The following is a 57671-nucleotide window of genomic DNA, read 5'->3' as shown; positions in this document are numbered from 1 at the left end:
CCTGCCGAGCTGCATTTCAATCGTGAACACTTCCGTGCCGAGACTGTCAAGCATGATAAACTCCTTGTTGTCGTTGTCGTGAAAACAGCCCCACTTGGCAACAAAGGCATCGTAGAGGGCGTTCAGTTCAGCCCGTAACTGCGGCTGTTCCTCTTGTTCTTCCCTCTCTTTGATTGACAAATCAAAATACGCCTTGCGTATGGGGAAGTAGTCGCTTGCCCTCTCGATGTTCACCTTGCCATCGTCCACCGGCACAAAGTCGGTAGCCACCTCTTTGTAATGGCTTGACTTACGGAAACGGAGCGTGCCCACCTGTCCCTCGAACACGACCATCGCACCGTCTTTCATCCAACCCTCCAGCGTGCCCGTGTAAGCCCGTCTGCCCTTGTCCGTCCGTTCAATGGCGACACCGCCGAAAAGGGACATCTGCGTGTGCTGTCCGTCCTGACCGCCGCCCGTGAAAAGGCTTTTGCGGAAAAACCGGCTGAAGTCGTATTTCAGCAGTGCGGAGAGATATTGAGACATGGCGGCTTCGTCCCCCAGCCATTGATACTTGCGGACATATTTTCCGTACTGGTTCGTCACTATGCGGCTGCCCGTGGCAAGCGTGGTCTTCGGTAGGGAGAAAAGCCTGTTCGTGGGTTCGGTCATGGTTCCCGCCGTGTCGGCCTTTTCCTTGGCGACCTGCAAAAACATCTTCTCACGCAGCGAGAGTGCCGCCTTGTGCGTGTGTTTCTGGAATACGAGTAAGTCGCTGCCTACCTCGATACCGCTTGTCTGTATGAAAAGAGTGTCCGGCATACGGACGGCACTTATCAAATCGGCATGGTTCACGAGGTATTCGCGCACGAACTTGTTGCCGGGCGTATCGGCCACGCCCCTTGACGTGATGAACGCCAGCAGTCCGCCCTCGGCGAGCAGTTCCATAGCCTTGACGAAAAAGTAGTTGTGTATGGTCTTGGTGGCCTGTTCACAGATACCGCCTTTCTTCCACAGGTCGGCATCGAACACCTTGAAATTACCGAACGGGATATTGGAGGCTATGACATCGAACTTTGAGTGTTCAAAGTCCTGTTCCCCGATTGTTTCAAACCCTGCCGTTACCGTGTCTGTATCGTCATGCAGGAGCGAGAGGATAAGCCCCGTGATGCAGTCCTTTTCAAAGGCGTAGCTGTGTGTGCCGGGCATTGCCACAGGCAGGAAACCGCCTATTCCCGCACTCGGTTCGAGCAATGAACGCATTTTCAGGCCGTTTTGTTGGAACGTGTCGTGTATCTGCCGTGCCACCGCTTCCACGATGAACTGCGGCGTGTAAAAAGCCGTGAGGACGGACGCCTTTATGCTTTCTATCAATGTGCGGTACATGGTTTCATCCTCGCCCGTCCATGTCCGCAATGCCTTTTCCAGACGGTTCAGCGGCTCTGCCATGTTGTCCGTAACGGGGTTGTCCGTCCCGATGTTCAGCACTTCCTTGATACCCCCAAAGCCGGAGTACCGGGATAATATCTCTTTCTCGTCTGTCGTGGCTGTCCTGCCCTGCACGTGGATGTTCACTGCTGTTTCTATGGCTTCCACGTTCGCCACCAGTGATGTCAGTTTGTTGTAATTCATAATTTAACCTTGTTTTTTTATCCCTCTGTTCGGCCTGTTCGCGACCGTAGGGATTATTTTTCTGCTTGCGAAAGGTGGCGGGGACAATCGGCCAAGGCTGAACGGAAAAATACGCTCGACAAGGGAGAGGAAGATTTTTACGGATCACACGCGGCGGCAGCCGGCATTGGCAGGATTGGAATAGCCGGTTTACCTTTGCGGAAAAATGCAATCCCCCACAGGTCGCACAGTGCGAATGGTCGGAATGGCAGCTAAAAGAGGGAGGTGGAAAGGTGTAAACGGAAGGTACTGGGACAGTCGTAAAAAAGGCGGAGGTGTATTATAACAGGGATATGCCGTCGGCAGACCGGAATGCAAAAAATCCGTATCAAGTCTCTGCCCGATACGGATTCCTTTGACATCGTGCGATTAGTCAATGTCGTAACCAATCATGTATTCATCATTGATAAGCAGGTAATAGTAGCCGTTGCCACAGTTCCGGAACTCCTTGCTGAAGCCGGCCGCCATATCTCCGTTCTCGCGTGGCTCACACCACAGCGTGCCGTCATAGCCGCAAAAATCGAAGCGGAAAGAGGAAAAACTTTTCTTCTCCTTCATGGCTTGTCGGAAAAGCTGCATATTCGCCATTCCGCAATATTTTCCGATTGTAGAAAGCCGGATGCACTTGCCGTCGATGCGTGTACCGGTCGTAATGCCGTTCCCGTAAAGGGATTTTTCCAAGTCGGCATGGGCTATTTTTCGCAACCAGTCGTTTGTGTGCGTGGCAAGCCGGGCCAGTTTCTGGTATTTCAGAATCAGTTTTCGGTTCGTGTCCGCTTCCTGCTTTTGGGACGGGTAGTATATCTTTTCAATACTCGCCCAGTTCGTGAAGACATAGCCTCTTTTCCGTTTCCCCAATGCGATAATGCCGATGACATTCATGTTACGGTTGATAAACAAACGTCTGCGTTTCCCCTCAATCTTTACATACAATGACGAAGGGTTGTTCTCGTTGCGGAGATAGGCTTCCGCCGGATGAATAGTGTCAGTTCCCATATTTGTAAGTCATTAAATTATATAGTTTTCTTTGTTGATATAGGGGGCTTACCGTTCAGAGTTTCGGTATTTCTCCCGTCCTTTGCAGTACACCGTCACGGTAGAACTCGATTCGTCCGGGTTTGAAGCCCATTTCGCCGAGTGCTATGTTCCTGATATAGTCCCGGTACTGTGTGCCTGAAAAGTTCTTTCCGCAAAGGTTGTTGAAGAACATCGGGATAGAAACCCCGTCCTCGCTTTTCAATACGGCTTTGCCGTCCTGTCTGATTTCATCTTTCATACTGTCTTGTTTTTTTAGTTGTTGAACATTGTTTTTTCTCTCCCTGCTTTCGTCTGGCCGAGCAGGTCTGTTTTCAGCTTTTCAAGGCAGGAAAAGGATAAAGGAAAGCATGATGAGCCAAACCCGGATAGGAAACCGACCATGCAATAGTCTGTTTCCGTTATCCGAATGGAATGCGGCTTGGCGCCGATGCGCTTTATCCAACCTTCGCCGACGAAAAGAGAAAGGCTGACCTGCCGACGGAAACGGTAGAAATAATGCTAAAACAGGGATTTTGTTTCGACTATAATAAGATGGAGTGAGTAAAAGCCTCATATACAGACAAACAGATAATCGGTCTTTTATTTGGTGCGTATGATAAAATGTCGTACTTTTGCATTTGAATTGTCGCCAAAAAAATGTTTTTTGGCGACATAAAACCAAATAAAATCAGTATGCAAAGCGTTGAAAACAAAATACTTTCCGTGATTAAAAGCAAAAAATACGGAACGATATTATTCGCGAGTGACTTTGCGGATGCGGGAGAACGGAAAACCATCAACAAGGCTTTTGAGCGTATAGCCTTGTCGGGCAAGATTATCCGGCTCGCGAGGGGAATTTATTGCAAGCCCAAAGTCGATACCGAATTTGGGTTCGGTGTCATATACCCGAGTGTAGATGACGTGGCCCAAGCCATTGCCCAAAGGGACAAATGCCGCATCGTGCCGACCGGAGACACGGCATTGAACAAACTCGGACTCTCCACACAAGTGCCGATGAATGCCGTATATCTTACCGACGGCACTCCCCGTAGAATAAAAATCTACAATGGAAGGGGGATTCTCTTCAAGCACGTGGTGCCCAAACGTCTCGATTTCAAATCAGAATTGATTATGCTGATTACTTTCGCCCTCCAGACACTCGGTCAAGGCAATCTGAGCGAAGAACAATTCAGCCGTATCAAGCAGCTGTTATCCAATGAACCCAAAGAGCGTATTTCCGAAGACCTGAAACTGATTCCGGGATGGATACGTTCTATTATTCTGAAAATGTATGAATAAATTTCTTCAACTTCCGGCAGACAAACGCCGCGTCATCTATGAACAAGTCGCCATTAGAATGGGTATCGACGACCCCAAGGCAATAGAAAAGGATGTTTGGGTAACGGGGATTCTCCAAACGGTCTTTACCCTTCCGTATGCTGACAAGCTGGTATTCAAAGGAGGGTCGTCATTGAGCAAAATCTGGAATTTGATTTTGAGATTCTCCGAGGACATTGACCTTGCCATTGATCGAAGCGTTTTCGGTTTGGAGGGCGATTTGACAAAGAAACAGTTGAAAAAGCTACGCAAGGCTTCATCATTGTTCGTCAAAGATGTTTTCACGGCTGATTTGCAGCGTGCAACCCAAAAGAATGGTCTCGCCGACCATTGTACAATCACCGCAGACCCGAATGGTGAAGGAGACGCGACCTATCCGGAACCCCGTAAAGTCCATATCGCCTATGAATCGGTGTTCGGAAACTCCGCTCCCGATTATCTGCAGTCCGAGGTTCTGCTGGAAATCGGGGCGAGGTCCTTGTTTGAGCCGACAGCCAAGGCCAAAGTCAAGTCGTTGATTAGCGACCATTCTTCGGTAAGCACGACAGTGGCCGATGTGGATATTATTTCCGCCGTGCCCGAAAAAACATTCCTGGAAAAGGCGTTTCTTCTCCATGAGCTGTTTACCACTGACGGCTGCCGTACTGCCAACCGCAAATCCCGCCATCTTTACGACCTGATGAAAATGATGGACGAACCGTTTGCGCAAAAAGCCATTCGCGACGACGAGTTGTGGCAGACCATCCATCATCATCGTGAATTGTTCACTTCCGTAAAGGATGTGGACTATACGCCGGACATACGCAAGCGTATCATTTTGCTGCCGCCGGAAGAAGTGCAGAAAGTGTGGCAGGACGATTACAAGGCTATGCAGGAATCCATGATATACGGGGAGCATATTACTTTTGAGCAGCTTATCGAAAGAATCCGGGAGTTACAGACACGGTTCCGCTCGATTTAATTTCATGTGGCTATGGAAGCGAGACTATGTTTTATATTTTTGTGCGCCCTTGTGGGCCTGTTGTTTGCCATCATTTGTTTTTGGCGGCGGAAAGCCGGTGCGGCGGCTTTTGCTGCCGCACTCTTGTCTGCCAACGAGAAAGACCGCGACAATTTCTGCCGTCTGGCCGTGATGGCCGGACATCGGAACGCCTGCAGGATGTTCTGTTTCGCACGTTCCGACTTTTTCGAGGACCGGAAGCCGCTCAAACCGTTCAAGTCACACGGTGTCCAGATGACTTTTTACGGACATTATTATCCGTCACGACATAAAGACCTGCTCAGTGACGAGCAGCAGGAGTTTTGCGATACGCTGTACGGGTTCAAGGATGGCAAGGTACACGGCATAGAGTTCTTCAAGGCGTGCATGGATGCCCTGAAACTGGAAGACGGAACCTATCATATCATGTTCATGCCGTGCAGCAGCGGCGTGAAATACGAGCGTCGGTTCAGCCGCCTGGACTGGTATATCGGCAAGCACCGCCCGAACTTGACATCAGGATTTCACGATGTGGAAATATTCGGGGAACGCGAGAGCCTGCATGGTGCCAAGGGCGGCGAGGAACGCATCCTCACGCGTAACTACCGCATTACGGGCGATATAAAGGGTAAGCAGGTAATCATCGTGGACGATGTTCTGACGACCGGGCAGAGTGCGAACGACTACCGAAAAGAGATAGAGAAGTGCGGCGGCAAGGTGGTGGCCGCCATCTTCTACGGCAAGACCGTTGAAATGCCGCCGCTGTTGCTGATAAGGCTGCATGTTTGGGGCAGCCACATTATAGACGTAATCAAGTGGGCGTCGAAATCGTGATACGTCAGTCACATGGCATTCACCATCAATGGCTATATGCCCGATATTCACTGCGCTTTACTTTGACTCCCGTTTGAATACGCACGGTTTTATTCATACCTTTGTACCGGAATCAGAAAACCTATAAAATAACGATAATCATGGACCCAAAAATATTTCTCGCCAACAACCTCGAAGCCTTCGGCCCGTCTGCCGCTCTGCCTTTCGTGTTCTGGTACTCCGACACCCCGGCAGGCAGCACGGAGCGCATCAACGGCTGCCTGTTCAAATGTCTGCCCCGTGTCCGTTCGGGCGAAGTGGTCAGCCTGAGTGCCGAGACCGTCGGCTGTGGCGGCGGAAAGTTCTACTGCGGGTTCGCCCCGATGGCGGAGCACATACCGAACTTCGTTTCCCTGAAGGAGAGATACATCAGCACCCCGGAAGAGTTTCTCTCCTACATCGGGCGGATGGGGATTCGGTTGATTGAACGGCCTTACCTCAATCTGGCCCGTGTGGACCGGATCGAGTCGTTCGAGGACAAGGAGGGTGTGCTTTTCCTCGCCAGCCCGGACGTACTTTCGGGGCTTACCGCATGGACTTTCTTCGACAATGCGTCGGACGATTCCGTCTCCACGCTATTCAGTTCGGGCTGCGGGAGTGCCTTCACGTTCGCCACGCTGGAGAACCGGCGCGGAGGGCGCCGCACCTTCCTCGGCGGCTTCGACCCTTCCGTCCGTCCCCATCTGGACGCGAACGAGCTGATGTTTGCCATTCCCATGTCACGTTTCCGGGAAATGTATGCCACCATGCGCCAAAGCTGCCTGTTCGACACCCATGCCTGGCAGAAAGTCCGCGACCGTCTGCAGAACCGATAAAAGAAAGACCCTTCGAGAGCCTTTCTTTTTATCTGTCATTATTGAATCTTAGTCGTTACCTTTCCATATAGATTATATCCACCTGATTGGTCGTGATATGGCCGTGTTTTACAGCGTAGCCAATGCCGCCACGCATTCCTCCTGTATGGATTTGATGTAATCCAGTACCAGCAGCGGGTCGATACTTTTGCCGTTGAGTTTGCAGGTGATATGCAGGTGCTCGCCCGTGCTACGCCCCGTCGAGCCGCTGACTCCCACCACATCGCGCGGGCGGACCGTTGCTCCTTTGCCGACGAGAACCTTCGAGAGGTGGCAATAGCTGACGGTGTAGTTACCGTGCCGCAGGGTTACATATTTGCCGGATGTCTTGTCCTGTCCGACCTTCACGACCACACCCTCCATCATGGCCAGCACCTCGTCGCCACGCGCGTGCAGGTCGATGCCGTTGTGGAATTTCCTTTTCCCGGTAAACGGGTCTTTCCGGTAGCCGTAAGACGAATTTATCCTTATCCGTTGTAGCGGATAGCTCACGCTCAGGTAACGGCCTACCCATATCTCCTTACGGCTTTCAACAGGCGACGCGGACGCGGGGATGTCCACAGGTGCGCCCTGTACTGGACCCGCACCTGCAGGTGTCGGCTCCGCTTTGTCCGTACCCTCCCGCAACACCTCTACCTTGTACCTATTGGGAACCGAGGCAACGGTGTTGAATTGCGCCTGCGCGGGCATCGCACAGAGTGAAACGCCCGACATGATTGTCAGTATCATCTTTTTCATTCGGCAAAGATAACAAGCTCCGTCCAAGTTGTGCCGTTGCCGTTCCTTTTTCCGCTCAAAATACGATTAAATTCCTATTCAAAGTATGATATTTGCACTAAAATCATACTTTAATCACAAAAAACACACTCTATAAAGCACTAATATAGTTTGATTTTATAGCGAGAAACAAAAACATTCTATCTTTGCGATGTATAATTCAAAACAAAATTAAAGTATGAATAAAGTACGATTTGAACTTATCGAATTTCCTTATCCGACACTGGCCCGTTTCGGTCTCACACAGGAGATGATCGAGGACCTGCCGATGCGTGTCCTCGATGAAATCTGCGACGGGCGACACTCTCCCGTGCTTCCCGTCCGTGTCAGCGACGAGAACGGCGAAACCGTCGAAAGCCGTACCCGCTTCGCCCTTGTCCGCATGGATAACGGACAGGCGGATGTGGTATTCTATCCCGCCTTGAAATCCTCGCCGCTGGAACGGTACGACGAAGCGCAACAGAAACAGCTGCTCGCCGGCAAGGCGATTATCGCGGAGGTGGAGACGGCGGACGGGCGCCACAGCCAGGCGTTCGTGCAGATAGACCCCGAGACGAACCAAGTGATGTCGGTACCCACACCTATCATCGGGCGCAACCTGCAGGTACTGGCCGATGAGCTGCACCTCGGTCCGGTGGAAGTCAGGGGGCTGCAACACGGCGAACCGCTGACGCTGGCGGTGGCCGGCGATCCTGTCACAGTCGGCATCGACCTCCAGACCAAGACCGGCATCCGCTTCTGTTCGGGCGACGAGCAGAAATGGAAGGAACAGAGCAAGCGCGAGTGGGACAAATACACCTTCGGCGTGTACGGCTGCTGGATGATGGATGACGACGGCAACCTTGACTACGTTCCCGAAGAGGAGTACACCGAGGAACTGTGGAACGAGCAGAAGAAGAGCGGCGAACGCAACCGTGCAGCGGCGGCGCTCCACAAGTAAAACCTTAACATCCGGAGAATATGGAACAACATCAATACTATCCCGAAGAGGTGCTTATTGAGAAGATGGAGCGCGGCGAATACGGCTGGCTGGATTACGTCAATCATTTCTCGGCAGAATGGCAGGAAGAATACCTCCGCTACTGCAAGGAGAACGACCTCGCTGTCAGCGACGAGACGGCTGCCGAGTTCGTCCACCACAAGGATGAGCAGCTGGAGGCGGCCATGGAGGCCGGCGACGCGTAAATAACCGACAAACATCATTTCAGACTATGGCGATACGAACGAATACCAATCCCCGACAGATGGACCTGCAACCCGAAATGCGCGACCTGTTAAGACGTAACGGGATGCAGGCCCATGTGGTCAGCGACGGCACGGGCTACCGGCTTCTCGTGCAGGGACACGACTCGCCGCTGCTGACCTATCCGATTACCGAACGTCAGATGTTGGCCCTGACGGACTGGGGAACGAACACAGCCAACAAGAAAGCCTACAACGTGTTCACGAGCATTGTAGGCAATGACTTCTATATGCCCAAGAATTTCGTCCACGCCCGCAATGCCAACGGTCGTGTGGCTATGGGGCTGCACGGCTACCGTATCGGCATCGGCGAGTACGGGCGTGTGGGACGGCTGGGTATGCCGCCCCCGTTTTTAGGCTGGACACCGCGCCACCAGTGGGGCTTCCACCTGCGCCGTGTCGGCGGGCAGCTTTTCTATCCGGGGGCGCCCATCGTCCCCGAACGCTGGGACGGGCGCATGAAACCCGGCGAACTGCAATCGGGCGGTTACGGCTTTTACTACAAGGGCGGCCGGCAAACGCAGCCTGCCCCCGTGCAACAGACCGACGTGCTGCAAAACCTGCAGGCGGTCATCACGCCGATGGTCAGCCGTCCGCGCAGCCAGGAACCGGCACGTCCCTACAAGGAACTGGTAACCTCGCCTGTCTATTTCTCCAACGAGAAATGGCAGGAATGCCTCGCCTCGCACGGCCTTATCGTCGATGCGGAGGCACGGACGCTGACCGTGCAGTCCGAGCAGGTAGCCGCCGATATGGTTTACGACCTGAGGGATGACGAACTCGCCGTCCTGACCTCCAACTCCCTCGAAGAGCATTCCGTCGAGAAGCGACTGGAGGTACTGAACGGGGTTGTCGTGGCGGACTTCGCCGACAAGGTGACGATGGAGATGCTCGACAGCGAGCGGCGCATCCCGCTTGCCCTGCACCCCGAAGTGCAACAGGAGCTGGCACAACGGCAGCAGCAGGAGCAGGAAATCCTCGCGCCGCTGGAAACACGGCTTCCGGAAGAGGATATACGGGAGGGCATGATCGCCTCCGTGAACGGGCGCGACCTGCAATACCTCAAAGAGAACAGGGGCTGGTACAGGGAGGAGAAGCACGGCCGGGAGGTCGAAGTGACCGAGATCGGCGTACACCCTTCCACGGTGGAAGGCAAGTACAAGATGACAGCCGTCATTGACGGGCAGGTCATCAGCCACGAGATCAGCCAACGGGACTACGACAGGTTCCTTGCGGTGGATGATTTTCATCGCATGAAACTATTCTCTAAAATATTCAGCGAGGTGGACATGAAGATGCGTCCGGAGGCGCAGCGCGGTCTCGGCGTGAAGATTTTCGCTGCCCTTACCGCCGGTGCGGTGGTGACGGCAGGCGTCGTGCATGGACTGAACCACTACGGTCCTGAACTTTATGGCGAACGTTTCGGCGGCCCGCCGCGTCCGTACTTCAAGCCCGGCGTGGACACACCGAGGGATGTGGCGATACGCGCTTTCGAGGCGGAGATGAACCGTGAGGTGAACGACATGAGAATGGGGAGGTAAGGCCATGAGGGAAGGAGACCTGACATACGACGACTTCCTGCAACGCCTGACCATTCAGGACGTGCTTATCGACGCGGGCTACCACCTGAACAAGCGCGACGGCCTGCGCTATCCCTCCTATGTCCGTCTGGACAGCGAGGGACGACGCATCCGTGGCGACAAGTTCATCGTCACGCAGAACGGCCAGTGCTGTTTCCACGCACAGCAGCAGAGGGTATATAACCTCATTTCGTTCATCAAGGAACATCCGCAGTTTTTCTCGGAATACCATGCGGGAATGTCCGGCGACCGGCTGGTCAATCTCGTGTGCAACCGGTTGCTGAACCATCCCATTGAGAACCGCGAGACGCGCATCATCCAGCCCAAGCGGGATGTCAAACCGTTCGACATCACGGACTACGACATCCATAAGTTCAACCCGCAGGACAGGGAGACGCAGAAGAAGTTCTATCCTTATTTCAAACACCGGGGTATCGACCTTTACACGCAGTACGCCTTTCACCGCGATTTCTGTCTGGCGACGAAACACCGCCCGGACGGGGCCGCCTACACGAACCTGTCGTTTCCGCTGACCCTGCCCAAGGGCGACGGTACGGCCGTGGGCTTCGAGGAACGCGGACGTGCCCGCCCGGACGGGAGCGGCAGCTACAAGGGCAAGGCCGAAGGGAGCAATTCGAGCGAGGGGCTATGGATAGCCAGCCCGGCCAAGACACCGCTCGCGGAAGCCAAGCATATCTATTGGTTTGAAAGCGCCTACGACGCGATGGCCTATTACCAGCTCCATCAGGCGCAAAACAAAGAGTTGAGAAAGGCGGTTTTCGTCTCCACGGGCGGTTCTCCGACCGTAGCGCAGATGCGGGGTGTGCTTTCTGCCACTCTTCCCGCCAGGCATCATGTCTGTTTCGACACAGATTTGGCGGGGATGGAGTTCTACAAGAATTTTCAGGCAGAGAAGTGCCGCGTAATGCGTTCCATCATCGAAGAGACCCCCGAACGGAAGCCTTACCTCGATACCGTGCGTGAGGACCGGGATTTGGACAGCGGTGAAATATACCTGCTTCCGGAGACCTTGCAGACAAGTTACGGACGGTACGAGAGCGAGTGGGAAGAAGCCATGTCGATGCGATCGAGCGGGCTGTGCCATCCGGACGACATACAAGCTCAAGTGGATATTGTGAGCAAGCATTACAATGAGTTCCGCAAGGGGCTGCGGGATTTTCTCGGTCTGGATAAAGAGCATGATGTCCCCGATATCCGAGAGCAACCTTCCTATCCCAATAAAGACTGGAACGAGCAACTGCTGGCGGAGCGCAAGCTGGAAGAAGCCACTGAAAAAGAGCAGGCCAAAGAGGAAGAACCCGAACAGGAACGACAAACACGTTTTCACAGATGAAAAGGCGGTACACTTTATAAGAAACAATCAAAGATAGACAATGGAGAATAAGGAACTGACATATAATGATTTTTTGCAAAGGCTCGACATGCGGGATATACTGCTCGACGCCGGTTATCACCAGAACCGACGCTTCGGCCTGCGCCTACCCTCATTCAGCCGCATGGACAGCGAGGGAAAGCGTATCCGGGGCGACAAGTTCGTCATAACGAAACAGGGGAAATGCTGTACCCAGCCGCCCCGGCAGAGGGAATATAATGTCGTTTCGTTTATTAAGGAACATCCGTTGCTATTTGCGGAATACCGCAAGGGAATGGATCTGGACCGTCTGGTGAACCTCGTGTGTAGTCGCCTGCTGAACGGTCCCGTCGTACAGTCCCGGCAAGACATCCGTCCGTTCCACATCGCGGACTACGACCTGCACAAATTCGACCCGTGGGACCGGGAAACGCAGAAGAAGTTCCACCTCTATTTCAAGAACCGGAGTATCGACCTTTGCACGCAGTATGCTTTTCACCGCCATTTCTGTCTGGCAAAGAAATACGATGCAGAAGGAACGATACACACCTGTCTCGCTTTCCCACTGACCTTGCCTAAAGGCTACGGCACGGTCGTGGGGTTTGAGGAACGAGACCTTGTGCGGATAGACGGAAGCGGTAACTATCAAGACAAGGCAGAGGAAGGCAATACGAACGAGGGTCTGTGGATTGCCAGCCCTGCCCAAACGCCTCTTGCCGAGGCCAAACACGTCTATTGGTTCGAAAGTGCTTACGACGCGATGGCCTATTACCAACTTCATCAGGCGCAGAACCAAGAGTTACAAAAGGCGGTTTTCGTTTCGACAGGCGGCAAACCTATTGAAAAACAGACGCGAGACGTGCTTGAACTCACCATTCCTGCCACGCAGCATATCTGTTTCAACAACAACCGGAAAGGATGGAATTTCAAACGGGAATTACAACAAGAGATATGCCGCACGGTACATTCCGCCATCGAAGAAACACCGGAAAGGAAGCCATACCTCGATTCCATAGGGGACGGCCATGATCTGGACGAAGGAGAATTAGAGTTATTGCCCAAGAGCGTGCAAGAGAGCTACATACGTTTTGAAGCCGAGCAGGAAAAATTCATGTTGATGCGTTGGGATGAGCAGTGTGTCCCGGAAAACATAAAGGAACAGGCAGGCACCACGGGAAAGTGCTACCGGGAGTACCGGGAAAAGCTACAGGAGTTCCTCGGCATCGACAAGGAACACGACGTTGCCATTAGCCATAAAGAGCCGGACTATCGCTATACGAGCTGGAACGAGCAACTGCTGGCGGAGCGTAAGCTGGAAGAAGCCACTGAAAAAGAGCAGACCAAGGAGGAAGAACCCGAACAGGAACGACAAACACGTTTTCACAGATGATACTGTCACAACCCATAGCCCGGTTCCGGAACGTCGTGCTGCGACCTCACGGGATGCAGTTCGTCATCGACGAGCTGCATTTGGTGTCGGTATGCGTGGCGGGACTGGTGTACGGCGGCATGGAGGCCATGCCGTTGTGCGGTATGGCGACGGCGGTTTCCCTGTTCCTGCTCCTTGTGCTGGCATACCGTTTCATTTACCTGCGGCTGATACGCTACCGTATCGGCGGGGAGCAGCTTGTCAGCGAACACGGGCTTCTGTTGCGCAAGGTCGATTACATGGAACTGTACCGTATCGTGGACTTTCAGGAACACCAAAACCTGCTGCAACAGCTCTGCGGGCTGAAAACGGTCATCATCTTCTCGATGGACCGGAATACGCCGAGGCTCGAACTTACGGGTATCAGGCGGAGCGACGACATCGTGCCGTTGATACGTGAACGGGTGGAATACAATAAACGAAAAAAGGGAATATATGAGATTACGAATCATTAACATGTTTTTGGCCGCCGTTGCCCTCTGCCTGCTTCCGCAACATGGCAAAGCGCAGATTGCCGCCTCGAATCCGTTGGAATGGGCGGCGCTGGTAGAGGGAAACGAGCTGATAAACGGACAGATAGAGAAGCAGATCAAGGGGCAGACGCAGACGGCCCTGCTTCAGAACACTATCGCGGCGGAGTTCAACCAAATACACAAGTGGGAGAAGCAGTACAACAGTTACCTCAAGACGGCGAGCGGTTACGCCTCGTCGCTGAAAGCCTGCACCCATCTGTACAATGACGGCGTGCGTATCTTCCTCACGCTGGGGAAGCTGGGCAAGGCTGTCGCGGACAACCCGCAGGGCATTGTCGCCGGCATGAGCATGAACAACCTCTACATCGAGACGGCCACGGAACTGGTCTCCGTGTTCACGCTGCTCAATGACGCCGTGGCCAAAGGAGGTACGGAGAATATGCTCACGAGTGCGGAACGGAGCAAGACACTGTGGGAGCTGAACGACAAACTCTCGGCTTTCAGCCGTAAACTGCACCTGCTCTACCTGAGTATAAGATACTATACCCTCAATGACGTGTGGGCCAATGTGACTGCCGGGATGCTCGACCGCAGCAACGGCGAGGCGGCCCGCATGGCCCTGACGCGCTGGCGCAGGGCTGCCGCCGTTTCACACTAATCCCGACTGCCTATGAAACGGACACTCACGATATGTTTTCTGCTGCTGTGCGTCGGCTTTTCCAAGACATGGGCACAGAATGACCCCGTGCTGGCCGGAATGATACTGGCCTACACGGACAAGGCACAAAAGGAGCTGAAGAATCAGGAGAGGGTCATGCTGATGCAGACCACGGGGCATATATGGACCAAGGAGGAGGTGGAAGCCACGACCGACCTGCAAAGGGAGTTCAACAACTACCTGAACTCGTTCCGTTCGATTGTCTGCTATGCGGCGCAGATTTACGGCTTCTACCACGAAATATCGCAGCTTACCGACAATATGGGAGACTTCACGAAACAGGTGAGCCGCCAGACGACCAACGCGCTGGCCGTCGCCCTCTCCACGCGGCGCAACCAGATTTACCGGGAGCTGATATTGAATAGCGTGGAGATTGTGAACGACATCCGCACGGCGTGCCTTTCGGGCAACAAGATGACGGAGCGCGAACGCATTGAGATTGTTTTCGGCATCCGTCCGAAGCTCAAGATGATGAACAAGAAGCTGCAACGGCTGACCAAGGCGGTGAAGTACACCACGATGGGCGACATCTGGCGGGAGATTGACGAGGGCGCACGTCCCGTTACCGACAAACGCGACATCGTGGAAGCCGCCCGCAGGCGTTGGAGACAAGTCGGAAAGAATGTAAGACCTTAAAACAAAGATATATGGGATTCTGGAGTACAATATTGAAATATGGTGGCAAGGCCATGAGAGGTGCAGGACAGGCTACGTCAGCCGCCGGCAAGAGCATGGGCAATGCGGTACTGCACCCCTCGCAGACACTGCGTGGAGCCGGACAGGCCGTCAAGACGGCAACCGTCGGCGGTGCCTTCGGCTATGTGGGCTGGAAAAAGCTGACCACAGACGCGAGTGTCTCACGTATCGTCAGCGAGGCCGTGGTCGGCAAACCCGCCACGAACGTCCTCGCGAGTACGGTCGATGACGCACGGGAACTGAAGGAGAAGGCCGGGGAGACCGTCTCGGCGATAGGCGATGCGATAAGTGGCGCAGGTTCACAACTGAACGGTGTGTCGAACTTTATGCAGGCAACCTCCGGGGGCGGTCTCTTGGACATGCTCGGCGGGTTCTTCAGCAACCTTGGCCGTGGCAACGTGTCGGGGTTGAGCATCGCGGGGCTGGTCGCCGCAGCGTTCCTCGTGTTCGGACAACGCGGCTGGCTGGGCAAGATTGCCGGGTTGTTCCTGGGAATGTTGCTCATCGGCAACAACGCGGGTGTTCTCCGCACGGCACCGCAGGAGAGTGTGTCGAGGACGCAGACACCGGCACTCTCTCCGGAGGAGCAGACCCAAAGCGGCGGAATGAGAAGATAGAAGGACAAAATAATACGGAACAATGAAATATACGGAAGAAATGATCCTGCATTCCGACAGCGGCTATTGTATGCCGTTCGAGGAACCGCAGGGAAAGGACGTGGAGCTGTCGCTCGGCTACGGCGAGCAGACGCACCCGGAAACGGGCGAGAAATTTTTTCATCACGGCATTGACTTCAACGTGCGGTGCCATATCCTGTCGGCAGTGGCCGGCGGTATCGTGTCGGGCGTGGGCAACGATCCCGTGCATGGCATCTGCCAGACGATACGTTACAGTGAGTACGAAGTAATATACGGCCATCTGTCGAATGTCTATGCCCAGTTCGGGCAGCGTGTCAAGGCCGGGCAGACGGTAGCCCTGAGCGGCGAGCGGCTGCACATGGAGGTCCGCTTCAAGGGCGAGGAGCTGAACCCACTGGAGTTCTTGACCATGCTGTACGGCAATATCCGTGCGTTGCAGGAAGCCGGCGGGAACGAGACATCCGGCTTCTACGAGGCGGAAACGGGACCGACGACCGATTACGAGAAGGACAGACGGGAAATCGAGGAGCTGATGCTGCGCTTCCTACCGCACTACATGGAGGACTTGCAGCATGGGGCATACCGCCTGCCCGAACACACGGAGCAGTCGTTGCGCCATATCTTCACGATGGGTGCGGTGAAAGAGTATTTCTACGAGCGGATGCCGAGCATCGCCAATCCCCTCGGACTGGGGCGCAAAGCCATGCCGCTGGCCTGCAAGGTGCAGAACCTGCTGATAGCGGATTTCCTGAATTACCTTGCCCTGCGGCATGAGGTGTACCTCTCCACGGCGGGCGGCGACGTAAAAAAAAACTTCATGACGAAGCAGTAGCATACGGCGGTGTCATCGACCCGCTGGCGGAACTGGACATCGACATCCAGAGCTTCGACATACCGAGAATCGTCTCCGTCTATCCCGACCGTGCCGGAGTGAGATGGTGGACGAAGGCGTGGTTCAACAACCGGGAGGAAGGGGAAGCCTCGGTGGAGATCGAACGGGAACAGGCGATACGCTTCATTCACGACCGCATCGAGAAGGACGCGTGGCTCGAAGAGTTCTTTCCCCGACAGATGGAGGTGTACCACAATGCCATCGAGCTGACAAGGGAACAACTCCTGAAACAGATAAACATGATATAGACATACAACAATTATATGGACGGAATAAAGCAGAGCAAACGATTTGCGGAGATAGAGGCGCTCATGGGCGACTATTACCACAGCCATCTCGCACCCGTCATGAGAGAGACGCAAGCCTACCTGACCCGCAAGCAGGGCGAAGAGATGATGGAGTATTCCACCTCCCTGGGCGGCATTCTGAGCATGATGGCGTCATCGGCCCAACCGATGTCCGACCCATACCAGACACTCAAGGTGACGGGCGAATGGAACTCCAAGACAACCGAGGACTACATTGAAATGTGCAAGAGTAAGATTCTTGCATCGAAAGAGATACAGCACGACCTCGCCTACATGGCCGGTGAGTGGCGCAACGCCGTTGTCGGGGAAATCGGCAGGGAGCGTTATGACGCGCTGTCCGGAGAGCTGGGCTGTGACCTTGCCTACGCCTACGTGGACTACCGGGTGGAGCAACTGATGATCGACAAACTGGTCAAGGACCGGATGCCCAAGTCATCAGCCGACTACATCATCCGCAAGGCGGCAGAGTCGAGCCTGCTGGGACTGTCGCAAACATTGAGCCGTTCGCCGTTGGCCGAGGAAATCGAAAGACGCGGCGAGGCCGCCTACCGGCCGAGCAGGTTGGAGGAAGGGACGGCCAAGGTGTTGGGGGCTTCGGCAGATACCCTCATGATGGGCGGCGTGGGTTCGTGGGCGACGTTCGCGCGGTTCGTCGGTGCGGATGTGGCTATCTCGGCTGTCGCCGACCATTTCGCGTCCAAAGAGCCGGAGGACCTTTCGGTGGAGCAATGTATCAGCAAGGGGGTGTTCGGCAGCGACGGGAACGTGTTCGACGGTTTCCGCAAGGAAGCCGCCGCGATGCCCTCCAAAGAGAACACACTCGTGGCCGAAGCCAACGGGCAGTTGCAGAAGAAGATTCCGGTAATGACTTTCGATTATATGGACTGGTGGAAAACGGGAAAGACAGAGATGCCGATGTGGTACGGGAACAACAGGGAGAGCGAAGGGGAACGGAACCGGGCGGAACGGTACAAGGATGTGCCGCTTGTCGTCGCTCCCGGACAGGAGGAAGCCTACTTGCAGTACATGGCAAGGCATGAGGCTACGATGACCGGACAGGTACATGCGGAAAGCGAACAGAGGGAAAAGGTGGAAGAAGGAGTGCAGGAACAAACCGTCCCGACCGAAGAAGAGGCACGGGAAGAACAGACTGTACAGGAGGCGCAGGCCGCACAGACCAACGAGAACGGTTGGGACAGCCTGGTGCGCACACTGGGGCTGGAAGGTCTCGGTGATGTCACAGGCAATCTGGGCTATATACTGGCCATGCTGCCCGACATCCTGCTGGGCGTACTCACGGGAAAGACGCAATCATTGGGGATAAAGGACAACCTGCTGCCCATAGCGAGTATCGTGGCGGGCGTGTTCATCAAAAATCCTATGCTGAAAATGCTGCTTATCGGTCTGGGCGGCGCGAACCTCTTGAACAAAGCGGGACACGAGGCATTGGGACGGGAACAACCGAACCGGGATGCCGACGGCAGTAACGTGCAGTACAAGCGTTACGCGGACGAACCGCTGAACCCGCGCATCGTGAACCCGGTACTGCAGGGCAACACGCTGATCGCCACGATAGACCGTGTGCCCTGTACCGTGCAACTCAGCCCCACGGTGGCAGACGCCTATCGTACCGGGGCATTGCCGCTGAACACGCTGGCCAACGCCATACTCGCCCAAAGCGACCGGCTCCGCCAGATTGCCTCGCGAAACTACGACAACGGGGAGACGGAAACCGTCGTGCGGACACGAGGCATCCAATAATGCTGTCAATGAAAAAGATATACGAATATGAAAGAGAAGTCGCAAATAGAAAAGAACGCCCAGGAGAAGCAGGTCGCCCTGCTCTCCACGGCCCTGAACGAGGCATCGAACGCCGGGGGACACTGGCTCAACGCCACGGGCAAAGGCTACCCGAAATTTTACCCGAAAGGTGTTGCCGTAAGTCCTTTCAACGGGCTGTTCATGGCCCTGCACTCTGATAGGAACGGGTGCAAGACCAACCTGTTCACCCTTTACAGCGATGCCAAGGCACGCGGCACGGCGGTACGTGAACACGAGCAGGGCGTGCCGTTCCTGTTCTACAACTGGAACAAGTACGTCCACCGCAACAACCCGGAGGACATCATCAGCCGCGAGGCTTACCTGAAACTGGACGAGGAGGTACGGAAACAGTACAAGGGCGTACACAACCGGGAGATACGAACGCTCTTCAACATCGACCAGACGACATTTCCCTACGTGGACAAGGAGGCTTACGACTCGGTACTGCTGAAAGACGGGAGCGCCGTGGAGAGAGGTTACTCGGAAGCCGATGAACGACGGCTGCATGGCCGTTTCAACGGTTTCCTGCTGAAGATGCGGGACAACCTCGTGCCCGTGCGCTCGGACGGCAGCGGAATGCCCCACTACGAGACGGACAAGGATGCGGTCTATATGCCGCGTCAACGTGATTTCGAGCATTACAACGACTACGTTCAGGAGGCTCTGCGGCAGATCATGAGCGCCACGGGACACCAGCAGCGCCTCGCCCGCGAGGGCATGGTGATGAAGAACGGCATGGCCCCTTCGGAAGACGCCCTCAAGCAGGAGCGTCTGGTTGTGGAAGTCGCCTCGGGAATCAAGATGCTGGAGCTTGGATTGCCGGCCCGCCTGTCCGACGAGAGCCTGAAACTGGTGGAATACTGGAACCGGGAACTCAAGGAGAACCCCTGCCTGATCGACGCGCTGGAAAGCGACGTGAACAACGCCCTCGAAGTAATCCGCAAGGCAGAGAAGGGAGAAAAAATCGAGTACGCCACGCTGCGCAACCGGCGGCAGACCTCGGACATGAAGGAGCAGCTGCCCAAGCATTATTTCGTGGCCGACGAGATCAAACAACACCCGAACAAGGAGGACAAAACCATTGTCATCGTCATCGACCCCGCCAAGAAGTCGGCGGACGTGATACTCCCTGCCGGCGCATCACTGGAAGTGGACAACGAGATACCGGGCATGAACAAGGCACGTATCGGCAGGGCCTTGCGGAGAGAAGGCATCGAGAGCGTGCGCTTCTTCAACCCCGACGGTGCTTTGGGCTACCGGCCCGATGACAGCTACTTCGCCGAGAAGCAGGTGACACTGGCCCGGTTGAAGAACTGGGCGATGGAGACGCTCTCCACGCTGGACGTAACCTTCGCGGTCAGACGGGCGAACGATGTGAACATTACCCGCGCGGAGATGATTCCGGACGATAAAAGGCGCTGGGCGCTCTACATCAAGCCAGAGAACAAGGAAGGTTACAGCGTCTATCCGGACAAGGAGGATGTGAACCGTTTCTTCTCCACGCTCAAGCAGTCGATGGACAACATCGAGAAGGTCCGCATGGAGCTGGCGCACAAGTATTATGCGCTGGCGGAAGTGCAACCTACCCTGAAGGTGGACCTGTTCAGCACCGAGGCGCAGGACATCGACCTGAACCGCATACAGCGGGTGTCCGTGTACAAGACCAAGCAGGGTGAGACCCAGTGTGTGGCGACCATCGACGGGCAGAAGATGCAGCCCCGGAGCGTTACCCCGCAGCAGAGGCAGCGCATGATGGTGGCTGAGGAAAAAACAGAATACAAGCGGCATCTGGCAGCCACACTCTTTGCCGATGTGCTACGCAAGGGACAGACGCTGGAAGAGAACACAAGCGAGAAACAAGAAAAGGAAACCGCCCGGCAGCAAAGCAGGGAGGCAACGGTCAAACGTACAGACGAGGTAGTCCAGGAACCCGCTTCGCCGAGGAACGGACTACCCATAAGAAACTTACCCGAACAACTGTACGGCAGATACAAGGAGATAAAGGACGGACAGCAGGAAGCGATTGTCCTTTTCAAACATGAAGGCAGCTATTATGCTTCCATGTACGATGCGGAAACCATAGCCAATGAATTGAAGCTACCTCCGCACAAGAAACATCTTTCTTATGATCCGGATAAAATGATACTCGTGTTCGGACATGACAACGAGGAAACGAGAAAACAGATTCTCGGACTACAGGCATACGTGATGGATTGTGATACCGCTCCTAAATTACAGCAGGAAAACGGCGAGCAAAACGAGAACGAACAACACACAACTTTCAGGAGATAGAGATATGGCAAGCAAGAATCAAGAATATGCAGAGCGGTATGCGGAGTACTCGATGGAACAGATGCGGCGGTACGGCATTCCCGCCTCCGTGACGCTGGCACAGGGCATTCTGGAAAGCAGCAACGGGCAGAGCCGTCTGGCACTGAACGAGAACAACCATTTCGGCATCAAGGCCACACCCGAATGGATTGCCCAAGGCGGGCGGTATGGGCTATATACCGATGACAGGCCTAACGAGAAGTTCTGCAGCTATGACAGCGTGGGTGATTCCTACGAGCATCACTCCCGTTTCCTAAAAGAGAACGGCCGTTATGCCCGCTGCTTCACGCTCGCCCCTGACGACTACAAGGGATGGACGCAGGGCCTCGAACAGGCGGGCTATGCCACGGGCGGCCGTTATGCCGCCAGCCTGCAACAGATTATCGAACGGAACGGGTTGCAGGAGTACGACCGTCAGGTCATGCGGGAGATGGAAGCGCAGGGAAAGCAGTTCGGCGTGGAAGAGAACCCGCTCCGGAAATCGGAAAACGCGAAGGAGTATTCGTTTCCGGTCGAACGGAAGGAGTTCCTGTTCATCACCTCGCCGTTCGGGATGCGTCAGGACCCGATAGACGGGACAAAACGGATGCACACGGGGATAGACATCCGGTGCAAGAGCGATGCGGTGCTTGCCACCGAGAAAGGCGGTAAGGTCGTCGCTGTCAATGGCAAAGGTAACACACCCGGCGGCAAGTCCGTCACGGTGGAATATGCCCGTCCGGACGGCAGCAAGGTGCAGTGTACCTATATGCACCTCGGCGATATCGTCGTGAAGGTAGGCGACACGGTGCAGGCGGGCCAGCGGCTCGGCACCTCGGGCAATACGGGAACACGAACGACCGGGGAGCATCTGCATTTCGGTGTCAGGCAGATTCACGCGGACGGCACGCAGCGGGACATCGACCCGGCAGCGTACCTGGCCGAGATAGCGCAGAAGGGCAACATCAGGCAACAGGCACTGCACAACGGAAACGACCTGCTCGCCAAATACCGGGACGCGGAAAGTGTCAGGGAGAGCCAGCCCCTTTCTCCTGACGCATGGATGAAGAAGCTGCTCTCCTCGGAGGACAGCGGCGTGGGAATGTCGGGGTGCAACGACCCGATTGTGGAGATGGCGATGACCGCCTTCACCTCCCTGATGTTGCTGGCGGCACAGATCGACAGCAGGAACGAGGAAGAGCAGAGGGCGGCCATCTCGGCGGCTATGGACAGCCGGAGAATCGACCTGAAATCGCTGGTAACAGGCATGAAAGCCTGCGAACTCGTCATCGGGGAAAACGGCGGGGCCACGCTGCGGGCGGACAACGGGAGCATCGAGGTGTCGCGTGAGCTGACCTCCGCCGAGCTGAGCCGCCTGTCGGCCACGCTGAACAACGGTATCCTCTCCGAGGAAGCCAAACGGCTGCGTGTTACTGGGCTGCTGAACACCGTCCTCCTCTCGGAGGCGGCTTCGCGGAACTTCGAGCAGGGAATGTCCGAGCAGCAGGGACAGACGGAAAACCTGAAACGGTAAAGGCATGGCGATATGATAAGACGCGTGATGATACAGCTATGCCGGTGTCTGTTCGGGTTGTCCGTCCTCGGCCTGCACGTCTTGGTCTGCTACCGTCTGTTCGGACTGGTGGCGACCCTCGTCATCGTGGGCGTGCAGGTGCTGGTTGCGGCATGGATTATCTACATCAAGATACGCGCTCCCGATTAGGGCCTGTTTTTCAGCGCATTCAACTTCAACAGACCCTATGTTGTCCGAAGTGGTAAGTGTATCACTAAAAGACAAATAAATTATGATCAAATGTAATGTAACGGTGTGCGGCGTTATCGGCCGCGACGCTTCGACACGCACAGGCAAGGAAGATAAGAAGTTTCTGTCTTTCCCGCTCCGTGTCGCAATCCAAGGTAAGGACGGCCAAAGCGGTACGGTCGAAATCAGTGTGAGCAAGGACGGCAACGAGGAGGAAGCTGCCGGCTACCGAAACGGCTCGCATGTAGAGGTTACGGGTACGATGTACCTGAAACGCAGGGGTGACAAACTTTATTTCAACCTTTTCGCCGACCGAATCGGCACGGCTTCGGCAGACGACGCGGATTCCCTCAAGGGTGAGATGTCCTTCCGTGGCAAGGTGGGCAAAAATATCGAGCAGCGAAAGGACAAGAACGACAAACCTTACACGGTGTTCTCGGCGTTCAGCACGGAGAAGGTCGATGACGGCTTCGAATACCAGTGGGTGCGTTTCTTCTGCTTCAACGGGTCGTGCGAGGAGTGGCTGCAACCGGGTGTCAAGGTGGACGCCAAGGGTGAGATGGCCGTCTCGCTGCATAACGGGAAACCGGACATTTCCTGCTGCGTGGAGGAACTTGCGCAATATGTCGCATCACAGGATAACTCCAACCTGTAACGGTCATGGCTGGTTACAGAAAACCGAAAAACGACGGGCCAAGCAGCGAGGATAAGGCACTGGACCTCTTCGCAGAAATGCTCATCGAGAAAATCGAGAGCATCCGGGGTGACTGGAGGAAACCGTGGTTCACCGAGAATACCTTACAATGGCCGCGCAACCTCTCCGGGCGCGAGTACAACGGGATGAACGCATTTCTACTGCTTCTGCACTGCGAGGATAAGGGATACAAAATTCCGCGTTTCTGCACCTTCGACTGCGTGCAGCGGCTCAACAAGCCCGACAAGGACGGACAGGAGCTGCCCCGTGTGTCGGTGCTGCGCGGAGAGAAGTCGTTCCCGGTCATGCTGACCACGTTTACCTGTATTCACAAGGAGACGAAGGAGAAAATCAAGTACGATGACTACAAGAAACTCTCCGACAAAGAGAAAGAAGAGTATAATGTCTATCCGAAGATGCAGGTATTCCGTGTGTTCAATGTAGCGCAGACCAACCTGAAGGAGGCCCGTCCGGAGATGTGGGAAAAGCTGGAGCAGGAGAACGGGCAACCTAAAATAGGGAACGGCGAGCAGTTCAGTTTCGCTCCCGTCGATACGATGATAAAGGATAACCTCTGGATTTGCCCCATAAAGCCGATGCACCAAGACCACGCCTACTACTCGATCTCGAAGAACGAAATCGTCGTGCCCGAGAAGGAACAGTTCAAGGACGGGGAGTCGTTCTACGGGACGCTTTTCCACGAGATGACGCATTCGACAGGTGCGGAAGGCGTGCTTGACCGGCTTAAACCGACGACTTTCGGTTCGGCGGAGTATGCCAGAGAGGAACTGGTGGCCGAGCTCGGCAGTGCACTGGTTGCGCAACGCTACGGCATGACGAAGCATATCAAGGAGGACAGTTGCGCCTACCTGAAAAGCTGGCTCGATACGTTGAAAGAGTCGCCGCAGTTCATTAAAACGACGCTTCTCGACGTGAAAAGGGCGACTTCGCTGATTACGCAGAAGGTAGATAAGATTGCACTGGACTTGAAACAGGATGTCTCCGAACAGGAGAAACAGGAGAATAAAGTATCTTCTCCGGAGAAGATGTTCTATGCCTCGGTAGCTTACCTCCAGTTCGCCGACGACACGAGACAGCTTGACGAACTCAAGGAGAAAGGCGACTACAAGGGCCTGCTGACGCTTGCCAAGGAGTATTACGACGGCAACGGTATGGACGAGCAACAGACATACGCCTCTCCCCTCCGGAACCGTGGCGATGACCTTCTTATCGAGGATAAGGATTTCGCCGTGGTATATAACGGGAGCGTCGGTGGAACCTACGAGGTCATGCTGAAGTACACGGAGCAGGAAGTACGCGACCACATCAGGCGTTACGGCACCGACAGAGCCAGCGACGATGTAAAAGCGGTGGCCAGGGATATGGTGGCGGAGCAGTTCGCCGCCGTGTCGGGGCAGAAAATCCCCGCGTTCGAGCTTCCGGGCGGTGAAGTCCTGTATATCGGGTACAACAGGAAAACCGACTCGTTAGATGTCGGGCCGGCCACCAACGCCGGCATCATTGCGCAGCATAGCTTCCCATACGACCACAACGCCACGCTGGACGACAACCTGCAAAAGGTGCATGAGCGGCTGGGCGGAATGGAGGAATACCGTGCCGAAGAGGCACAAGAGGAGGATTACAGCGGAGGTATGCGTCGCTGACAATCGTGAAAAAAGGAATGTGGGGCGAATTTCATGTAAAAGTCGCTCCACATTTTTTCCAACCCGCATTATCGGCCCTGCAAATACTCTTTCCACTTCTCACCGCCCACTTGTGTAGCGGGTAGTTCTCTGATGCTTGTCCGACTGTATCAGAAATGATAGTCGATAACACCACCAATGTAAAGTGTAGTATCCGGTTCAAGGTCGCAGACCTCCCGCAGGAACTCATAGGACTGCTCGGCATACGATTGTACGCCTTCCGCGTCCGTATAGAACCAATAGCCGGTGTCCAGCGGGTCTTTCAGGAATTTTTCGAGTTGGTAAACGGGGCCAATCCAATCCTGTACCTTGTCGGGGGTGATGGCTTCCGCTTTCTTACGGATTTCGGAGACAAAATCCTCTTTCCACTTATCCGCACCTCCTTTGTAAAGGATTGTATCTTCTGAGGTCAGCTCGAACATTCCTTTGGGCAGGATGTGGTTTACCAGATAGTCGATTTCCTCTTTCCGTACCTTGTCGTCCATCTCGGCGCAATAGTCGAAATGGCTGTTGTCCCCCTGCATGAGAGTGTCCTCGTTCAGGAAGTTTTCCTTTTCCACCCGTGTCTTGGTGATTTGAAAAATCGTACTGTGCATAACTTTGAAATTTAATTAGTTAAACTTTTTCTTTCCCTTTCATTGAGCCTTTTCGGCTTCTTGTCGGGATTGATTTTACATGCAGGATCAACAGCGGACAAAGTACGGATAAGACAAGTAAACAGCCGGGAGACTGGACGGAATACCCACCCCGGAGGACGAGAAGGAGCAGCGACATTCCGTCTGCCTCTGCCTGCTCAAAAACGGGGGACTGAAAGTCAATCTTTGATTTGGGAAGGCTGCCGTCAAGCTCCAAAGACCGTTAGCACAGTGGTACTTGGCGACCGGACGGGACGCTTTACCTTTGCATGGGAAAATCATACCGGCAAGGGTGGCCGATGAAGCAGAATTACAGCAAAACAAAGGAGCGGCGACAGGTGGTAATCGTTTTTTGGATGTGCAATTATACGGAAAACCAAGAGCTGTTTGATAAAACAAAGCATCGACAACCCCAAAACGAGATTACCGATGCTGTAAATGAGGCGTATATTGGGGAAATTTGAACAAAGAGAAAAGAAGGCGTTTGAACACTTTGAGAATCGCTGTCAACAACGCCTTCCACAACAGCCACCCCGTCTGTAATCCCGATGTTGCTTGCGGTGATGCTTATTATGATAGTTACAACAATTTTCGGCGTCTTTTCTACAACGTTCCCTGCATTCTTCATTTTTCAGGCAACCTTTACAACCGGAACAGTCCGATTCGCAAACACACTTCTTACAAGTGCATTCTTCACAACAACATTCTATGTTGCTTTTATTCTTGTCACCGGCATCGTTTGGGAGTGCTATAGCAGTACAAGTAACTGACAATGCAAATAGTCCTAATAACAAAGTCTTTTTCATTTAAATGTAATTTGAGAGTTTGCTACAAAGATACCGCTTTTTAGGTACAATTCTATCATACAGGCTGCATTTTAGCTTTTATTGTTATTTCTGTGTCCTTTCTTAATTGCATAGAGATGATTTTTTTGTAATTTTGCACCTTTCAAAAGAAAAAGATATATTGGTTGATATTTAATTGGCAAAAGAAAAAAGACATATAACATTCTTTCGTTTTTTCTTCCTACTGGTATTTGTAGTGCATTTAGGAAGTATTACTCTGTTTAATCATACCCATGTGATAAACGGGGTGATTATCGTTCATTCCCACATTAACGCAGGCGAGCATACTCATTCCAAGCAAAGTCTTGAAACAATATTCTTTTTATCGAACATACTTGCTTCCGGTGATTTCCAATCATCGTTCATACCCGTATTATGGCTTTTTCTTATCAGGGTGCTACTTGTTCCGGCATTATCCGATATTATAACCATATCACGTGGGGCATTTTCTTTACGCGCCCCTCCTGCCTTGTTTTGATGTTATTAATATGATTTCCCCATCGTCTCTGACAGGGAAAGAGTTTGTATGCCTTTTTCAAATCAAAACAACCGTATAATATAAAAATGAAAACATTATATATTGCATTATTGGGAGCAATGCTTGTATTGTTCCCGCAGTTATCCTATTCATACGAATATCCCATAAAAGATTCAGATGCGAACATAGTAGGCCATGTGATAGACAAACATACGAAAGAACACCTTCCCTATATCACGGTCATGTTGAAAGGGACCACCATAGGTGCTACAACGGATGCAACCGGACACTTCCATCTTGTCAATCTGCCAGAAGGAAATTTCACAATAGAAGTTTCCGCAATAGGCTATAAGGCCATAACACGTGAAGTGAACCTGAAGAAAGGAAAGACTTTGGAAATGAACTTCGAGATTGAAGAAGACTTGATTTCCCTGGAAGGAGTGGTCGTTTCGGCCAATAGAAGCGAGACCACGCGCCGCATGGCTCCAACCCTTGTAAATGTGATGAATATGAAAACTTTTGAATATACAAATTCTTGCAACCTGGCACAGGGGCTGAACTTCCAACCCGGTGTAAGGGTGGAAAACAACTGCCAGAATTGCGGTTTTCAGCAAGTGAGGATAAACGGCCTTGACGGTCCATATACTCAGATTCTTATTGATTCACGCCCTATTTTCACAGCACTTTCAGGAGTTTACGGTCTTGAGCAGCTTCCCGCCAATATGATTGACCGCGTGGAAGTGATGCGTGGAGGCGGGTCTGCCCTTTTTGGCTCGTCCGCCATTGCCGGAACCATAAACATCATAACCAAAGAGCCGACAAGAAATTCCGCTCAAATATCACATACGTTGACAGGTGTTGGCGATGGAAAGGCTTTTGACAACAATACGATGCTCAATGCGTCATTGGTTACTGATGACAATAAAAAGGGGATTGCCGTATTCGGGCAAAACAGGGAAAGAGCCGGGTACGACCACGATGGGGATGGGTTCACCGAACTTCCCGAACTTAAAAGCCAGACATTAGGTATGCGTTCGTACATCAAGACAAGCAACTATTCAAAACTGACCTTTGAATACCACCATCTTCAGGAACACAGAAGGGGCGGAGATTTGCTTGACCGCCCGGCACACGAGGCAAACATAGCGGAGCAGATAAAACACAGCATTAATACCGGAGGCGTCAAGTTCGACTATTTCAGTCCTAATGAAAAGCATCGTTTGAGTGCGTTTGCATCAGCGCAGCACATTGACCGGGAAAGTTATTATGGAGGAGGACAAGATCCTAACGCATACGGGGCCACGAAAGACCTGACATTTGTAGTCGGCTCGCAATATGTTTACCACGCAAACAAGTGCTTGTTCATGCCTGCCGATTTTACCGCCGGAATAGAATACAATCAGGATAACCTTGAAGACTCGCAATGGGGGTATGACAGATTCATATCACAGAAAGCAAAGATAGGAAGCGTCTTCGCACAAAACGAATGGAAAAACGACAAATGGGGAATTTTGATAGGCGGCCGTCTTGACTGGCACAGCATGCTCGAAAAGCCGGTATTCAGTCCCCGTGCGAACATCCGTTTCAACCCGAATAAAAACGTCAACCTGCGTGCGAGTTACTCGTTCGGGTTCCGCGCCCCGCAGGCCTTTGACGAAGACCTTCATATAGAGAATGTCGGTGGGACGGTATCCATGATCCGGCTGGCCGACAATCTTGAAGAGGAGAAATCACAAAGTCTGAGTGTTTCGGCGGATATGTACCACAGTTGGGGAGACTGGCAAGGGAATCTCCTTATAGAGGGCTTTTTTACCGATATAGACGATGTGTTCGCGCTAACCGAAATCGGCCAGGAAAACGGCGTTATCATATTGGAACGGGGCAATGAGAATGGAGCAAACGTATATGGCATGACGTTGGAAGGGAAACTGGCCTGGCGCAACAAATGGCAATTACAGGCTGGATTCACTCTCCAGAACGCCAAATATAAGGACGCCCGTTCATGGGATGACGGAGGAGTGGCAGAAGAGAAAAGGATGTTCCGCACCCCTGATACTTACGGATATTTTACCATGACCTATACGCCCATAAAGCCGTTGAATATCGCATTGTCCGGGACATATACAGGTTCCATGCTCGTGGAACATCATTCCGGCTATATAGAAACGAACCGGACGGAGAAAACCAAGAAATTCATGGATTTGGGCTTCAAGGCATCGTATGACTTCAACCTGTACAAGAGTACGACTCTTCAACTTAATGCGGGGCTTCAGAACATATTCAACGCTTATCAGAGCGACTTTGACAAGGGAGCTGATAGAGATTCAGGATATATATACGGCCCCGGAATGCCACGTTCGTTTTTTGTAGGGGTAAAACTGAGCTATTAATGTTTGCTATATAAACGAGTTTATTGGTCTGCAAATTATTGAATGACAATACATGCAAACCGACAAACTCGAAAACTAAAGAACTGAAACACTTATGAACTTGTTGAATACTTTTCTGTTTATTATTAACGGGATGTCACCGTATATCCTATTGGGCTTTTTTATTGCGGGTATAATGCACGCATTCATCCCGCAGCGCACACTTGCGTACCATTTATCAGGTACAGGCTGGAAATCTGTGATTAAGGCGGCCGCAATAGGTGTTCCCTTACCTTTATGCTCATGTGGTGTATTGCCTACAGCAATCGCCATGCGCCGGAATGGAACTTCAAGGGCTGCATCAATATCTTTCCTCGTTTCCACTCCGCAAACAGGGATGGACAGTATTGCAGCCACATGGTCATTGTTAGGACCGGCATTTGCCATTCTTCGCCCGTTCGCGGCATTGATAACCGCCGTATTCGCAGGTGTGGCAGTCGGCAAATCAGAAAAAGATACTCTTGAGGATGCCTGTACAAGCCAATGCGAAATTCCGGATGAACCCACAAAATTCAGTGTGAAATGTTTTAAAGCCTTGCGCTATGGATTTATAGATCTTGTCGGAAGCATCGGTGGGTGGCTTGTCATAGGATTGATTATAGCGACCTTGATTACGGTGTATGTCCCTGCCGACTTCTTTTCCATTTTTAGCAACCGTCCCCTTTTATCGATGATTGCTGTGCTGATTATCGCCATTCCGATGTATGTATGCGCTACAGGTTCTATTCCCATAGCATTGTCTTTGGTGCTTAAAGGGCTTTCACCCGGAACGGCTTTTGTATTGCTAATGGCCGGTCCTGCCGCCAATTTCGCCTCTTTTGCTTTGATAATTCGTGAAATGGGGCGTAAGACAGCCATTATCTACTTGCTTTCGATTGTTCTCGGTGCAATTGCTTTTGGATTAACCATAGATTATTTGCTACCGGCCCATTGGTTTGATGTTAGTAGCAAGCATGCCATGACCGGACACGAACATGGGTTCAGCGTATTTCCGTCCATGTGTTCTGCCATTCTTCTTGTGCTGCTCATAATCACTTTTATCAAAAGATATAAACGACATAATATAAATCATTCAACTATGACGAAGGAATATACAATTAAAGGAATGAGCTGTCCCCATTGTCAGGCAACCGTAATAAAATGTATCAGTGAAATTAAAGGTGTAAAACAAGTAGATGTTAATCTCTCTACCGGGAAAGCGGTAGTTGAAGGAGAACACGACACTGCTGATATTGTCGCTGCTGTCAGAAATGCCGGATTCGATGTGTTTCAGTGAATAAAATTGTACCTGTTTACATTGTAAGTAATTGATAATGATATTCAAGCACTTTTGTGTTATTCTTAAAATTCGAGCGGTATTACCTTCTTTTCGAGGGCTGCCCGATAACAATAATATTTTCTTTTGTAATTAATCACGATTCGTGTTTATTAATGGCCGTCTAATCTATTTTGGACATTTGAATATGGCTTTAATACGAGTTAAACCGGCAGTCCCTAAAATGAGCAGTGCCGCATATTGAAATGTTTTGGCAAGTCCGAAAAACACCGCCCATAATACACCTTTCGTTGTTGCCGATATGGGAAGCAATATTGGGGCAAACGAAACGATATAACAGATTGCACAAAGTGCTGCCACTACTATGCCTGTACGGAACGACAGCCTGTCAAGCCATTGTTTGAATCGAGTGAAAGCCAGTGACATAACAATTGAATAACGTTTTTTAAACGATTTATCGTTTGTCTCCTTCTATTTGTTCCATTGCCTTCATAGGACATTTTCTCACGCATTTGCCACACTCGATGCAAAGGGCATAATCTATTACCGGGTATCCTTCGGAATCCTGTGAAATTGCTCCGACCGGACACGCTTTAATCAGCGGACAAATATGGTCGTGAGGGCATGTTTTCTTGTTTACTTGTATCATAGCCGTTTATTTTTTTGCAAAATTAGTCCAATAATTCTGTTCCACAAAATAGATTTTATCTAATTTTGCATCGAAATTATCGAACGTAATCCGATCTTATATGACACTTCAGCAAATGGAATATATCGTGGCGGTTGACAAATACCGCCATTTTGCAAAAGCCGCGGAATCATGCGGCATCTCACAGTCAACCTTATCATCGCTTGTTCAAAAATTGGAGATTGAGCTTGATGTAACCATATTTGACCGTAACAGCCATCCGGTGAAGCCGACCGCTGTCGGCGAAGAAATTATCAGCCGTGCAAAGCTGCTGTTGTTCAATGCAGCACAGGTTAAAGAGCTGGTGGCTACACGAAAAGGAGAATCTGTCGGGAAAGTGTCGCTCGGCATTACATCTACGGTCGCTCCGTATTTATTACCGAAAATGCTCAAATACCTGTCCATCAATCATCCGGACATAGAATTGCATGTCGAGGAAGCACGGGTATCAACCCTTGTTTCACAACTTGAACGTGGAGAACTTGATATCGCACTTTTGGCGACACCGCTTAATAACGACGACCTGTTGGAAATACCGGTCTATCAAGAACGTCTTATGGCATACGTCTCTCCGGACGAACCTATTTATAATGACCCTGATTTGCAGACAGGCCGGCTTCCTGTGGAAAGCGTGTGGGTACTTCGTGAGGGCTATTGCCCCAATCGCGGTGTTTTTCCCTTTTGCAATTATAGGGCAGAGCACCAAGCCGTTTATGAAGCTGGCAGCGTGGAGACACTGATAAAGATTGTTGACGAGAACGGAGGATATGCCATCATTCCGGAACTTCATGTACCGCTTCTTAGGAAATGCCAGCAAGCCAATGTCCGTGTTCTTACCAATCCCGAACCGAGCCGTGAGATTGCCTTTGTGGTGCATCGTAATTTCGTGCGTGAACGGCTGCTTAATATCCTTGCCGATGCTATCAGGACAGTTATTCCTCCTGCCATGATCAATAAGAGGCTTAAAAAATTCTCAATCATACTTTGATTGACAAAATCGATTAAGGCATCTGTTTTATCGTTTGTGCCGATGTGGGTAATTGCGTAACTTTGTGCCTTGAAACAATGAGTTAGAAAACACATGGCACATAAACAATTTTTTCGTTCTCTTCCTCAAAAGGGATTTTCGCTATATTGGATACTATTGGTGTATCTTGTTGTCGGTTACTTTTATCCGGTAATCGGTTTCCTTGCTGTTATCTGTATGATAGCACCTGTCGCGTTTGCCGTGCGCAAAGGACGGTGGTGGTGCGGCAATGCCTGCCCACGTGGTAACTTCTATGACCGTGTACTGACGAAATACTCACCGCACAAACCTATTCCGGCATTTGTACGCACCAAAGGATTCCGTATCTTCATGGTGATGTTCATCTTCACCATGTTCGGCATACAGATGTACCGGGCCTGGGGAGACTGGAACGACATGGGACGTGTATTCTGGACAATCATACTGATTACCACTATTGTAGGCGTGACTCTTTCTTTTATTTACGCTCCGCGCACATGGTGCTCGTTTTGTCCGATGGGAACGCTGTCAGCGTGGGCGTCGCCTCGTAGCGGCAGGCTTCCCGACAGCTACCGTCGAATAATCGTGGGAGAAAAGTGTACTACCAAATGTAAACTCTGTTCCGCAGTATGTCCCATGCAATTAAAGCCATACGAGAGCAGGAACGACGGAAACGGATTCCTCCATCCTGATTGTATCAAGTGCGGACGTTGCATCAAAGGATGCCCTCTGAAAGTTCCTGAAATGAAGCCATAACTTATAAATATAGCGTGAACACTATATGTCGATAACATTAATAAAGAAATAGATTATGATGAAAATTGCAATTCCGACCAGAGAAAACATGGTTGACAACCATTTCGGTCACTGCGAGTATTACACGGTCTTGACAATAGGGCAAGACAATCAAATTGTGAGTAACGAGATTATTCCTTCTCCCCAAGGATGCGGATGCAAGTCCAACATAGCAGGAGAGTTGGAGAAGATGGGGGTCAACGTGATGCTGGCTGGGAATATGGGACAAGGAGCCTTGAATGTCCTTACTTCCCACAACATAAAAGTAGTAAGAGGCTGCTCCGGGAATATCCAGCATGTTGTAACCGATTATCTGAATGGGAAAATCACCGATTCCGGTATAGGTTGTTCATCCCATGAGCATCATCATGAATGTCATGGACATAATAACAGGGAATAATGTTAAAAAGTAAGATGCCGGTCAATATTGTCATTGACCTTGCCATGTTGGTTGCGATGGCGTTGGTTAGCATAAGCGGTTTCATTTTGGAAGTTGTCATTCCTTCCCGCCATGCCGTCAGAATGCACGGGACCGATTCATGGTGTTCGCATTTGTGTGGATTGGGAAGGCATGGATGGGGTGATGTTCACCTATGGGCAGGAGTGGCATTGATAGTTCTGCTTGCCGTACACATCCTGTTGCATCTAAAAATAGTATCGGCTTTCTTTAAGAGGAAATGTCCGAACCGGACATTACGAATGGTGCTTTATGTGTTTTTATTGATGCTGTTGTTGATAACGATAGTGCCCTGGTTCTATATGTTCTATTAAAACAGAGAAGCCAGCCTATCATCAATAAGTTGGCTTCTCTGTTCATAAAGCAGGAGTTGATTATACTTGTTTCCGTTGTTTACGGTGTTCTATAAGTTCGGGGAAATGGCGTTTGATGAATTGTCCCAGCGAACAATCGTTCAGCCCGAAACGGCGGGCAATAGATTTCAAGGATTCCGAGGTCGTTTCATACAAGTTCAAGGCCTCCTTGTATTTCTCCATGCTATGAGGTGCCATTACTCTGCCGTTTTCCGTCTTTTTCATGCCTAACCTGGCGTGCAGCTCCGGCTCATGTTCCTTGAGGTATTGACGGAAGCACTCGGGATGCAGGCCGAACTCGGCGGCTACTTCTGCCGTAGTCTTTCCACCAGTTTTCAGTCGGGCTATGGCATCAGCGTATTTGGCAGCAGTGGCAGGGTTATATTTCCGAACAGACGACCAGTCCACGGGCTTGCCTTCCTCGTATGGGATACCTTTCCGCGTACAAATCAAGTCCTTGTGCCAAGTTTGCAGGTAGTCGTAGAAACCTCTTACCGATACGCCGGTCTGTTTGGCTATTTTTCGGGCGGACATGGGTGTGGTACGGTATAATTGCAATGCTTCCGCGTATTTCGTGATTGTTTCAGGGGTAGGGGCATGAAGTGTCCCTCGTCCCGTTATCTTGCCTTTGCGTTGCTGTCTTACAGCCCGTTCTCTTATCTTGATGCGATTTTCGACCAACTCCTTGTGGTAGAATATCAAATGTTGTTCCAATCCCGAGTAGGAGACGTTGCAACGCTCTGCGGCCTCTTGAACCGTGATATAACGGTCAGCACGTAATAGTTTCACTGCCTCGGTATACTGTTCCATACACACCTGCCGCGTACCGCGCGGCAGGTTGTCATTTAAGCCTAAACGTTTGCGCACCTTCTCGCGCCACTCGATGATTCCGGGATAATGCGTGCGTAGCTGCCTGCCAAGGTTTGTACCGTTCAGCCCGAACCGGCGGGCGATTTGCGACACATTGCATTCGATATAGTCCAGACTTCCACATGCTTCAATGGCGTCTTTGTATTTGGCCCGGGTAGCGGGAAGCTGCCCACGAAGCTGGCTCAACTTGATGTGACAGGCTTCCTCCTTGTCACAAGTAATGTCGTAACGTGCCAATAGCAGGTGGCGGTGATACAGAGAAAGGTAGCGTTGAAATCCCGAAACCGTCACTTTGCTGATACGGCAGATTTCCGCACAGGACAATCGTGTCGAACGATACAGTTCGATTGCCTGACGGTATTTCTCTTCCGTCTCCGGACGGATGCCACGGGAACGGTTGCATAGGGGTTCTTTGTTTTCGGGAAGGTTCACAACTTCTTGGCTTTGTGTATTAGGCTACTAAACAAGCAAGCCAACTTTCCTTTTTACAGAAGATAGTTGGCTTGCTTAGTGGTTGTAGATACTATTTGGTTAAGGATGAATCTTAGGGTTTTTGACGGACGGCACGAACTTTATGCAAATCCATTCTTGGTATACTTTGCGATGAACTATTCCAAGAATAAGCATTTGCATTGTTATTGTCATTGTTGGCCGTTGATGACCAGTATTGGCCACTCAAGCCAGCACCATCTGAGAACTGATTAATTGCCGGAAGATACCATTTAATATCTGTTTGTTCAGGTATGATAGCATAAGTTATTTGGTTTCCTGAACCTCCTTTATGTATATCAAAAGCATTCAACTTAACCGCATACAGAGCGGCAAAGTTCTTGGTATCTTCATTCGAACCGCTTTCACTTACAATTGCATAGCCACTATTAATCAAATTTTGTTCTCCTTCGAAGGATGCTCCTCCAACATTAGAATACAGATTCCATGTGTTAGCCTGACCATCAGTTGCAGACATCGCAGATGTCACATTGGCTATGTTACTATAATCAACGACAACTGTCATGACATCACCACTTCTGGCAATGTTTACATAATCTACCAATGTAGGCCGTAATAGAGACCCCAGCCACTCAAGAAAATCAGTTGGTTGAACTTTAAATGCTTGTTTGGTTAGCCACTCTTCAATATTTTTCTCCAGCCAATTACCAGTCAAGGTCTTTTGTAAAGTAACTTTTCTATCCCATTTAAATCCATAAGGAAGTGTCAAGTTCTCTTCGATAACTTCCCAACCAAGGTTTCCTTGCCAATTCGGGCATTTCTGAACGACATCAATTGTTGCGGTTTCTCTTCCGTCTTTACTAAGGGTGAGCGTTACTGTGCGGTCGGCAGTCGAGCTGTTTTCTGACACGAACAAATATAGTTCCACCTCACCATTACCTAATTTATCCAAAGTCTGTTGGCGTTCAACAGCCACTCCTTCTGAAGAACAGTAGTCAGAATAATTACCTGTTGTGGCATTCAGCCAATAACCATCTTTCTCGTATGAAGTCAAAGCGGACTTGATAGTTACCCAATTTTGATTAGACGTTATTGTCCAATTTCCTTCCACGTCTTTGGCGTTTATTTTTATGGGGATAATGTCATAGTGAGCATCCACTTCTGACGGGATATCCGAGAACTCCAGTTCATATTCCGGCGTAATGGACAGCTTGTAAGTTACGGTGGTTCCCATCGTCCATTCCGTATTTCCGATGGAAGCTGTAAGGGTACGTTCTTGATTATTGGCATTGACAAATACAACTTCTACCGTTGCCCCTGCAGGCAATGTCTGCGGCAGCATCATGAAGGTACCTTCCGGGCTGGTGATCGCGTCTCCGTTAGCTTCAGTTCCGGTAGTCTCTTTGTTCAAGGTCTGCGAGAAATCCACAGTCGCATTACCAATAGACCATGTACCGCCAGCCATATCGTAAGTTCCGGCATTCTTGACACCTTTCAAAGCCACGCTCTTGATAGAGCCGGGCTGCATCTGGCTGCCCACGGCAAAACGGACGGCGGTGCAGATGTGTTTGAAGGTGAGAGGCACAGCCGCATTGTTGTCACCTTGTATTTCATTGGTGGTAGCCACCACGATGTCTTTCTGGTCGGTAGCGGCTTCAGGAACGGTATATGCAAGAGACTTGTCTTGGGGAGAGGACGGAGTGGTCAAGCCACCGGCATCCGTCGGTGCCCAGGCATAGAATTGGAACGAATGGTCTGCACCCGGCCAATAGTATATTTGTTCCGTACTCCATTTAGCACCTGTTCCAACGGAAGCAGCCGAGTTGGAAGCATTCGTGTTCATGTAGAACTGGTCAACGGATGCCCCATTCTTACTCCAGTATGCCAGCACATGGAACTTGTCATAGAAATTGTCTTTGTCAACAGGCGTTGCGCGTGTCAAGGCCTGTTCGCCCTCGAAGCCGGACACGTTGATGCCGTCCGAAACGATGGCACGGACACAAAGCGTGTCTGCCGAGTCGTCCGACCGCAACACGAAACGGTCTGCGGTATATCCTTCGTCATCACTACCGGCATATCCCCTTGTCTGCACGTTCTTATCGGACGATATGCCAAAACAAATGTTGTCACAGGCTTTCTCCGGATTCCCGCTTTCGAGAAAGTCCTCGTTATTGCACGAGAAAAGTAGCGTGCACAGCAACATCGTCGCCATGCCGCCCGCCATCCAACTCGGATTTTTCTTATGTACCTTCATTTCTTCTGTTTTATATTTGTTTGCCTGAAGCAATACGCCCCGGCTGTTAGTGAGTGTAAGGGGACATTCAACCCCTTACACCCTGTAGGTAGATCGTCTATTCCATGGATGATAATTCCGGAATACACGATGCTAAACCGGTCTTATGAAAGATGTTGGATTAGTTGCCGCTCTGGGTTGTGGGAACGTCCAATTCTTGGTCAATGTCAGTTTCGTTCCAATCTTCAACATTGGTAACATCAAACTCGATAGGATTAAGCGGTTTGTCTGTTATATTTTCATGAGTCAAGGAAGCCTTGAAATCATAGCAGTAACCGAGCTTGAACTCAACATTCTCGATTTTTACTTCGTGGTTGTAAGAACCCAACAATACGTCACCCTGATACAATTCTGCCGTGAAAGTTACAGTATATGTAGCGGTAGCATCCATCGGGATCATCAGCTTTTCGTTGTAGCTTTCAAGAGTTGCAGTGTTAGCAATGACGGCAGCTTCATCAGCGGTAGCATCGTCGGCTACTACATTACCGAAGTCCAATCCAAGAGTGTTATTTGCCTGAGCACTCCAAGTGTTACCGTTAGCGGCTACTGTCAAAGTACCGTTCGTGTAAGCATCCATGATTTTTATATTGCTTACTTTTACATTGTAACCCTCACCCACTGCATTCTCGAACGAGAATTTCACTTTTGAAAGCTGGTGTCTGAATGTCATGGAAACAGGAGTTTTGTATGTCTCTGTTACTTCTGTTCCGGCAATTTGCGCGGGCTCTGCGTGAAGCAAGTCAACCTGATCTGCATCAGTGTTGGTGAAAGCAACCGTCATTTCTACCTTTTTGGCATTTTCAGGCAATGCTACATCGGAAACATTTGTCGCTACACTGTGAGGAGCAATGGCACCGAAAGTGTAAGTGTTGCCAGGAACCCAGTACTGCAATACATCGTATGACCATCCGGTAGAAGCAGAACCTCCTTTATACACCTTGTCACCCTTGAAGATCTGACCTGCCTGTGTGAAACCGTACACGGCGAAGTCTTCCAAAGTTTCTGTTGTGAAACTCGGGTCCACGATACTGCGTGTTCCGTTGTTCACGAACGCGTTGCTGAAACCGATGGCCTTCTGCTGGGCCATTTCCACTGTCTCGTCGTTGCTGCAGCTTGCCAACATGGCTGTTGCTGCCAAACCAATCATAAATAACTTCTTCATTTTGATTAAAATTAAATTGTGAATAAAAAATGTTTTGATAACTCTCTATGCAAATCAAAGAGGGAGTTCTATGTCCTCGTAATCTCCCCAGTCTTCCACGTCCACGTCGAAGCCGGAGCCGCCTTCCGTACCCTCTTCATCGGATATCTCGATGCCCTTCACCACGATGACACCTCCCTGCGGCTGTGCCGCCACCTGGTCGGTCACGTCAAAGTCGAACGACTTGATTTTTCCGTTCTTCAAGCGTACTTCCAGATTCAGCCCGTACTTACGTTCGGCCCTTGTTCCGTAGTGTTCGTTAGGGAAATCAGGTATTCCGAAAGAACGCACCAAAGCCTGTGTGCCGAAATCTTCCACCGTACAATCGTACAGCACGGTAGCGGCTTCATCAGACGTGTGCCCGCTGTTCAGCCATACCGCCTGCGCCATACCGGCCAAGGCTCCGCGTGCCAGAGACACGTATTCCACCCCGTGGCTGAACTCGTAACGTACCAGATAGGTGAACACCAGCGGGTGCATGGTGACAGGTATCACGTCGGTCTCGGTCGAGCGTTCCGCCACGTATGACTCCATGTAACTGCCGTAAAGCATATCGGGCTGGTTCACCGTGTTCTCGTCTTTCGTGTCCATATAAGAATTACCGAGATAAGAGGAACGGGTACGGGTTCGCGTGGTGGCCTTTGCCGAAGCGAACGACTGCATCTCGTCGAACACGATGTATTCCGTGTCGTTGTTGTAGAACAGCAGGGAGTGTTCACCCGGACGCATATAAACGACATCCCCTTCGGGAGCTATGTTGATGATCTCGTCCGAACCGTCCGCGTTGTACACCTGCACGCGCAATCCATCCGGTATTCCGGGTCGCAACGCGTCGTATTCTATACCGAAGGATTCCTGCCAAGTCGGGAAGTTTTTCCAATCCGTACCATTCTCATAGGTGTATTGCCATTCTTTTTCATATTCCGCTTCTATGCGCACCTCCGATTTCGGGGCATGCGGGTCGTGATCAAAACATAAGTCCTTGTGCTCGCATGACGAAAGCAGCATGAGCATTCCCGCAAGCAGGGGAACGTATTCCATTACAGTGTATATCCTTTTCATTTCACGCCTCCTTTCTTGTTGTTGCTGTTGCCTCTTCCGAGAAGCCATACCAGAGAGATTTCCGCCTTCGTGGGACCGAACCAATGGCGGTTTTTAGTGGCCTGCCATACATAGTGGCCGTCCAAGGGTATGTACGTGTAGTATTTTCCTCCCCAGTAGCCCACGCCAAGCGTGAAGTCGATGTTCAGGCGGTTTGCAACGGGCAGCGAGTAACCGTATTCCACGCCTGCCGCGTAATTCGTCTTGTCCCAAAGCGTTCCGCCGGGTTCACCGCCCATGTAACCTTTGCCTCCCCACTCGAAGTCATAAGTGAACGCCTGCCCGTATATGCCTATATGATGTCCGGTGAGCGGCTTTTCATGGGCCTTCTTCCCGAGCCAGTAGCGCACGGCAAGGTCACCTCCATAGATGCGCCAGTAACGGTGGCTGCTGTTCTTCTTCCACCAGCCGTACATCCAGTTGCCACTGATTGACCAGTTCTTGCCCAAGTAAAATTCCACCCCGATATTGGGAACGGCCAGCACGTCGTAGAGCATGTTGGTCTTGAGGGCCATGTAGAAAGGTTTGGAGGTTTCGGGGGAAACCGCCACGACCGTGTCCGCTTTCTCCACAACGGCTGCCGTGTCGGCAGGAGCCGGCACGACCGGCTCTTCCTTGATAACCGTTTTTTCCTCGATTACCGGTTTTTGACGGACTGTCACGAGAATGACACTGGCATTGCGGATTTGGTCAAAGAAATGCTTGTGCATGTAATGCCAGGTACGGCCATATTGCAGCTCCATCAAATGTTTCTTGCGGCTGTCAACCAATACACCTTTATTATTATAGGTAAATTCGGGCACGTTGCGCAACACGTCCACCGCCTCTTCCTTGTGGGGCATGTCGGAGACCTCGACCAACTCCGCGAGGCGTTCCCACGCGATAAATCCCTCGGGACGTGAAATGATGCCGTCCGGAAGCGATACGCGTTCACGTACATAACGCTCCAGCGAATTGCGGCGTTTTTCCGCCAATTCCCTGTTTATGGCAAAGCCGCCCTCGGGTGAGGCGGAACCGCAGAAAGACACCTCGACCAATTCGAGCGTGCTGTCTTTTTTCACACTTTCCAGAAACGACACCACTTCGGACAGGCGCGCGGCGTTGTTGCCGTAAGCCGTGTCCAGTGTCGAGTTGCCGACCGGGAATCCGATACAGACCTCCTTCCGGCTCTCTTGCCCGAACGCCTGGATGCATCCGAGCAACATGAACGCTGATACTATTAAACCTCTCATGTGCATATTCTTATTTTACTACTTCTCTTCTTCGTAAGAGAATGAATTTACAGCCCAACAATTTTTACTCCTTGCAGAAGTACCTCATCTTACCACGTTTCATCCGTTTTTAGGGGAACTACTGACCCGAACTACTCACTGGTATCTTTGAATACATTTATATTCTTATTCCGTTTTCACTTTGGAACGTGAGTATGTCCCATAAACGTCCGCAAACCGATATCTCTCTTTTCAAGAGAAATATGAATTTATTTTGTGTCTAATTATCAGACTTTTTAGGCTGTTTGTACAGTGTAAAAAGTCTGATTTTGCTCAATCAATTTCCATTTTGTTTGGATATTCCCGGAAAAAATGCCCTGTAAGTTGTTATTTTATTTGTTTTTGTTTGGTTGTTTCTTGCATTTTGGGTAATTTTGCAATGTGAAATATTTCTCTTGAAAAGAGAATTAGAGATTTGCACAACAGATATCCGCGTATTCTACTTATCCGATTATATCAAACTGAAGATATTTCTATTTTAATAGTAAGAACTATAAAGCCTTAAGTATCTGCTTGTTTGCTTTATCAACAGCAGATGTATCCAGAGAAGCGAGATAAATGCGGGTGGTCTTTTCGGAATCATGTCCCATCGCTTCGCTGATGATTGCAAGCGGAATGTTCTTGCTCCGGGCTATGGAAGCCCAACCATGTCTTGCAACATATGTTGTCAATGGGATTGCCAGTCCCAGCTGTTCACCCAATCTTCTTAGTTTGTCATTGACCAAGTGCGCCATGCTCTTGTACTGCCTTCGTGCGTCCACATCCATATTCTTGATAATGGGCAACATATAGGGAGTGTCTGCGATGTCGTATTTGTCGATGATTTCCTGCATGGGCTTCTCCCATTTGATGGAGAGCTGCTGCCCGGTTTTCTGCCTGCGATAAGAGAGTATGCCGTTCTGAAGATCTTTTTTCTTGAGAAATGCCATGTCGATAAATGACATTCCACGTGTGTAGAACGAGAACATGAAGACATCCCTTGCAAAATCGGTTGCCGGAGAGAGAGTCAAATCCAAATCCCGGATCTGACGGATGATATTCAACGGAACAGCCCGTTTGACCGTCTTGTCAATACCCGTATAAACATGCTTGAACGGAGAGTGTTGCACGGTCAGTTCCTTTTCGACAGCCCGGTTGTAGATGGCCCGCAAGCCACGCATATAATAGGATGTGGTATTAGGACATACTCCGGTCGCTTTCAGGAAGTTTTCATAGCGCACCATCAAATCCGAATCCACTTCATCGAGAAGTACATCATTCTCGCCACAAAAACGCTCGAAACTCCTGATGACAGTCGTGTACCGTTCAGCGGTACGGGGTTTCCCAATCTGTTCCATCTGCCGGATAACCTCACGGGCAAAAGAAATGAAGCCCTCACCCTCCGAAGGCGTGAGGTAGTATTTCAGTACATCACCGGCGGTATAGTCCTCACCTGCGCGTTCCAGGCGTGCGATAATGTTCTTGAACCGTTTGGTGTTCCCGTACAAAATTTCTTTCAGTGATGCGAGATAATTGCTGCGGCTATCTCCAATCCCGGGCGGAAAAACGATTTCCGCATGAACGGCATCCCATTCACAGGGATATACCTTATAACCGGTATTGACTTGCCGGGCTACGCGCCCGTGAACCACTTGATAGAACAATGTGCCTTCTTTCGTCGGAATAGAAGATGCACGAAATTTCACTTTCATTGTTGCCATTGCTGTTTTTTTAAATTGATTATCTGTTATTTAATAAGAAAACCTCCGCTTAGAAAGCGAAGGTTTTCTGTGGATCTTTTTCAACCGGACACATATCCCGTAGCTTTCCGGCCTGTAACTGTTTCTTTGTCTATTCCGACACTGCTCCCGATTTTTTCAAAAGGAGTTCCACTTTTGTATGACGGTTGGCTTCTATTGGCACGTAATCGGCAATTCCACCTTTGCTTGCTTGGGTTATGCAATCAGTCGGAATACCTCGATGTTCCAGTTCGGTGGCGATGTAAGCGGCTCGTGATACACTCAACGAATCGTTAATGTCTGTCGTGCCTGTTGAATTGTCGGCTGCGCCTGTCACCCTGACGGACAAACCGTATTTTTTCGCCACACGCGCCAATTCGTCAAGGTTGAGCATTTGTGAGGCATCCGTCAAGTGTGCCGAATTGAGGGAGAAGAAGAAATAAACCGGAGAACCGATACATTCGCTTCCTCCAGATGCAAGGGCGGCATATCTTCCGGATGTGAATATGGTATCGGAAAGATTGCCGTTCCCTCCTCCGTTTTCATTGAAGCCGGACGTGCCGTTTCGATTAGCAGCCGTCAGGGTGTCTGCCCGTGCATTTCCGTATAAATTCTCGCCCTTAAGAAACGACGTTCCGTCCCAATGCCTGTTTCTCAACCTCGCCCGGAGCGAATTTAATCCGCTGTAATTGTTCACGGGATATTGGCGTCCGGTGGCTTCCCCGTTCCCGAACAGGTGGTTGTACGTGTCGAGCAGGCCTTCGATTTCCAGAATCTTTTTCAATTCGGCAAGCGTCCGCCTGTCCTGATCGATACGCCCCTTGGCACGGTTGTTCTCCTCCGACAGGAAGTTCGCGTAGTCCGTGAGCCATTCGTCCCTGCGGATGTAGGACGTTGCGTCTATCGCACGCTTCCATCCGGTCTGCCCGATGTGGAACGTGAAGCCTGCAGAGAGCGACAGCATGTGGTCGCCGAGACGGTTCGCCCTGCCATACCCGTCGAAGTCCTGGAACGTGGTCATGCCGGAGAGTTCCAGCATGGCGCTTACCCGTTTGGAAATACGGTATTGTCCCTGCACCCCGTATGAGATGGCAAAGGGATTGTGCCCGTTAGTAGCGTGGTGCAGCAAACCGACACCCGCAAAAGGTGCGAGGCTCCAGCGCACTTGTTCCTTCCGGGCATATCTGCCACCAAGCACATTCCACAACAGATCCGCATGGATGTGATGGTAGTCCTGTGTGGACAACCGGGCATCCTTAAACTGCAGACCGCTGTAGTTTATCCGTGCGCCGACAGAGGGTGTGAACCACTTGCCGACGGCGAGGCTGTACGACGGTTTCAGCCGTCCGAACAAGTCCTCGCAACCGAGCGGCGTACCGAGAAAAGCGGTCGTGCCCCCGGCAATACTGACAAACCAGTTGCCGCTTCCGCGCATCGGGAGTACCACTCCATCGAGATAGACCGGCTGCGTCGGCTGGAGCAGTTCCGCGGCAGCATGACGGGATGTGTATCGTACAGTGTCCTCTTGTGCAGACTGTGCTTTTGTCTGTGCCTGCACGGTGCAAAGCATTATAAAAATGAAAATAAGTTGTTTCGTCATATATTGATGATTTTATCTGTTACACTTTTGATTTATTTAAGACTATCTGCCATTTACCGCTTAGGCTTTTTGCCGATACCCGGCCGCATCATGCGGCTCGCCATCCTCATGCAACGGAGCGCCCACGCCCGGTTGTCCTCGTCCTCGTCGCGTCCCCAAGGCAGGTCGCTTTTGCTACCTCCTCCGCCATGTGTTTCGGCAAACGTGGTGGCATCATCGACCATGCCGAGGAACAACAATGTTGCGCAGTGCATGACTTCCGTACCTTGTTCCGCGATGGACTGTACGAGTGTGCCGTCAAAGAGTTGCCGTTCCGACATATCCATTCGTGCCGACACGCTCCGGAACTCGCTGACCACACTTTCCAGTAGGGCATCCTTCAACAGGCTGTCCACTTTGGAATGGACGTCATGCGAATACCGGTAGGCTTCCTCCTTGAGTTCCTCCGTGCGTTCTTCGATGGCACTCATGTTCTCTTTCAGGTCGGCGAGCTGTCGGTCAGCCGCCTGCAACTTCTCCTGTTTGTCTGCCAGTTGCCGGGTGATTCCTTGCAGTTCTTTCTCCAAACCTTGAACCTGTACGGCCAATTGCACTGCATCCCCTTTATTTGCTTTCAGGTCGCTTTCGGCTGCCAATAGCTGCGCCTCCTTTTCGGCTTTCGCCTTTTCGAGGTTCTCGACCATCGTGGTAAGTCCCTTGACCCTGCGTTCTGCCAGCCGGATGTCCGATTGAAGTTCCGACAACGCCTTCCGGTGACGGTCGATATTTTCCTCGATGTTCGTACACTCTTGGGAAAGCATACGGCGGTATTCCTCGGTCGTGCGGTGTCGTGCGCCGGTCTCGGCGACACTTCTTCCTCTCGACATTCCCCATTTCGTATTGACTTCGGCGAAAAAGTCGGTATGGAGCTGTTTCATCCGTTCGCTGTACTCGAACTTGTCCTTTCCGGCGAATATCTCCTTGTACGCAAACTTGCCGTCCTTGATTGGCAGAAGCGTACAGTGGACATGCGGGTTCAGCTCGTCGAGATGTACAATGAAGGCGGCTATGTTCTGCTCGCCGTACCTGCGGCTCACGAACGAATAGACATCCTTCGCCCAGCGTTCGATGTCACCCTTCCTTTTGATGCGTGAATTGTCCGCTCCTTCCTCCAAATCCACCTGCTGCGTGCCGAACGCCAGCTCGTGCATACGCTCCCGCGAACCTCCGAAGATGATGTTCACGACCGTGCGGTATTTCGGCTCCGCCAGTCCCTCGTTGGGGTCCTTGATGCCCCGACGGTTCAGGATGTCCGCCATCCGTTCGGGAATGCTCCGGCTCGTGTCTATGGGGCGTATTTTACCACCGGGGGCAATCTCGAAGTTCAGCTGTTTGCGCGTCGGGTCGTAATTGCCCTTTTTCATGGCGTACTTTTCCGCCTTTTCGCTGCGGTTACGCTGATGCTCGTTGCTTTGGGCGGTGGTGATGCCTTTTGACACCTGCACATCGAGCACTTGTTTTGCATTTGCCATACTGTTCTCGTGTTGTTTCGGCCAATCCTCCGTGTCCCAGCTTGCTGTTCCAGAGGACACCCTTCCCACCGACGTAAGGCAGGTGGGGTATTAGGCTCCCCACTCCCTCTGTTCCGTGGCAGGCGGGCAAGCCCGCGTGCCTGTTATAACTGGCAAGGTTCCCGACCGGGACCAAAGGCGGATCGTCCGGGGTTATACATTCGGTTTGCGGTCTCCGGTCTGATACGCCGTTTCCTGTGCCCTCGCGGCGAGCGCCATGAAAGGCTTGGAAAGCGCATCGAAAATCTCCTTGTCGTCATCGTCGAGATTGTCGTCCTCCGCTTCGGGATCGAGAATATACCTGGCAAGCAATCTCGAAATTTCAACGATACCCGTCCAGTCTCCGTCGAAGCGGGTACGGAAGTCTTCCAAAAATTCCGAACCGTTGTCGAACCTTCGCTTGCGTAGTGCCCTCTGCATGGCGGCATGGGCTATACACCCCAAAGCGGTCGTGCAGATTTTTACGGCCCGTTCGTCATCACTCGCGGCCAAATTGACAGAGGAAAAGTTGTCCGGTTTCGGGCAAATGCCGGGTACGCCTGTCTCGGTCATCGCCTGACGGACGAGCCGCTCGCACTCGTATCCGATGTCATCGAGTTCCGCTTTGCCGATTACCCAGTCGGATAATACCGCACGCAGTTGGTCGGCAAGACCGGGTGTTTCCTGTACATTGCGTGAATCCGCAGGATGTCCGGTTTGCAAGGGCATGGTGATGATGACGCTTTTCGTCAGCCGGGTGCGTTCCAACTGTCCGAGCGCTTCGAGTGTGTCCAGAAACGAGCGGACGGTAGCGCGGTGCCAGTGCCACTCCGAGGCGAGGTCGGAAACGGTTACATGACACTGGCATGGACGGAGTTCATAGTCCTGCTTTCTTAAAAAAGGTGATACGAAACCTGCCAGCGATTTGTCCAGAAGGTCCGCGTAGGCTTCCGTCCTTGTCTTTCGCTCGCCGACTTTTTCCTTGAGGTAGTCGAAAACCTCTACGTTTGCCAGTATGGAGGCTGGCATTTCATTTCCATTTTTCATTTTGATTCTTTTTTTGATGATTTGTCATTGTGAAAATTGTTCGGGCTTATCAAGTTTCGTTGTCCGCTTCGTGCGGCAACATTGCGTGATGATTGTCGTGATAGCTTTCGGCAAATGTCTCGGGGTGCTCGACCCACTTGAAAATCTTATCCATGTCGTTTTCCTTCCATTCGGACATTACCCGCACGGAAGGATAGAACAAGGCTGCCAGAAGAACGAAGGAGATGGTAACGGCCAGTGCGTGCAGATGCGGTATGCCGGCAATGACCACCGCCACGAGCGCGTAGATGGCGAACGCACGCGGCCGGTCAAGCAGGTAGCGCAGCCAGCGGTCCGTCCGTCTGTAAGAGGCCAATGCGGCACATACAATGGTCGAGAACACGATACCGAACTCGCCGGGGTGTCCGTTCGTATATACATAGTGGTACAGGAGCAGCACGGTGAGCAGCACCCACGTGTGGAGTTTGCGGGCCTTTTCGTTGCGGACCATTCTCTCGTAGAATCTGTCCATGAAACGACGGTTGCTTTTGTACAATGCCGATGTTATGGCAACAGGCATGGCGAGAAACAGGAATTGCAGTATAATCCAAGTCATAGATAATATGAGTTTGAGAATATGTTAAGTGGCCGGACCACAAGTTCGAGCCGGATAACGCCGTAGGTGGCCAGCCGGATAATGGCTTCGGCATCTCTTGCCGAGAGGTAGCTGTCGCCTTTCTTGATACGGGTCTTGAACGAGGCGTCCTGCTTTCGGTAGGTGGCCAGAGCCTTGTCCAGTTCGTGTTCGGGAACCATCCACGTCATGCCCTTGTCGTATGGAGCGTGGTCCTTGCAGGCACGCAGTACCAGCGTGCGGGAAACGAGGTAGTCGGTACGGGTGCGTCTCTTGATGACATATTCCTTGTAGAGATTGTCGTCGGCGACCTCTATCCATGTACGGTACGTGTCGATGCAGAATACCAGCTGCCGGTATATCGTATTTCGCATGGCCCGGTGTTTCAAAAGAAATCAATCAGGACATCCGCATGGTCTTTCTTGTACTTGAAATGCCCGTTCTTGGAGTGCAGTTTCAGGTCAAGGCAGAGGTCACCGTACATCATTTCCAGCGAATCATAGACAGTCGCGGTGATATGGCGCACCTTGCCGTCCGCCTCCGTCCTGGCGTTGATTTTGAACATCTGCCCGAACGCGGGGTTTGAATAGGCGCAGGTGCCGTGTCCGAAATTGCCCGATCCGGCAGGGATGTGATGGTAAAGCGTAATCAGCTCCATGTCGTCCTCGAACATGTCCATCACCTCCTCCAAGTCGTAAGGGTCCCGTAGCGGGAACGTGAGCAGCACGTAGTCGCCGTAGAACTTCGGCTCTTCCATTGTCGTAATGTTAAGCAGCCGGGGCAGCTGCAGGGGAACGGACGCCATGAAGTCGTCCAGAAAATGTCGTAGCATAATCATATCATGTATTTTGTCAGACTTTGTTTTTATAGCGTGGCGATGTGGATTTCGATGAGCATACCGGGCAGCTCTTCCAGCCTGTCGTTCTCCGAGGGCAGGATTTTACGCAAGGTGCTGAAAGCGCCGGGCGTTTCCGTCGCTATCCTGTCGAGCGCCTCCTTGTCACGGGGAGAAAGCAGCGTGAGGCAGAAACCGTCCAACGAGGCGTATGGCTGGAGAATCATCCAGATGAAGGCATGGGCTTGTCGGGATGTGGCGACCTCGCCCCGCTGTACACCGTCAAGACAGGCCCGTACATTCTGTATTACCCGCCTGTTGGTACGCATGGCCATGTAGATCATGGCTTCCTTGTAGGTGATTTCCTGCCGCTCGGCAGCACGGAACACCTCTGCGCAGCATTTTTCCGTATCGCGGGTGATGTCGGACAGGTCCATGTCGTTGTAATCGTTCAGGCGTGCAAGGAAAGCACGGAAAAGGGCATCCTCCTTCTCGATGAACCGGGTCAGGTCGCCGTGCCCGTGTATGCCTTTGCGCTGTGTCTCGGAGAGAAGCGTGCGGTACGCTGACAGGAGCTGTTCCTTGCCGCCCCGGTATGCCATGCGGCTGTCCAGCGAGGCGAAGAACGGGCGTATCTCCTGCGCGGAGCGATGCAGCTCCCCGTCTTCGGCGTATGGGGAGAAGCACTCTTTAAGTGCCAGCACCTCTTTATAGGTGCGCGGTCTCGACCGTGCCAGCCGGGAAAGTTCCATACGGATGGAATCGTGCAGCAAGAGGCACTCTTTGCGCGTATCGGTGTGGGAACGCCACAGCGTGTCCCGTCGGATATGTGCGGACACGGAATCCCTGACCGTCTGCCATTGACCGAGACGTGCCGTCAAGCCCTCGAAAGAAAGCCCGTCCTGTGTCCGTAGTCCGGACAGGTATTCCCTGTATATTCCGGCAGGGGTGTTTTGAACTTCGCCGTATGGTTTTCCACTTCCCCCGCCGCATGATGTCAGGGTAAAAACGGCAGCCGGTACGGCACAGGTTCCGATAACGGAAAGTATATTTTTTAAGTACGATGTTTTATAAATCATATTTTAATATCATATTTTAGCCGCAAATCTATGTATTATTTTCAAGACATCTATCGCCCTGTCCTGTTTTTTGTCTATTTTTTAATATCGTACTTAATAGTATGATTTTCAATGAAAACAAGTGAAGAAAAAAACGGTCAAAAAAGTGGCAAAGTTCATTTTTTCGGCCAAAGTATGATATTAGATAAAATAAAACTCTTACATTTGCACTTGTTAGCATAGCAATATAGATTGTATGGCAAAAGTCGGTTATATATTCAAGGCGGATCTTTATGAGGGATTCGACGCGGACAAAGAGTGGATGCAACAGTACGGGTGCATACAGATAGTAGAGGAATCGGTTGAACACGAGTCGCTTCGACCTCAATGGAAGCAGCTTATCTCCAAACTCGAACGTGGCGACGAAATTGTGGTATCCAAATTCAGCAATGCCGTGCGGGGAACGCGCGAGCTGGCATCGTTCGTCGAGTTCTGCCGTATCAAGGTAGTGCGTATTATCTCCATCCATGACAGGATAGATTCAGCAGGCAAGATGTTCCCCGAGACGACAGCCGTAGATGTGCTGAATATGCTGGGAGGACTTGCCGAGGAGGTAACGGTGTTGCGTAACTCGTCCGCTCATGCCATGCAACTGCAACAGGACATACGGACGCAGACAAAAGCGGTAAAGGCTATGGATCAGAAAGACCGGGAAAATACCATCGTGGATATGTACAACAACGGTCATTCGATTGATTCCATCCTTGCCGTGAGCGGTTATAACAGCCGAAGTTCGGTGTTCCGCATTCTCAACAAGTACAAGGTGAATCTCAACCGGGGCAAGTTCAGCGGTCCTCTTGGAAAAAGGAAGAAGAAAGGGGATGAAGGTCTCGCGGAAGGGCAGCCGGACTAACAGGTGCGTAAGCGACCCATGTCGGGGATGCGTTCTATTTATTTATGTAACTACATAATCCTATAATTATATAAGTATATAATTATATAAGTATATAATATGCTGCAATCCGTACATTATCGTCATGATGGTGTGCGGATTTTCTTTGGCATACTTATCATTACGCTGATTATCCAACTATTAGCCGTGATTATATTTTATATAATTATATAATTGAATAAAATAATAAATATATAATTATATACCGCTTTTTCTTGGTAAAACGGATAGAAATCACTATTTTTGCAAGAGGAAAACAATAAAGGAAACATATAGCAATGAAGAACAAAATCGTCATATTCAGCAACATTAAAGGTGGCGTCGGCAAGACAACGCTCTGTGCGCTGTTCGCGAGCTATCTGGTAGAGCGGGGTTATCCCGTCATGGCAATCGACGCGGACTTGCAGGCATCGTTGTACCGTCACCGGAAGCGCGAGAAGGATGTGGCACCGGAGGCTCCAATCCCGTGGAACGTGGATTTGCTGGACACGGCAAACCGGGAACAACTGGAGCGTATCATGGCCAAACTGAAAGAGGTGCCGGGAGTTGTCCTCATAGATTGCCCGGGTAACTTGAACGACCGCAATCTGGAATACATCTACAAGTCGGCGGACACGGCTATCATCCCCATCTCGTTCGATGCGGACACCGTGGACGCGACGGGGATATTCGTCAAGGCGTTGAAAACCGTGTCGGCGGCAGACCTCGTGTTCCTGCCAAACCGTATCAACACGTCCGAGAAGAAATCGGAGGAGCTGCGGCAAAGGGCACAGACCACCGAGTTCCTGGGACTGGTGGGGACAGTCATGCCGACGGTAAAGCAGAGCGTGGCCGTCAAGCGGTACACCACCCTGTACCCGCTGGAGAAAAGCCAGCTTGCGGCAGTCGAACCTTCATTCGACAAAATCATCGAGGTACTTCATCTTAACGAATAGGCACTATGGCAAAAAACAACAGGCCGACGATAGACAATCCACTGGCAAGCATGGGGCTTGATGACATTGTTCGCGGTATAACCGCTTCCGGAAACGACACGGAGGCCGGAGCAGAGAACGCAAACGAGACTCCGGAAACACCGAAGAAAACGGGCAAGCCCCGACGTGGCGGCAAGAAGGCTTTCGAGGAGAACCTCGCCAGATACACCCGTATCAACGAGCAGGGCATCGCCATCTGGCTGCCGAAGGAAGTCAAGAAAAAACTGGAGCTTATCCGTGTCAATGCGAGCCGTAACATTCCGCTGCGGTCTTTGGCAGCTGCCATTATCATGACTTATATCGAAGAGAATGAGGACAGGCTCAATGAGTTGTAGAACAAAAATATATAAATATGTAATTATATAATTATTTAATTGTGTAATTACATATTTCAATAAATATAGGATTAAATAAATATATAGCAGCATGGAAATAATAGTGATAATCGCCGTGTTCTGGGTCGTGGGAAAAATCCTCAAGGGGATATTCGGCGGCTTCAGCAAGAGTGACTACAGGCGGGACCAGTAACAGGCCGGTATCGAAAAATGGTTTGGCGGACCGAGGGAATCCGCAGGGAATCGAATGTTTTCCGCAAGGTTTCGGGAGTGACCAGTGTTTATCCGGGTTCCTGTTCCGTTCGGATGCAAATTTTCGGCACGTCAATCATGGAAGATAAAGTGATAATCATTACTTTAACACAAAATTCATAATCTAAAAATTTCTGGCAGTATGACAAAAGCGGATATTGTAGCCCGGATTGCACAGCAGACCGGAGTGGAAAAGGCGGTCGCAATGACCGTCGTGGAAGCATTCATGGAGACCGTGAAGGATTCGATGGTCGCGGGAGACGAGGTGTTCCTGCGCGGGTTCGGCAGTTTCATCATCAAGAAGCGGGCGAAAAAGGTTGCCCGAAATATATCGAAGAACACGACTATCGTGATTCCGGCTCACTCCGTCCCTGCGTTCAAACCTGCAAAAACGTTCCTTGAGGCGGTAAAAGAGGGAAAATAAAACATAAAACAGTTTATCCCGATCGTGGTCCTAAGTACTATCAGGTACTCCCAACATGAGCTAACGAATGCCGCACAGTCTTAAACAGGCATGTTGCGGCATTCGTTTATTTGGGTGGGTATAAAAGGGAACGGGTACGGGAAATGGGTATAAAAAATGGTCTTCAAGGGAGATACAAGTGGGCAGTCCCGAAAATAGATTCAGGACACATCTGTTACCATGTATCCTGAACCCGCTTCGGTCGTTACCGGTATCGAAAGTTTAGGCTATCCACTTGTAGCCTTCGTCCGTCAGTTCAAAGTATTCATCCATTCCCGGTTTAACAAAGAACATGATTTCAAAGGCTTCGTTGCTTCCGCCTTCCGGTATCGTCATGTCGATTTCACCATTTTGGATAATCCCTCTACCCACGTTATACCCCAAGTCTTCATCTGCGTAGGCATAGTGAAACTCAACCTCCGGAAATATCTCGGAGAGTTTTTGAATAAGTTGCGGCACGCTATCCCAAGCCGTATCAAACCAAAGGATGTTCGGCTCTTCAAAATATTGGTCATAGGCATTCCATTTTGTGCCCCAAGTGGCAATAGACCACTCGTACCAGGTTGGATAACCGTATTTTTCGAGATTGTTCAGGTATGACGCTCCAAGCTGCAATACCTCTTTTCTTCTCTCTTCCTGCAGTTCTTCCACCCGTTGAATGGCTTTCAAATCATCCGGTGTATAGAACGGCTTTCGCTGCATTGCGGCGAGATATTCCATTCCCAGTTCCCCATCGCTGGATGCGTCAATCAGCAGTTCTTCGGGCATGGGGATAATCCTGTTAAAGTCGATGTAGCAAGGCGTGCCGTCCTCTTCGTTTTCTCCTTTCAGGAAATTCATTACTTTCTGTACCGTTTCGCTGTCCGCTTTTATTTCCAAGCGGTTTGTTACATGATTAGGCATAATTCTGTTTTTTAATTTGTTAATACTTTTTTCACCCTCCTGTCGGCTCTTTATTCCCTGAACCGCTTTTGGGTTTTACGGATGCGGTACACGGTTGTCGGGATAATTTCATACGGTGGCTTTTCCTGCCAAATTACTCTTGTGCAGGAAGGAAGAATTTTACAGGAAATGCACTTTAAGCCACCGGATCAAGTGCGACAACCGACCTTTGCATCTGATAAAACCAAACCGGTGACAGGATGAAGGACAGAGAGGAGAAACACGGAAGGCGGAAACTGGTATAAGGGATGGATGCTGAAGATATAAAGGGAATGTGACCGGTTAGAAAAGGAGGATAGCCGTCCAGCCGGAACATATAAAAGAGGACGGTTTGGCACTCCGGACATAAAATAACGAATACCGCAGCCATCACGTAATGACGGTTGCGGTATTTGTTTGTTCGGCAGTGGTTTCCCGATTCGGCAGCCACAGCCTTTGTTCAGGCTTCGCTAATCCGTAACATCATAGAAATAGGATAGCTCTTCATCTTTCAGGTTCTCCGCTGCATACTGGTCGGCCTGTATGTAGAGAGTGTTGTAGAGCGTTGCATATTCCGGCTTATTCTCGTGGTACTGCCAAATTTTGTGGTTAAGCACCAGTACCAGCTCGGTAAGGTACTTGTAGTCTTCTTTCCACTCCTCGAAAGCACGATTGAATGTGTCTTGAACGGCCGAAAGACCAAATCGGTCAGCTATTGAAAAATCATTCCAAAAGGTTGTTTGCAACTCGTACCCGTTCTCTTGCATAAATTCTCTGAATGTCATAACGATTTAATTTAAAGTTGATTTTTTTTGTTTTCCCTCCGATACATTCTGTACCGAAGGCTGATTATTTTTCTGCCCCAAGGATTGGCGGCAGGCCCGGGCAAGGAGGACACGGAAAATACGCTCGCCGACGTGTCAGGGAGGAAGATTTTCCGGCGGCAAGCGCAAGCGGTACTTGACAGGCCAGACAGCCGGCAATCGAACTTTGCAGAGAAAATAACCGGGCTTCCGGAATGGAATACGGGGGAACAAGTGCGGGGAGAATAAAACAGGGGGAAAGTGAAGAATATAAAAATGGGCCACCGCCCCGTAGGGCGAAATGTACGCAAGGGCATCCGGCGGGGCATCCCGGAACGAGGCACGACTGACGGTTCTGTTACAAAAGGAGACGGGCCGCGCTTCGTCATCCACAAGGAAAAATACCGCACCTTATTTGGGGTGCGGTATTCTCTTATGAGTGTTACCTTATGCGGCTTCGTCCGGCTTGCGCTGCCTTGTTTTCCAGCCATACACGTCGGCTACATACGGATAGAGAGAACGTGTTCTTTTGCGGAAACCCTGCTCGTCGATTTCACGGTTGTAGATTTTCTCGGCGATACGTTCCGCTTCTTCACGGTCTTTGGCAACCCTGTAGAGGACGTAGTTCGTGCCGTCGTGGTGGGTCATCCGGCTCCGAATGTTATAGCCGTCGCCGTACCATTCCGCATATTCGCACGAGGATTTCAGAATATCGGCGATGTTGCTTCCCAAAATCTGGTAGCCTTGCCTCCGACCATGCCACAGCCCAAGGTCTCCGAACACGATAATAACGCCGTCCACCTGTTTGTTCAGGTTGTACCGTTCATCGTCCAGCCAGTTATAAACTTCTTCCGCCCATTCTTCATCGCTGACCTCGTAGGTGTCATCGTCCAGCATTTCCCGTTGGGATTTTTGATAATCCTCCTTTGCTGCTTCGTTCAACAAGTCATCGCTTGTCCAAATCATGTGTTTCATACGTTTTGAATGTTAATGTGTTACTTGTTTTTTATCCCTGTTATCGGAGGCTTTCACCTCGCCTGGCGGGATTCGATTTTACATGCGGGACACAAGGCGAAAAGGCGGGAACAAGACAAGGAGGAAGCGGCAGTCCCGGACGGTTCCATTTGTGTTAAGAAGTATTGGCGAGCTTGCGAGTTGATGGTTGTTAATCGCAAATGAAGCCGCGCCTTGCCGGTTCACGCCAGCCTTAACTTTGCAGGGAAAATCAATGGACGGCGGCGGGTAAGCGGAGAATGGACGGAGTGTATAAAAGTTGCGATTCTGCGGAACGGTAACGAGCAAAATAAAAGCGGTCCGAAGACCGCTCTGTTCAAGATAAGGCAGGGATTACTTCTTGCCCTTTTTCTTTTTCGGCTCCACAGGAGCTTCCTCTTTCTCGACAGCCGGATAGAACTTGACAGCGACCATCACGATGCGGTTGTGCTTCACGCCGCCCTGGTCGGCCCACTCTTCAGGCTTGAAGTAACCCTCCACGGTGAGCAGCGTGCCTTTGGTGAGCTGGTCGAACGACCCGGCATTCTCGTTTTTGCGCCACGCTTCCATGTTCATCAGGGCGGATATGCGGTTGGTGTCCTCGCCGTTCTTCTCCTGACGGGCGATTGCCAGCGGGAAACGTGCTACACTTGCGGTGGTGAACTGGCGGATTTCAGCGTCTTTTCCTACGAATCCGGTTACTACGAAATTGTTCTCGATCTTTTTCATTGCGATTGTTTTTTGAAGTTAATGAATCATTTTTACGGTGCCGAAAAAAGTAGGTGCAGCAAAGGGAAAGCACCAAGGATAACGCATAAATACTCTTTATTTTGAGGCGCAGCCCCAAACCGGAGGCCTGATAAAGGAAGATTTGTGCGGTACGCCATTGGTCAAGGTTCACGGAACCGGTCCCGTCTGCACACTATCTTTGCAACGGAATAATGATGATGACTTCGATAGGAACCGGTCGCGGAAAAGGCGGGATGAAAAAAATCGTGGCGGGTTCGGAGAACCGAAAAGACCTGTCCGCCTACCGGCACAAGATTACGGCGCGTTCCGGCATGAAGCGGAGAAGGACATCGAGGCGTGGAAACGTACCGTCCGGCCTCTTGGGTGGAAGCGGCAATAAACGACATGCCGTCCGACCGGCCATGTGCGTTGTGATGTGGAGCGTGCATCTGACGAAGAACCGACAACCAGCGTGTGCCGCATATCGTCAGTGCGCTGCCCTTATCCGGCCATGATATGAGGAAAGAGAAGCAGGAAAAGGGGAAATGGCGGAAACCAGCCTTTCCGACAAAGCGGCGGAGTGGCGCCCTGCGAGTGGAGAGGCAGCTATAAAAGGATGTGGCGCAGCCAAAAGAGAATATAAAGGGCTGTTGCGGTGAATACGGAGGGGCCGTCTATGAATGTAGTTGCGATGGGCAGAAAGCCCTAAAACGGGACAACGAAGGTACTTTCTTGTGTTACATAAGACCAGTGCTATTTGTTATACATTTCCAGTACCCAGTACGGCTGTACTTCCCAAAACCATCTTTTTTTATTATTTCCCCAGTAGCGGAAAACAATCATATTTCCCTCTTCCGAAGTATCATCAGGGTCTTTCACGATTGCCAGGACATGGCAAGATACTTTCATGCCCCGGCTATTGGGTAGCTTCATTTCCACACAGTCTCCAACATTCAATATCATGGCGTTTATTTTTTCGGTTTTTAATGTAAATGTATGAATTTATTTTATTCTTGTATGATTCGGGCGTTATTTATAATCCATACAAATAACGCCCGAATGCCTTATTGGCTGTCTTTTGTCCCTTGATAATCGCATGATTTTCCTCTCGTGGAATCCCACCATTCCGGGAATTTTCCGATAATCCGGCTTCTCGGAATTTGTCTCTATCTCTCCATCGTTATCATTCTCCTGCCGTATTCCATGATTTCGTCCATCGTCAGCCATTCAGGTCTTTCGTCTTCTGCGAAACTTTCATAAAGTTTTGTCATGGTTTCGATTTGGGCTTCCTCATTACCCGCCCACAAACGGTTGGTGTTCCTGTTCCCAAACCCCAAGTAATACTCGCAATCTGCCTGCAAACGACCTAATAACATGTATCTGAAGCGTAAGTCATGCTGTAAAATTTCGTCTATCGTCATACTCTTGTCTTTTAAGTTTTTATTTCTCCCTCTTGTAGCTTGTCGGCTACTTTCGGGCTTGATTCAATTATGTCGCCTCAAAAGGTGGCATGGCTCTTTATGCAGGGTTTCACAACCAAATACGACCTCGGAGAGGTGGAGATTTTGTCGTGAA

The 57671-nt window shown here is 51.1% G+C and carries 55 protein-coding genes and 1 pseudogene (1 of these 56 running past the window's edge); 31 read left to right on the top strand and 25 right to left on the bottom strand.

Annotated elements, in window-relative coordinates; all coding sequences use genetic code 11:
• The 3 genes from B5F38_RS11165 to B5F38_RS11150 all read right to left on the bottom strand — a co-directional run.
• Positions 1-1611: the beginning of an N-6 DNA methylase gene (locus tag B5F38_RS11165; RefSeq protein WP_087409339.1), read on the bottom strand. 3375 nt of this gene lie to the left of the window's left edge; only the first 1611 of its 4986 coding nucleotides appear in the window; the start codon lies at positions 1609-1611; its stop codon lies off the left edge, out of view.
• Between the two features lie 408 nt (positions 1612-2019).
• Positions 2020-2646: a hypothetical protein gene (locus tag B5F38_RS11155; RefSeq protein WP_074704919.1), complete on the bottom strand. Its 627-nt coding sequence runs from the start codon at positions 2644-2646 to the stop codon at positions 2020-2022.
• Positions 2647-2701: 55 nt separating this feature from the next.
• The gene (locus tag B5F38_RS11150; protein WP_074704916.1) at positions 2702-2926 is read right to left on the bottom strand and encodes a hypothetical protein; all 225 of its coding nucleotides are present in this window, start codon (positions 2924-2926) and stop codon (positions 2702-2704) included.
• A gap of 398 nt (positions 2927-3324) precedes the next feature.
• Here B5F38_RS11150 and B5F38_RS11145 point away from each other — a divergent pair, with 398 nt between their 5' ends.
• The 4 genes from B5F38_RS11145 (at position 3325) to B5F38_RS11130 (ending at position 6672) form a co-directional block, all read left to right on the top strand.
• The gene (locus B5F38_RS11145) at positions 3325-3966 is read left to right on the top strand and encodes a DUF6088 family protein (protein WP_241147856.1); all 642 of its coding nucleotides are present in this window, start codon (positions 3325-3327) and stop codon (positions 3964-3966) included.
• Positions 3959-4966 (top strand): nucleotidyl transferase AbiEii/AbiGii toxin family protein, encoded by a 1008-nt coding sequence (locus B5F38_RS11140; RefSeq protein ID WP_074704911.1) that lies wholly within the window; start codon positions 3959-3961, stop codon positions 4964-4966. Before B5F38_RS11145 ends, B5F38_RS11140 begins: the two co-directional genes overlap by 8 nt.
• Before the next feature lie 12 nt (positions 4967-4978).
• Positions 4979-5818 carry a phosphoribosyltransferase gene (locus tag B5F38_RS11135; RefSeq protein ID WP_074704908.1) on the top strand — a complete coding sequence of 280 codons (840 nt, stop codon included), beginning with the start codon at positions 4979-4981 and terminating at the stop codon, positions 5816-5818.
• Between the two features lie 140 nt (positions 5819-5958).
• Entirely contained in the window at positions 5959-6672 is a 714-nt protein-coding gene (locus B5F38_RS11130) for a DUF169 domain-containing protein (protein ID WP_074704905.1), read from the top strand.
• Positions 6673-6780: 108 nt separating this feature from the next.
• On the opposite strand, the gene B5F38_RS11125 is transcribed toward B5F38_RS11130, so the two are convergent.
• A complete protein-coding gene (locus B5F38_RS11125; protein WP_074705072.1) occupies positions 6781-7449 on the bottom strand; it encodes a M23 family metallopeptidase in 669 nt (222 codons plus the stop codon).
• A 217-nt stretch (positions 7450-7666) separates the two neighbouring features.
• Between B5F38_RS11125 and B5F38_RS11120 the strand changes: the two genes are divergently transcribed.
• The 17 genes from B5F38_RS11120 (at position 7667) to B5F38_RS11040 (ending at position 25087) form a co-directional block, all read left to right on the top strand.
• Positions 7667-8428: a DUF4099 domain-containing protein gene (locus B5F38_RS11120; protein WP_074704903.1), complete on the top strand. Its 762-nt coding sequence runs from the start codon at positions 7667-7669 to the stop codon at positions 8426-8428.
• 20 nt (positions 8429-8448) lie between these two features.
• Positions 8449-8673: a hypothetical protein gene (locus B5F38_RS11115; protein ID WP_074704900.1), complete on the top strand. Its 225-nt coding sequence runs from the start codon at positions 8449-8451 to the stop codon at positions 8671-8673.
• Positions 8674-8699: 26 nt separating this feature from the next.
• Positions 8700-10271 carry a hypothetical protein gene (locus tag B5F38_RS11110; RefSeq protein WP_087409338.1) on the top strand — a complete coding sequence of 524 codons (1572 nt, stop codon included), beginning with the start codon at positions 8700-8702 and terminating at the stop codon, positions 10269-10271.
• A gap of 4 nt (positions 10272-10275) precedes the next feature.
• The gene (locus B5F38_RS11105; RefSeq protein ID WP_074704895.1) at positions 10276-11664 is read left to right on the top strand and encodes a toprim domain-containing protein; all 1389 of its coding nucleotides are present in this window, start codon (positions 10276-10278) and stop codon (positions 11662-11664) included.
• A gap of 40 nt (positions 11665-11704) precedes the next feature.
• Positions 11705-13072 (top strand): toprim domain-containing protein, encoded by a 1368-nt coding sequence (locus B5F38_RS11100; RefSeq protein WP_074704893.1) that lies wholly within the window; start codon positions 11705-11707, stop codon positions 13070-13072.
• A complete protein-coding gene (locus B5F38_RS11095) occupies positions 13069-13566 on the top strand; it encodes a PH domain-containing protein (protein ID WP_074704890.1) in 498 nt (165 codons plus the stop codon). Before B5F38_RS11100 ends, B5F38_RS11095 begins: the two co-directional genes overlap by 4 nt.
• Positions 13547-14242 carry a hypothetical protein gene (locus B5F38_RS11090; RefSeq protein ID WP_074704887.1) on the top strand — a complete coding sequence of 232 codons (696 nt, stop codon included), beginning with the start codon at positions 13547-13549 and terminating at the stop codon, positions 14240-14242. The genes B5F38_RS11095 and B5F38_RS11090 overlap by 20 nt, the downstream gene beginning before the upstream one ends.
• 12 nt (positions 14243-14254) lie before the next feature.
• Positions 14255-14938: a hypothetical protein gene (locus tag B5F38_RS11085; RefSeq protein ID WP_074704885.1), complete on the top strand. Its 684-nt coding sequence runs from the start codon at positions 14255-14257 to the stop codon at positions 14936-14938.
• An 11-nt stretch (positions 14939-14949) separates the two neighbouring features.
• A complete protein-coding gene (locus B5F38_RS11080) occupies positions 14950-15615 on the top strand; it encodes a hypothetical protein (RefSeq protein WP_074704882.1) in 666 nt (221 codons plus the stop codon).
• Between the two features lie 22 nt (positions 15616-15637).
• Complete coding sequence (locus B5F38_RS11075) at positions 15638-16468, top strand: M23 family metallopeptidase (RefSeq protein WP_074704879.1); 831 nt, start codon at positions 15638-15640, stop codon at positions 16466-16468.
• A 23-nt stretch (positions 16469-16491) separates the two neighbouring features.
• Positions 16492-16776, top strand: coding sequence for a hypothetical protein (locus tag B5F38_RS11070; protein ID WP_074704877.1), 285 nt, complete (start codon positions 16492-16494; stop codon positions 16774-16776).
• A gap of 15 nt (positions 16777-16791) precedes the next feature.
• Positions 16792-18597 carry a hypothetical protein gene (locus B5F38_RS11065; RefSeq protein ID WP_074704874.1) on the top strand — a complete coding sequence of 602 codons (1806 nt, stop codon included), beginning with the start codon at positions 16792-16794 and terminating at the stop codon, positions 18595-18597.
• Positions 18598-18624: 27 nt separating this feature from the next.
• Positions 18625-20949 (top strand): zincin-like metallopeptidase domain-containing protein, encoded by a 2325-nt coding sequence (locus tag B5F38_RS11060; protein ID WP_074704871.1) that lies wholly within the window; start codon positions 18625-18627, stop codon positions 20947-20949.
• Positions 20950-20953: 4 nt separating this feature from the next.
• A complete protein-coding gene (locus B5F38_RS11055; RefSeq protein ID WP_074704868.1) occupies positions 20954-22501 on the top strand; it encodes a glucosaminidase domain-containing protein in 1548 nt (515 codons plus the stop codon).
• A 12-nt stretch (positions 22502-22513) separates the two neighbouring features.
• The gene (locus tag B5F38_RS14420) at positions 22514-22690 is read left to right on the top strand and encodes a hypothetical protein (protein WP_087409337.1); all 177 of its coding nucleotides are present in this window, start codon (positions 22514-22516) and stop codon (positions 22688-22690) included.
• A gap of 82 nt (positions 22691-22772) precedes the next feature.
• Positions 22773-23384, top strand: a complete 612-nt coding sequence (locus B5F38_RS11045) for an OB-fold nucleic acid binding domain-containing protein (protein WP_087409336.1) — start codon at positions 22773-22775, stop codon at positions 23382-23384.
• A 5-nt stretch (positions 23385-23389) separates the two neighbouring features.
• Positions 23390-25087 carry a zincin-like metallopeptidase domain-containing protein gene (locus B5F38_RS11040; RefSeq protein ID WP_074704863.1) on the top strand — a complete coding sequence of 566 codons (1698 nt, stop codon included), beginning with the start codon at positions 23390-23392 and terminating at the stop codon, positions 25085-25087.
• Positions 25088-25236: 149 nt separating this feature from the next.
• On the opposite strand, the gene B5F38_RS11035 is transcribed toward B5F38_RS11040, so the two are convergent.
• Positions 25237-25722 (bottom strand): hypothetical protein, encoded by a 486-nt coding sequence (locus B5F38_RS11035; protein WP_074704860.1) that lies wholly within the window; start codon positions 25720-25722, stop codon positions 25237-25239.
• Between the two features lie 1481 nt (positions 25723-27203).
• Between B5F38_RS11035 and B5F38_RS11025 the strand changes: the two genes are divergently transcribed.
• Both B5F38_RS11025 and B5F38_RS11020 read left to right on the top strand, forming a co-directional pair.
• A complete protein-coding gene (locus B5F38_RS11025; RefSeq protein WP_241147858.1) occupies positions 27204-29474 on the top strand; it encodes a TonB-dependent receptor in 2271 nt (756 codons plus the stop codon).
• A 94-nt stretch (positions 29475-29568) separates the two neighbouring features.
• Positions 29569-30789 carry a permease gene (locus B5F38_RS11020; RefSeq protein ID WP_074704852.1) on the top strand — a complete coding sequence of 407 codons (1221 nt, stop codon included), beginning with the start codon at positions 29569-29571 and terminating at the stop codon, positions 30787-30789.
• A 454-nt stretch (positions 30790-31243) separates the two neighbouring features.
• Here B5F38_RS11020 and B5F38_RS11010 read toward each other — a convergent pair whose 3' ends face one another.
• Positions 31244-31438, bottom strand: coding sequence for a 4Fe-4S binding protein (locus B5F38_RS11010; protein WP_074704847.1), 195 nt, complete (start codon positions 31436-31438; stop codon positions 31244-31246).
• Between the two features lie 100 nt (positions 31439-31538).
• Here B5F38_RS11010 and B5F38_RS11005 point away from each other — a divergent pair, with 100 nt between their 5' ends.
• The 4 genes and pseudogenes from B5F38_RS11005 to B5F38_RS10990 all read left to right on the top strand — a co-directional run bounded on the left by B5F38_RS11005 (position 31539) and on the right by B5F38_RS10990 (position 34049).
• Positions 31539-32465 carry a hydrogen peroxide-inducible genes activator gene (locus B5F38_RS11005; protein WP_074704844.1) on the top strand — a complete coding sequence of 309 codons (927 nt, stop codon included), beginning with the start codon at positions 31539-31541 and terminating at the stop codon, positions 32463-32465.
• A gap of 93 nt (positions 32466-32558) precedes the next feature.
• Positions 32559-33239 (top strand): 4Fe-4S binding protein, encoded by a 681-nt coding sequence (locus B5F38_RS11000; RefSeq protein WP_074704842.1) that lies wholly within the window; start codon positions 32559-32561, stop codon positions 33237-33239.
• A gap of 52 nt (positions 33240-33291) precedes the next feature.
• Positions 33292-33678, top strand: a pseudogene (locus tag B5F38_RS10995) (NifB/NifX family molybdenum-iron cluster-binding protein); the annotation flags it as partial.
• A complete protein-coding gene (locus B5F38_RS10990) occupies positions 33678-34049 on the top strand; it encodes a DUF4405 domain-containing protein (RefSeq protein ID WP_074704839.1) in 372 nt (123 codons plus the stop codon). The pseudogene B5F38_RS10995 and the gene B5F38_RS10990, both read left to right, overlap by 1 nt.
• A 60-nt stretch (positions 34050-34109) precedes the next feature.
• On the opposite strand, the gene B5F38_RS10985 is transcribed toward B5F38_RS10990, so the two are convergent.
• The 13 genes from B5F38_RS10985 to B5F38_RS10920 form a co-directional block, all read right to left on the bottom strand.
• Positions 34110-35282, bottom strand: coding sequence for a hypothetical protein (locus B5F38_RS10985; RefSeq protein WP_241147854.1), 1173 nt, complete (start codon positions 35280-35282; stop codon positions 34110-34112).
• A gap of 220 nt (positions 35283-35502) precedes the next feature.
• Positions 35503-37662 carry a fimbrillin family protein gene (locus tag B5F38_RS10980; RefSeq protein ID WP_087409335.1) on the bottom strand — a complete coding sequence of 720 codons (2160 nt, stop codon included), beginning with the start codon at positions 37660-37662 and terminating at the stop codon, positions 35503-35505.
• A 160-nt stretch (positions 37663-37822) separates the two neighbouring features.
• Positions 37823-38863, bottom strand: a complete 1041-nt coding sequence (locus B5F38_RS10975; RefSeq protein ID WP_087409334.1) for a fimbrillin family protein — start codon at positions 38861-38863, stop codon at positions 37823-37825.
• 54 nt (positions 38864-38917) lie between these two features.
• A complete protein-coding gene (locus B5F38_RS10970; RefSeq protein ID WP_074704834.1) occupies positions 38918-39964 on the bottom strand; it encodes a DUF5119 domain-containing protein in 1047 nt (348 codons plus the stop codon).
• On the bottom strand, positions 39961-41235 hold the full coding sequence (locus B5F38_RS10965; RefSeq protein WP_081354129.1) for a DUF3575 domain-containing protein: 1275 nt from the start codon (positions 41233-41235) through the stop codon (positions 39961-39963). The genes B5F38_RS10970 and B5F38_RS10965 overlap by 4 nt, the downstream gene beginning before the upstream one ends.
• Positions 41236-41765: 530 nt before the next feature.
• Positions 41766-42974 carry a site-specific integrase gene (locus B5F38_RS10960; protein ID WP_074704829.1) on the bottom strand — a complete coding sequence of 403 codons (1209 nt, stop codon included), beginning with the start codon at positions 42972-42974 and terminating at the stop codon, positions 41766-41768.
• A 130-nt stretch (positions 42975-43104) separates the two neighbouring features.
• Entirely contained in the window at positions 43105-44592 is a 1488-nt protein-coding gene (locus B5F38_RS10955; RefSeq protein ID WP_074704826.1) for an OmpA family protein, read from the bottom strand.
• 53 nt (positions 44593-44645) lie between these two features.
• On the bottom strand, positions 44646-46103 hold the full coding sequence (mobV, locus tag B5F38_RS10950; protein ID WP_087409333.1) for a MobV family relaxase: 1458 nt from the start codon (positions 46101-46103) through the stop codon (positions 44646-44648).
• 192 nt (positions 46104-46295) lie between these two features.
• Positions 46296-47168, bottom strand: coding sequence for a MarR family transcriptional regulator (locus B5F38_RS10940; protein ID WP_087409331.1), 873 nt, complete (start codon positions 47166-47168; stop codon positions 46296-46298).
• 49 nt (positions 47169-47217) lie between these two features.
• The gene (locus B5F38_RS10935; protein WP_087409330.1) at positions 47218-47763 is read right to left on the bottom strand and encodes a hypothetical protein; all 546 of its coding nucleotides are present in this window, start codon (positions 47761-47763) and stop codon (positions 47218-47220) included.
• Positions 47760-48155, bottom strand: coding sequence for a hypothetical protein (locus B5F38_RS10930; protein WP_087409346.1), 396 nt, complete (start codon positions 48153-48155; stop codon positions 47760-47762). Before B5F38_RS10930 ends, B5F38_RS10935 begins: the two co-directional genes overlap by 4 nt.
• A gap of 11 nt (positions 48156-48166) precedes the next feature.
• Positions 48167-48619: a hypothetical protein gene (locus tag B5F38_RS10925; RefSeq protein WP_087409329.1), complete on the bottom strand. Its 453-nt coding sequence runs from the start codon at positions 48617-48619 to the stop codon at positions 48167-48169.
• Between the two features lie 26 nt (positions 48620-48645).
• Positions 48646-49695 (bottom strand): hypothetical protein, encoded by a 1050-nt coding sequence (locus B5F38_RS10920; protein ID WP_087409328.1) that lies wholly within the window; start codon positions 49693-49695, stop codon positions 48646-48648.
• A gap of 235 nt (positions 49696-49930) precedes the next feature.
• Between B5F38_RS10920 and B5F38_RS10915 the strand changes: the two genes are divergently transcribed.
• From B5F38_RS10915 to B5F38_RS10900, 4 genes are all read left to right on the top strand, one after another.
• Positions 49931-50587 carry a recombinase family protein gene (locus B5F38_RS10915; protein WP_087409327.1) on the top strand — a complete coding sequence of 219 codons (657 nt, stop codon included), beginning with the start codon at positions 49931-49933 and terminating at the stop codon, positions 50585-50587.
• Positions 50588-50904: 317 nt separating this feature from the next.
• Complete coding sequence (locus tag B5F38_RS10910) at positions 50905-51561, top strand: ParA family protein (protein ID WP_087409326.1); 657 nt, start codon at positions 50905-50907, stop codon at positions 51559-51561.
• Between the two features lie 5 nt (positions 51562-51566).
• A complete protein-coding gene (locus B5F38_RS10905; protein ID WP_087409325.1) occupies positions 51567-51935 on the top strand; it encodes a hypothetical protein in 369 nt (122 codons plus the stop codon).
• Between the two features lie 382 nt (positions 51936-52317).
• Positions 52318-52611, top strand: coding sequence for an HU family DNA-binding protein (locus tag B5F38_RS10900; RefSeq protein ID WP_255376538.1), 294 nt, complete (start codon positions 52318-52320; stop codon positions 52609-52611).
• Positions 52612-52872: 261 nt separating this feature from the next.
• Here B5F38_RS10900 and B5F38_RS10895 read toward each other — a convergent pair whose 3' ends face one another.
• The 6 genes from B5F38_RS10895 to B5F38_RS10860 form a co-directional block, all read right to left on the bottom strand.
• Positions 52873-53553, bottom strand: coding sequence for a hypothetical protein (locus B5F38_RS10895; protein ID WP_087409324.1), 681 nt, complete (start codon positions 53551-53553; stop codon positions 52873-52875).
• 488 nt (positions 53554-54041) lie between these two features.
• Positions 54042-54356: a hypothetical protein gene (locus B5F38_RS10890; RefSeq protein WP_087409323.1), complete on the bottom strand. Its 315-nt coding sequence runs from the start codon at positions 54354-54356 to the stop codon at positions 54042-54044.
• 465 nt (positions 54357-54821) lie between these two features.
• Positions 54822-55349, bottom strand: coding sequence for a hypothetical protein (locus B5F38_RS10880; protein WP_087409322.1), 528 nt, complete (start codon positions 55347-55349; stop codon positions 54822-54824).
• Between the two features lie 372 nt (positions 55350-55721).
• Positions 55722-56096, bottom strand: a complete 375-nt coding sequence (locus tag B5F38_RS10875; protein WP_087409321.1) for a single-stranded DNA-binding protein — start codon at positions 56094-56096, stop codon at positions 55722-55724.
• A gap of 753 nt (positions 56097-56849) precedes the next feature.
• Complete coding sequence (locus B5F38_RS10865; protein WP_087409319.1) at positions 56850-57059, bottom strand: hypothetical protein; 210 nt, start codon at positions 57057-57059, stop codon at positions 56850-56852.
• A gap of 203 nt (positions 57060-57262) precedes the next feature.
• The gene (locus tag B5F38_RS10860) at positions 57263-57517 is read right to left on the bottom strand and encodes an LPD11 domain-containing protein (RefSeq protein WP_087409318.1); all 255 of its coding nucleotides are present in this window, start codon (positions 57515-57517) and stop codon (positions 57263-57265) included.
• Between the last annotated feature and the right edge of the window lie 154 nt (positions 57518-57671).

This window comes from Barnesiella sp. An22 (assembly GCF_002159975.1).
Taxonomy (GTDB): domain Bacteria; phylum Bacteroidota; class Bacteroidia; order Bacteroidales; family Barnesiellaceae; genus Barnesiella; species Barnesiella merdigallinarum.
Note: the sequence above shows the minus strand (reverse complement) of the source record. Positions and strands in the feature narration are given on the sequence as shown.

Bases quoted from the DNA above. Each gene is read 5' to 3' on its own strand.
- B5F38_RS11140 (WP_074704911.1), top strand. From the start codon at position 3,959: ATGAATAAATTTCTTCAACTTCCGGCAGACAAACGCCGCGTCATCTAT.
- B5F38_RS11105 (WP_074704895.1), top strand. From the start codon at position 10,276: ATGAGGGAAGGAGACCTGACATACGACGACTTCCTGCAACGCCTGACC.
- B5F38_RS14420 (WP_087409337.1), top strand. From the start codon at position 22,514: ATGATAAGACGCGTGATGATACAGCTATGCCGGTGTCTGTTCGGGTTG.
- B5F38_RS10895 (WP_087409324.1), bottom strand. From the start codon at position 53,553: ATGCCTAATCATGTAACAAACCGCTTGGAAATAAAAGCGGACAGCGAA.
- B5F38_RS10865 (WP_087409319.1), bottom strand. From the start codon at position 57,059: ATGATATTGAATGTTGGAGACTGTGTGGAAATGAAGCTACCCAATAGC.
- B5F38_RS10875 (WP_087409321.1), bottom strand. From the start codon at position 56,096: ATGAAAAAGATCGAGAACAATTTCGTAGTAACCGGATTCGTAGGAAAA.
- B5F38_RS10965 (WP_081354129.1), bottom strand. From the start codon at position 41,235: ATGAGAGGTTTAATAGTATCAGCGTTCATGTTGCTCGGATGCATCCAG.
- B5F38_RS11085 (WP_074704885.1), top strand. From the start codon at position 14,255: ATGAAACGGACACTCACGATATGTTTTCTGCTGCTGTGCGTCGGCTTT.
- mobV (WP_087409333.1), bottom strand. From the start codon at position 46,103: ATGGCAAATGCAAAACAAGTGCTCGATGTGCAGGTGTCAAAAGGCATC.
- B5F38_RS11035 (WP_074704860.1), bottom strand. From the start codon at position 25,722: ATGCACAGTACGATTTTTCAAATCACCAAGACACGGGTGGAAAAGGAA.
- B5F38_RS11060 (WP_074704871.1), top strand. From the start codon at position 18,625: ATGAAAGAGAAGTCGCAAATAGAAAAGAACGCCCAGGAGAAGCAGGTC.
- B5F38_RS11155 (WP_074704919.1), bottom strand. From the start codon at position 2,646: ATGGGAACTGACACTATTCATCCGGCGGAAGCCTATCTCCGCAACGAG.
- B5F38_RS11065 (WP_074704874.1), top strand. From the start codon at position 16,792: ATGGACGGAATAAAGCAGAGCAAACGATTTGCGGAGATAGAGGCGCTC.
- B5F38_RS11120 (WP_074704903.1), top strand. From the start codon at position 7,667: ATGAATAAAGTACGATTTGAACTTATCGAATTTCCTTATCCGACACTG.
- B5F38_RS10980 (WP_087409335.1), bottom strand. From the start codon at position 37,662: ATGAAGGTACATAAGAAAAATCCGAGTTGGATGGCGGGCGGCATGGCG.
- B5F38_RS11045 (WP_087409336.1), top strand. From the start codon at position 22,773: ATGATCAAATGTAATGTAACGGTGTGCGGCGTTATCGGCCGCGACGCT.
- B5F38_RS11040 (WP_074704863.1), top strand. From the start codon at position 23,390: ATGGCTGGTTACAGAAAACCGAAAAACGACGGGCCAAGCAGCGAGGAT.
- B5F38_RS10990 (WP_074704839.1), top strand. From the start codon at position 33,678: ATGTTAAAAAGTAAGATGCCGGTCAATATTGTCATTGACCTTGCCATG.
- B5F38_RS11100 (WP_074704893.1), top strand. From the start codon at position 11,705: ATGGAGAATAAGGAACTGACATATAATGATTTTTTGCAAAGGCTCGAC.
- B5F38_RS11145 (WP_241147856.1), top strand. From the start codon at position 3,325: ATGTTTTTTGGCGACATAAAACCAAATAAAATCAGTATGCAAAGCGTT.
- B5F38_RS10935 (WP_087409330.1), bottom strand. From the start codon at position 47,763: ATGACTTGGATTATACTGCAATTCCTGTTTCTCGCCATGCCTGTTGCC.
- B5F38_RS11130 (WP_074704905.1), top strand. From the start codon at position 5,959: ATGGACCCAAAAATATTTCTCGCCAACAACCTCGAAGCCTTCGGCCCG.
- B5F38_RS10970 (WP_074704834.1), bottom strand. From the start codon at position 39,964: ATGAAAAGGATATACACTGTAATGGAATACGTTCCCCTGCTTGCGGGA.
- B5F38_RS10910 (WP_087409326.1), top strand. From the start codon at position 50,905: ATGAAGAACAAAATCGTCATATTCAGCAACATTAAAGGTGGCGTCGGC.
- B5F38_RS11125 (WP_074705072.1), bottom strand. From the start codon at position 7,449: ATGAAAAAGATGATACTGACAATCATGTCGGGCGTTTCACTCTGTGCG.
- B5F38_RS10915 (WP_087409327.1), top strand. From the start codon at position 49,931: ATGGCAAAAGTCGGTTATATATTCAAGGCGGATCTTTATGAGGGATTC.
- B5F38_RS11005 (WP_074704844.1), top strand. From the start codon at position 31,539: ATGACACTTCAGCAAATGGAATATATCGTGGCGGTTGACAAATACCGC.
- B5F38_RS10940 (WP_087409331.1), bottom strand. From the start codon at position 47,168: ATGAAAAATGGAAATGAAATGCCAGCCTCCATACTGGCAAACGTAGAG.
- B5F38_RS11075 (WP_074704879.1), top strand. From the start codon at position 15,638: ATGAAATATACGGAAGAAATGATCCTGCATTCCGACAGCGGCTATTGT.
- B5F38_RS10890 (WP_087409323.1), bottom strand. From the start codon at position 54,356: ATGACATTCAGAGAATTTATGCAAGAGAACGGGTACGAGTTGCAAACA.
- B5F38_RS11020 (WP_074704852.1), top strand. From the start codon at position 29,569: ATGAACTTGTTGAATACTTTTCTGTTTATTATTAACGGGATGTCACCG.
- B5F38_RS11080 (WP_074704882.1), top strand. From the start codon at position 14,950: ATGGGATTCTGGAGTACAATATTGAAATATGGTGGCAAGGCCATGAGA.
- B5F38_RS11135 (WP_074704908.1), top strand. From the start codon at position 4,979: ATGGAAGCGAGACTATGTTTTATATTTTTGTGCGCCCTTGTGGGCCTG.
- B5F38_RS10975 (WP_087409334.1), bottom strand. From the start codon at position 38,863: ATGAAGAAGTTATTTATGATTGGTTTGGCAGCAACAGCCATGTTGGCA.
- B5F38_RS10905 (WP_087409325.1), top strand. From the start codon at position 51,567: ATGGCAAAAAACAACAGGCCGACGATAGACAATCCACTGGCAAGCATG.
- B5F38_RS11055 (WP_074704868.1), top strand. From the start codon at position 20,954: ATGGCAAGCAAGAATCAAGAATATGCAGAGCGGTATGCGGAGTACTCG.
- B5F38_RS11025 (WP_241147858.1), top strand. From the start codon at position 27,204: ATGCTTGTATTGTTCCCGCAGTTATCCTATTCATACGAATATCCCATA.
- B5F38_RS11000 (WP_074704842.1), top strand. From the start codon at position 32,559: ATGGCACATAAACAATTTTTTCGTTCTCTTCCTCAAAAGGGATTTTCG.
- B5F38_RS11150 (WP_074704916.1), bottom strand. From the start codon at position 2,926: ATGAAAGATGAAATCAGACAGGACGGCAAAGCCGTATTGAAAAGCGAG.
- B5F38_RS11110 (WP_087409338.1), top strand. From the start codon at position 8,700: ATGGCGATACGAACGAATACCAATCCCCGACAGATGGACCTGCAACCC.
- B5F38_RS10880 (WP_087409322.1), bottom strand. From the start codon at position 55,349: ATGAAACACATGATTTGGACAAGCGATGACTTGTTGAACGAAGCAGCA.
- B5F38_RS10930 (WP_087409346.1), bottom strand. From the start codon at position 48,155: ATGCGAAATACGATATACCGGCAGCTGGTATTCTGCATCGACACGTAC.
- B5F38_RS10920 (WP_087409328.1), bottom strand. From the start codon at position 49,695: ATGATTTATAAAACATCGTACTTAAAAAATATACTTTCCGTTATCGGA.
- B5F38_RS10925 (WP_087409329.1), bottom strand. From the start codon at position 48,619: ATGATTATGCTACGACATTTTCTGGACGACTTCATGGCGTCCGTTCCC.
- B5F38_RS10955 (WP_074704826.1), bottom strand. From the start codon at position 44,592: ATGACGAAACAACTTATTTTCATTTTTATAATGCTTTGCACCGTGCAG.
- B5F38_RS11010 (WP_074704847.1), bottom strand. From the start codon at position 31,438: ATGATACAAGTAAACAAGAAAACATGCCCTCACGACCATATTTGTCCG.
- B5F38_RS11115 (WP_074704900.1), top strand. From the start codon at position 8,449: ATGGAACAACATCAATACTATCCCGAAGAGGTGCTTATTGAGAAGATG.
- B5F38_RS10960 (WP_074704829.1), bottom strand. From the start codon at position 42,974: ATGGCAACAATGAAAGTGAAATTTCGTGCATCTTCTATTCCGACGAAA.
- B5F38_RS11095 (WP_074704890.1), top strand. From the start codon at position 13,069: ATGATACTGTCACAACCCATAGCCCGGTTCCGGAACGTCGTGCTGCGA.
- B5F38_RS10860 (WP_087409318.1), bottom strand. From the start codon at position 57,517: ATGACGATAGACGAAATTTTACAGCATGACTTACGCTTCAGATACATG.
- B5F38_RS11090 (WP_074704887.1), top strand. From the start codon at position 13,547: ATGAGATTACGAATCATTAACATGTTTTTGGCCGCCGTTGCCCTCTGC.